General features: G+C 70.9%; 52 protein-coding genes (1 of these 52 running past the window's edge). 31 read left to right on the top strand and 21 right to left on the bottom strand.

Features of this window, described 5'->3' with window-relative positions; all coding sequences use genetic code 11:
- Together Afe05nite_RS38145 and Afe05nite_RS38140 are read left to right on the top strand one after the other, a co-directional pair.
- Positions 1-2,273: the 3' portion of a PDDEXK-like endonuclease domain-containing protein gene (locus tag Afe05nite_RS38145; protein WP_203822198.1), read on the top strand. 2,407 nt of this gene lie to the left of the window's left edge; the window shows 2,273 of its 4,680 coding nt (coding positions 2,408-4,680); its start codon lies off the left edge, out of view; the stop codon is at positions 2,271-2,273.
- A 60-nt stretch (positions 2,274-2,333) separates the two neighbouring features.
- A complete protein-coding gene (locus Afe05nite_RS38140; protein WP_203822197.1) occupies positions 2,334-3,725 on the top strand; it encodes a WD40 repeat domain-containing protein in 1,392 nt (463 codons plus the stop codon).
- Positions 3,726-4,013: 288 nt separating this feature from the next.
- Here Afe05nite_RS38140 and Afe05nite_RS38135 read toward each other — a convergent pair whose 3' ends face one another.
- The gene (locus tag Afe05nite_RS38135; RefSeq protein ID WP_203822196.1) at positions 4,014-4,802 is read right to left on the bottom strand and encodes a hypothetical protein; all 789 of its coding nucleotides are present in this window, start codon (positions 4,800-4,802) and stop codon (positions 4,014-4,016) included.
- A gap of 271 nt (positions 4,803-5,073) precedes the next feature.
- Between Afe05nite_RS38135 and Afe05nite_RS38130 the strand changes: the two genes are divergently transcribed.
- Positions 5,074-6,399 carry a neutral zinc metallopeptidase gene (locus Afe05nite_RS38130; RefSeq protein WP_203822195.1) on the top strand — a complete coding sequence of 442 codons (1,326 nt, stop codon included), beginning with the start codon at positions 5,074-5,076 and terminating at the stop codon, positions 6,397-6,399.
- Positions 6,400-6,508: 109 nt separating this feature from the next.
- Here Afe05nite_RS38130 and Afe05nite_RS38125 read toward each other — a convergent pair whose 3' ends face one another.
- On the bottom strand, positions 6,509-7,300 hold the full coding sequence (locus Afe05nite_RS38125; protein ID WP_203822194.1) for a phosphatase PAP2 family protein: 792 nt from the start codon (positions 7,298-7,300) through the stop codon (positions 6,509-6,511).
- 206 nt (positions 7,301-7,506) lie between these two features.
- Between Afe05nite_RS38125 and Afe05nite_RS38120 the strand changes: the two genes are divergently transcribed.
- Together Afe05nite_RS38120 and Afe05nite_RS38115 are read left to right on the top strand one after the other, a co-directional pair.
- Entirely contained in the window at positions 7,507-7,977 is a 471-nt protein-coding gene (locus Afe05nite_RS38120) for a molybdenum cofactor biosysynthesis protein (RefSeq protein WP_203822193.1), read from the top strand.
- Positions 7,974-8,393 carry a GNAT family N-acetyltransferase gene (locus tag Afe05nite_RS38115; protein ID WP_203822192.1) on the top strand — a complete coding sequence of 140 codons (420 nt, stop codon included), beginning with the start codon at positions 7,974-7,976 and terminating at the stop codon, positions 8,391-8,393. The genes Afe05nite_RS38120 and Afe05nite_RS38115 overlap by 4 nt, the downstream gene beginning before the upstream one ends.
- Here the strand turns inward: Afe05nite_RS38115 and Afe05nite_RS38110 are convergent.
- A complete protein-coding gene (locus tag Afe05nite_RS38110; protein WP_203822191.1) occupies positions 8,386-9,177 on the bottom strand; it encodes an N-formylglutamate amidohydrolase in 792 nt (263 codons plus the stop codon). The two genes, Afe05nite_RS38115 and Afe05nite_RS38110, sit on opposite strands and share 8 nt — an antisense overlap.
- Positions 9,178-9,469: 292 nt before the next feature.
- Between Afe05nite_RS38110 and Afe05nite_RS38105 the strand changes: the two genes are divergently transcribed.
- From Afe05nite_RS38105 to Afe05nite_RS38095, 3 genes are all read left to right on the top strand, one after another.
- Complete coding sequence (locus Afe05nite_RS38105; RefSeq protein WP_203822190.1) at positions 9,470-11,122, top strand: methyl-accepting chemotaxis protein; 1,653 nt, start codon at positions 9,470-9,472, stop codon at positions 11,120-11,122.
- A 67-nt stretch (positions 11,123-11,189) separates the two neighbouring features.
- Positions 11,190-11,570, top strand: a complete 381-nt coding sequence (locus tag Afe05nite_RS38100) for a BlaI/MecI/CopY family transcriptional regulator (RefSeq protein WP_203822189.1) — start codon at positions 11,190-11,192, stop codon at positions 11,568-11,570.
- Positions 11,567-12,457: a M56 family metallopeptidase gene (locus Afe05nite_RS38095; protein ID WP_203822188.1), complete on the top strand. Its 891-nt coding sequence runs from the start codon at positions 11,567-11,569 to the stop codon at positions 12,455-12,457. The genes Afe05nite_RS38100 and Afe05nite_RS38095 overlap by 4 nt, the downstream gene beginning before the upstream one ends.
- Positions 12,458-12,481: 24 nt before the next feature.
- Here Afe05nite_RS38095 and Afe05nite_RS38090 read toward each other — a convergent pair whose 3' ends face one another.
- The 9 genes from Afe05nite_RS38090 to Afe05nite_RS38050 form a co-directional block, all read right to left on the bottom strand.
- Positions 12,482-12,961, bottom strand: coding sequence for a GNAT family N-acetyltransferase (locus Afe05nite_RS38090; RefSeq protein ID WP_203822187.1), 480 nt, complete (start codon positions 12,959-12,961; stop codon positions 12,482-12,484).
- A gap of 99 nt (positions 12,962-13,060) precedes the next feature.
- Complete coding sequence (locus tag Afe05nite_RS38085; RefSeq protein WP_203822186.1) at positions 13,061-13,618, bottom strand: redoxin domain-containing protein; 558 nt, start codon at positions 13,616-13,618, stop codon at positions 13,061-13,063.
- A gap of 278 nt (positions 13,619-13,896) precedes the next feature.
- Positions 13,897-15,219: a family 4 glycosyl hydrolase gene (locus Afe05nite_RS38080; RefSeq protein ID WP_203822185.1), complete on the bottom strand. Its 1,323-nt coding sequence runs from the start codon at positions 15,217-15,219 to the stop codon at positions 13,897-13,899.
- Complete coding sequence (locus tag Afe05nite_RS38075) at positions 15,212-16,231, bottom strand: PfkB family carbohydrate kinase (protein WP_203822184.1); 1,020 nt, start codon at positions 16,229-16,231, stop codon at positions 15,212-15,214. The genes Afe05nite_RS38080 and Afe05nite_RS38075 overlap by 8 nt, the downstream gene beginning before the upstream one ends.
- A gap of 317 nt (positions 16,232-16,548) precedes the next feature.
- The gene (gene yicI / locus Afe05nite_RS38070) at positions 16,549-18,780 is read right to left on the bottom strand and encodes an alpha-xylosidase (protein WP_203822183.1); all 2,232 of its coding nucleotides are present in this window, start codon (positions 18,778-18,780) and stop codon (positions 16,549-16,551) included.
- Positions 18,781-18,815: 35 nt separating this feature from the next.
- Positions 18,816-19,700: a carbohydrate ABC transporter permease gene (locus Afe05nite_RS38065; RefSeq protein WP_203822182.1), complete on the bottom strand. Its 885-nt coding sequence runs from the start codon at positions 19,698-19,700 to the stop codon at positions 18,816-18,818.
- Position 19,701: 1 nt separating this feature from the next.
- Positions 19,702-20,592, bottom strand: coding sequence for a carbohydrate ABC transporter permease (locus tag Afe05nite_RS38060; protein WP_203822181.1), 891 nt, complete (start codon positions 20,590-20,592; stop codon positions 19,702-19,704).
- A 58-nt stretch (positions 20,593-20,650) separates the two neighbouring features.
- On the bottom strand, positions 20,651-21,961 hold the full coding sequence (locus Afe05nite_RS38055; RefSeq protein WP_203822180.1) for an ABC transporter substrate-binding protein: 1,311 nt from the start codon (positions 21,959-21,961) through the stop codon (positions 20,651-20,653).
- Between the two features lie 744 nt (positions 21,962-22,705).
- Positions 22,706-23,713 (bottom strand): LacI family DNA-binding transcriptional regulator, encoded by a 1,008-nt coding sequence (locus Afe05nite_RS38050; RefSeq protein ID WP_203822179.1) that lies wholly within the window; start codon positions 23,711-23,713, stop codon positions 22,706-22,708.
- A 684-nt stretch (positions 23,714-24,397) separates the two neighbouring features.
- Here Afe05nite_RS38050 and Afe05nite_RS38045 point away from each other — a divergent pair.
- Together Afe05nite_RS38045 and Afe05nite_RS38040 are read left to right on the top strand one after the other, a co-directional pair.
- The gene (locus Afe05nite_RS38045) at positions 24,398-24,967 is read left to right on the top strand and encodes a hypothetical protein (protein WP_203822178.1); all 570 of its coding nucleotides are present in this window, start codon (positions 24,398-24,400) and stop codon (positions 24,965-24,967) included.
- Between the two features lie 73 nt (positions 24,968-25,040).
- On the top strand, positions 25,041-26,003 hold the full coding sequence (locus tag Afe05nite_RS38040; protein WP_203822177.1) for a phosphotransferase family protein: 963 nt from the start codon (positions 25,041-25,043) through the stop codon (positions 26,001-26,003).
- 17 nt (positions 26,004-26,020) lie between these two features.
- Here Afe05nite_RS38040 and Afe05nite_RS38035 read toward each other — a convergent pair whose 3' ends face one another.
- Complete coding sequence (locus Afe05nite_RS38035) at positions 26,021-26,329, bottom strand: protealysin inhibitor emfourin (RefSeq protein ID WP_307835671.1); 309 nt, start codon at positions 26,327-26,329, stop codon at positions 26,021-26,023.
- An 86-nt stretch (positions 26,330-26,415) separates the two neighbouring features.
- Here Afe05nite_RS38035 and Afe05nite_RS38030 point away from each other — a divergent pair, with 86 nt between their 5' ends.
- A complete protein-coding gene (locus tag Afe05nite_RS38030) occupies positions 26,416-26,985 on the top strand; it encodes a dienelactone hydrolase family protein (RefSeq protein WP_203822175.1) in 570 nt (189 codons plus the stop codon).
- Here Afe05nite_RS38030 and Afe05nite_RS38025 read toward each other — a convergent pair.
- Positions 26,960-27,625 carry an HAD family hydrolase gene (locus Afe05nite_RS38025; protein WP_239118509.1) on the bottom strand — a complete coding sequence of 222 codons (666 nt, stop codon included), beginning with the start codon at positions 27,623-27,625 and terminating at the stop codon, positions 26,960-26,962. The genes Afe05nite_RS38030 and Afe05nite_RS38025 overlap by 26 nt on opposite strands.
- Positions 27,622-28,197, bottom strand: a complete 576-nt coding sequence (locus Afe05nite_RS38020; protein WP_203822174.1) for a sugar O-acetyltransferase — start codon at positions 28,195-28,197, stop codon at positions 27,622-27,624. Before Afe05nite_RS38020 ends, Afe05nite_RS38025 begins: the two co-directional genes overlap by 4 nt.
- On the opposite strand from Afe05nite_RS38020, the gene Afe05nite_RS38015 reads away from it, so the two are divergent.
- Positions 28,196-29,050 (top strand): DUF4253 domain-containing protein, encoded by an 855-nt coding sequence (locus Afe05nite_RS38015; protein WP_203822173.1) that lies wholly within the window; start codon positions 28,196-28,198, stop codon positions 29,048-29,050. The two genes, Afe05nite_RS38020 and Afe05nite_RS38015, sit on opposite strands and share 2 nt — an antisense overlap.
- Before the next feature lie 6 nt (positions 29,051-29,056).
- Here Afe05nite_RS38015 and Afe05nite_RS38010 read toward each other — a convergent pair whose 3' ends face one another.
- The gene (locus tag Afe05nite_RS38010; protein ID WP_203822172.1) at positions 29,057-29,323 is read right to left on the bottom strand and encodes a helix-turn-helix domain-containing protein; all 267 of its coding nucleotides are present in this window, start codon (positions 29,321-29,323) and stop codon (positions 29,057-29,059) included.
- A 64-nt stretch (positions 29,324-29,387) separates the two neighbouring features.
- Here Afe05nite_RS38010 and map point away from each other — a divergent pair, with 64 nt between their 5' ends.
- Positions 29,388-30,206 (top strand): type I methionyl aminopeptidase, encoded by an 819-nt coding sequence (map, locus tag Afe05nite_RS38005; RefSeq protein ID WP_203822171.1) that lies wholly within the window; start codon positions 29,388-29,390, stop codon positions 30,204-30,206.
- Positions 30,207-30,263: 57 nt separating this feature from the next.
- On the opposite strand, the gene Afe05nite_RS38000 is transcribed toward map, so the two are convergent.
- Entirely contained in the window at positions 30,264-30,644 is a 381-nt protein-coding gene (locus Afe05nite_RS38000) for a TIGR03618 family F420-dependent PPOX class oxidoreductase (RefSeq protein WP_203822170.1), read from the bottom strand.
- On the bottom strand, positions 30,641-30,934 hold the full coding sequence (locus tag Afe05nite_RS37995; RefSeq protein WP_239118508.1) for a dihydrofolate reductase family protein: 294 nt from the start codon (positions 30,932-30,934) through the stop codon (positions 30,641-30,643). Before Afe05nite_RS37995 ends, Afe05nite_RS38000 begins: the two co-directional genes overlap by 4 nt.
- An 80-nt stretch (positions 30,935-31,014) precedes the next feature.
- On the opposite strand from Afe05nite_RS37995, the gene Afe05nite_RS37990 reads away from it, so the two are divergent.
- Positions 31,015-31,470, top strand: a complete 456-nt coding sequence (locus tag Afe05nite_RS37990) for a winged helix-turn-helix transcriptional regulator (protein ID WP_203822168.1) — start codon at positions 31,015-31,017, stop codon at positions 31,468-31,470.
- 379 nt (positions 31,471-31,849) lie between these two features.
- On the opposite strand, the gene Afe05nite_RS37985 is transcribed toward Afe05nite_RS37990, so the two are convergent.
- Positions 31,850-33,733 carry a beta-galactosidase gene (locus Afe05nite_RS37985; RefSeq protein ID WP_203822167.1) on the bottom strand — a complete coding sequence of 628 codons (1,884 nt, stop codon included), beginning with the start codon at positions 33,731-33,733 and terminating at the stop codon, positions 31,850-31,852.
- A 70-nt stretch (positions 33,734-33,803) separates the two neighbouring features.
- Positions 33,804-35,612: a polysaccharide deacetylase family protein gene (locus Afe05nite_RS37980; RefSeq protein WP_203822166.1), complete on the bottom strand. Its 1,809-nt coding sequence runs from the start codon at positions 35,610-35,612 to the stop codon at positions 33,804-33,806.
- A 205-nt stretch (positions 35,613-35,817) separates the two neighbouring features.
- Between Afe05nite_RS37980 and Afe05nite_RS37975 the strand changes: the two genes are divergently transcribed.
- From Afe05nite_RS37975 to Afe05nite_RS37945, 7 genes are all read left to right on the top strand, one after another.
- Entirely contained in the window at positions 35,818-37,125 is a 1,308-nt protein-coding gene (locus Afe05nite_RS37975; protein WP_307835672.1) for a Gfo/Idh/MocA family protein, read from the top strand.
- A gap of 69 nt (positions 37,126-37,194) precedes the next feature.
- Positions 37,195-38,313, top strand: coding sequence for a DegT/DnrJ/EryC1/StrS family aminotransferase (locus tag Afe05nite_RS37970; RefSeq protein WP_239118506.1), 1,119 nt, complete (start codon positions 37,195-37,197; stop codon positions 38,311-38,313).
- The gene (locus Afe05nite_RS44760; protein ID WP_203822163.1) at positions 38,310-38,906 is read left to right on the top strand and encodes an acyltransferase; all 597 of its coding nucleotides are present in this window, start codon (positions 38,310-38,312) and stop codon (positions 38,904-38,906) included. The genes Afe05nite_RS37970 and Afe05nite_RS44760 overlap by 4 nt, the downstream gene beginning before the upstream one ends.
- A complete protein-coding gene (locus Afe05nite_RS37960; RefSeq protein WP_203822162.1) occupies positions 38,903-39,511 on the top strand; it encodes a sugar transferase in 609 nt (202 codons plus the stop codon). The genes Afe05nite_RS44760 and Afe05nite_RS37960 overlap by 4 nt, the downstream gene beginning before the upstream one ends.
- Before the next feature lie 4 nt (positions 39,512-39,515).
- Entirely contained in the window at positions 39,516-42,548 is a 3,033-nt protein-coding gene (gene murJ, locus Afe05nite_RS37955; protein WP_203822161.1) for a murein biosynthesis integral membrane protein MurJ, read from the top strand.
- Positions 42,545-43,738, top strand: coding sequence for a glycosyltransferase family 4 protein (locus Afe05nite_RS37950; protein WP_203822160.1), 1,194 nt, complete (start codon positions 42,545-42,547; stop codon positions 43,736-43,738). Before murJ ends, Afe05nite_RS37950 begins: the two co-directional genes overlap by 4 nt.
- Positions 43,735-45,429, top strand: a complete 1,695-nt coding sequence (locus tag Afe05nite_RS37945; protein ID WP_203822159.1) for a tyrosine-protein kinase domain-containing protein — start codon at positions 43,735-43,737, stop codon at positions 45,427-45,429. Before Afe05nite_RS37950 ends, Afe05nite_RS37945 begins: the two co-directional genes overlap by 4 nt.
- Here the strand turns inward: Afe05nite_RS37945 and Afe05nite_RS37940 are convergent.
- Positions 45,426-46,601 carry a glycoside hydrolase family 5 protein gene (locus Afe05nite_RS37940; protein WP_203822158.1) on the bottom strand — a complete coding sequence of 392 codons (1,176 nt, stop codon included), beginning with the start codon at positions 46,599-46,601 and terminating at the stop codon, positions 45,426-45,428. The genes Afe05nite_RS37945 and Afe05nite_RS37940 overlap by 4 nt on opposite strands.
- Before the next feature lie 92 nt (positions 46,602-46,693).
- On the opposite strand from Afe05nite_RS37940, the gene Afe05nite_RS37935 reads away from it, so the two are divergent.
- The 10 genes from Afe05nite_RS37935 to Afe05nite_RS37890 form a co-directional block, all read left to right on the top strand.
- Positions 46,694-47,605 carry a siderophore-interacting protein gene (locus Afe05nite_RS37935; protein ID WP_203822157.1) on the top strand — a complete coding sequence of 304 codons (912 nt, stop codon included), beginning with the start codon at positions 46,694-46,696 and terminating at the stop codon, positions 47,603-47,605.
- 67 nt (positions 47,606-47,672) lie between these two features.
- Positions 47,673-48,086, top strand: coding sequence for a response regulator (locus Afe05nite_RS37930; RefSeq protein ID WP_203822156.1), 414 nt, complete (start codon positions 47,673-47,675; stop codon positions 48,084-48,086).
- 123 nt (positions 48,087-48,209) lie between these two features.
- Positions 48,210-48,389 carry a Flp family type IVb pilin gene (locus Afe05nite_RS37925; RefSeq protein ID WP_203822155.1) on the top strand — a complete coding sequence of 60 codons (180 nt, stop codon included), beginning with the start codon at positions 48,210-48,212 and terminating at the stop codon, positions 48,387-48,389.
- Between the two features lie 19 nt (positions 48,390-48,408).
- Complete coding sequence (locus Afe05nite_RS37920) at positions 48,409-48,846, top strand: TadE/TadG family type IV pilus assembly protein (protein WP_203822154.1); 438 nt, start codon at positions 48,409-48,411, stop codon at positions 48,844-48,846.
- A 78-nt stretch (positions 48,847-48,924) separates the two neighbouring features.
- Positions 48,925-49,692, top strand: a complete 768-nt coding sequence (locus tag Afe05nite_RS37915) for an RcpC/CpaB family pilus assembly protein (RefSeq protein WP_203822153.1) — start codon at positions 48,925-48,927, stop codon at positions 49,690-49,692.
- The gene (locus Afe05nite_RS37910; RefSeq protein ID WP_203822152.1) at positions 49,689-50,870 is read left to right on the top strand and encodes a CpaE/TadZ family protein; all 1,182 of its coding nucleotides are present in this window, start codon (positions 49,689-49,691) and stop codon (positions 50,868-50,870) included. The genes Afe05nite_RS37915 and Afe05nite_RS37910 overlap by 4 nt, the downstream gene beginning before the upstream one ends.
- Positions 50,867-52,267, top strand: coding sequence for a TadA family conjugal transfer-associated ATPase (locus tag Afe05nite_RS37905; protein ID WP_203822151.1), 1,401 nt, complete (start codon positions 50,867-50,869; stop codon positions 52,265-52,267). Before Afe05nite_RS37910 ends, Afe05nite_RS37905 begins: the two co-directional genes overlap by 4 nt.
- Entirely contained in the window at positions 52,261-53,229 is a 969-nt protein-coding gene (locus tag Afe05nite_RS37900; protein WP_203822150.1) for a type II secretion system F family protein, read from the top strand. The genes Afe05nite_RS37905 and Afe05nite_RS37900 overlap by 7 nt, the downstream gene beginning before the upstream one ends.
- A 4-nt stretch (positions 53,230-53,233) precedes the next feature.
- The gene (locus tag Afe05nite_RS37895; RefSeq protein ID WP_203822149.1) at positions 53,234-54,136 is read left to right on the top strand and encodes a type II secretion system F family protein; all 903 of its coding nucleotides are present in this window, start codon (positions 53,234-53,236) and stop codon (positions 54,134-54,136) included.
- Between the two features lie 11 nt (positions 54,137-54,147).
- A partial coding sequence (locus tag Afe05nite_RS37890; protein WP_239118505.1) for a sensor histidine kinase occupies positions 54,148-55,823 on the top strand: 1,676 nt, incomplete at its 3' end.

Genomic DNA, 55,823 nt, shown 5'->3' with positions numbered 1-55,823 from the left:
CCGGCACCGTCTCGGCCGCGATCGCCCGCTGGCAGGCCACCCTGCGCCCGGCCCCGGAACCGGCGGCCCGGCCGGACCTGGCGCACGGCACCGTGCGGGACGCGATCGCGTGGCTGCGCGCCAACGCGACGCCGCTGACCGCCACCGCCCGGTTCGTCGCGGCCTACGACGAGGCCACCGGCCGTACCCTCGACCTGGCCGGCGCCGAGCACCTCGCCGGTCTGCGCGAGGCCGTGGTGGCCGCCCTGCCCGGTGTGTCGGGCATCCCGGACGTCGACGAACCGGCCGCCCTCGACTGGGCCGACGAGGCGCGCCGGCTCGCCACCGGCAGCGCCGACAAACCGTTGACCGCCGCCCAGGCCGCCGCGCTGGCCGGGGCGGCGGCCGCCGCCCCGATAGCGGCCGGCCTCGCCGCCAAGGCGGCCGCCTGGACCACGGCGCGCGACGCGGTGGCCACCGCGTTCGGGTCCGCCCGGCGGGCCGCGCTCGTCGAGTCGCTCGAGGACTACGAGCGGGGGCCGGTCCTGCTCCGGGAGCTGCGGGAGGACGCCGGCGGGCAGGAGGAATGGTTCAGCCACGTCGCCGCCCGCGAGGTGCTGTCCGGCTTCGGGCTCGACGACGCGATCGCGTTCTGCGCCGGCGAGCGGGTGCCGGCCGAGCAGCTGCGGGCCGTCCTCGAACGGGCGGTGCTGCGCTCCTGGGCCGACGACGTGCTGCGGCGCGACCAGCGTCTGCAGCCGGTGCGCGCGGCCGAGCGTACCCATCTGGTCGAGGAGTTCCGCACCCTCGACCTGGACCTGATCGCCTCGGCACCGGCCCGCATCGCCGCGGTCCTCCACGCCGCCCGGGCGTCGATGCCCGCCGAGGAGACCGCCCTGCTGCGGCGGGAGGGGCGCAAGGAGACCCGGCATTCGGCCGTACGCGATCTGCTCGGCCGGGCCCGCAACGCCGTGCTCGCGATGAAGCCGGTCTTCCTGATGTCACCGCTCGCGGTGAGTCAGTACCTGCCGCCGGACCTCGAGTTCGACGTGGTGATCTTCGACGAGGCGTCGCAGGTGACGCCGGCCGACGCGATCAACTGCATCTACCGGGCCCGCGCCCTGGTCGCGGCGGGTGACGACAAACAGCTGCCGCCGACGACGTTCTTCGAGAGCACCGCCGACTCCGAGGTCGGCGACTTCCAGTCGATTCTGGAGCTGGCCAAGGCGTGCGGCGCGTTCCCGAGTCTCGGTCTCGCGTGGCACTACCGGTCGCGGCACGAGGCCCTCATCGCGTTCGCCAACCAGGCGTTCTACCAGGGCCGCCTGGTCACCTTCCCGGCCGCCCGGCCGGCCCGCACCGACGGGGTGCACCTGATCGCCGCCGACGGCGTCTATCGGCGCGGCACCACCCGCGACAACCCGGTCGAGGCGGCGGTGGTCGCCGGGCGCGTCATCGCCTCGCTCACCGAACGCCCCGACCTGTCGCTGGGCGTCGTCACGTTCTCGGTCGCCCAGGCCGACGCGATCACGGCCGCCCTCGAACACGCCGTCGCCGACCACCCCGGGCTGCTCGGGCTCCTCGACGGGGACCGGCTCAACGGCTTCTTCGTCAAGAGTCTCGAATCGGTGCAGGGCGACGAGCGCGACGTGATGATCTTCTCGATCGGGTACGGCCACGACGAGCACGGCCGGATCAGTACGAACTTCGGGGCGCTCAGCCGGCCGAACGGGTGGCGCCGGCTCAACGTGGCGATCACCCGGGCCCGCCGCCGGGTGGAGATCGTCTCGTCGATCCGGGCCCGGGACATCCCGGCCGGTGCCAACGAGAGCGTCCGGCACCTGGCCGCCTATCTGGACTTCGCCGCCTCGGCCGGGTCCGCCGCCGGGTCCGCCGCCGGCGCGCTGGGCGCCCTGGAGTCGTCGGTGCGCGCGGCCATCGAGTCGTGGGGCTATCAGGTGCACACCCGGATCGGCTCGGGCGGCTACCGCCTCGACATCGGCGTGCTGCACCCCGGCGGCGACGGCACCGGCTACGCGCTCGGCGTCGAGTGCGACGGCCCGATGTACCACTCGTGCGCGGCCGCCCGGGACCGTGACCGGCTGCGGTCCGCGGTGCTCGAGGGCCTCGGCTGGACCCTGCACCGGGTGTGGGGCACGGCCTGGTACCGCAACCGCGCCGAGGAGGAGGCCCGGCTGCGCGCGGCGATCGAGAAGGCAGTGACGGCCGCCGATCCGCCGGCCCGCGCCCCGCATCGCCGGCCGGATCTGCTGCGGCTCCTGCCGGTGTCCTGACGGCCGCCGGGCTTTACTCCGCGATCTTTGATGTCGACTGTATTGACTCACGCTGAGTTGATGTCCAGCATGGTCCGGGTGACGGTCGGAACTGGGGGTCCGGCGCACGCCGCCCCGATCAGCTGCGTCGCCTTCCGGGCCGACGGCGGGCGCCTGGCGAGTGGCTCGCACGACCGCAGCGTGATCGTCTGGGACACCACGGACCCGGGCCGGTCCACCATGGTGACCGAGTTCGGCCACCATGCGGCGGTGCTGTCGGTGGCCTTCAACCCGGCCGCCGCCGATCTGCTGGCCGTCGGCACGGCCGACGGCACCGCGGCGGTGTGGCGGGTCGTCGACGACCGGCCGCCGTCGCTGATGAAACTGCTCGCCGGCCATCCCGGCGCGGTCACCTCGGTGGCGTGGATGCCCGACGGGCAACACCTGATCTGCCAGATCGCCGAGTCGCGGGCGGTGGTGTGGCACGCGTTCGACGAGACCTACCTGGGTGAGCTGCCCGATTGCGTACGCCTCGCGGTCTCCCCGCACGGCCTGGTCGCCACCGTCGGCAGCGACCGCCTGGTCGCGGTCCGTGACCTCTGGCGCGACCCGGGCCGGATCACCTACCTGCCGGCCGCCGCCGTCGAGGACTGCGCCTGGTCCCCCGACGGCAGCACCCTGGCGCTGGCCGGCGACAACGGCTCGGTCGAGCTGCTCGACCTCGATCTGGCCCCGGTCCGCTCGGTGCGGGTCAGCGACTCCCCGCTGCGCGCGATCACCTGGTCCACCGACGGCACCGGCCTGATCGCCGGCACGTACGAACCGGCGCTGCTGGCCCTCGACGGGGTGGGCCGCCCCCGGTGGCGCCGGACCGACCCACGGCTGTGGCCGCGCTGCGTGGCCGCGGCCGCCGGCCGGGTGGCCTCGGCGACCTTCGCCGGCCGCCCCCACCTGATCACCCGGTCCCCGGCCGTCACCACGCCCCCGGCACCGGAGCCGACCGCCCGGTTCCGCGCCGGGGTGGTCACCGCGACCGGCCGCATCGTGACCGCCGGCCCGCCCGGCGAACGCCACCCGCTGTGGGAGCACGAGACCCGGGTGGCGGCGGTGGCCGCGGCCGGCGACCGCGTGATCGTCTCGGCCGCCCACCGCGACGTCCGGGTGATGCTGCTGGCCGGCAACGACCTGGCCGTGGAGCGGGGCCTCACCCTGCGCGCCCCGGAGCCGGTCAAGGCGGTCGCGGTGCTGGGCGCGCCGGAGGCCCCGGTGGTGGTGGCGGCCTCCCACGACTTCCGCCTGTTCTCCTGGCAGCTGGCCTGGCACGGCATGCCGACCGGCCCGCGGCTGATCGGCGAGTTCGGGTTCGGCATCGCGGCCCTGACCCGCCTCGACGACCACCGCCTGACCGCCACCGACCACCACGGCGAGATGGTGATCCTCGCCCTGGGCGCCGACGGCGCCCTGTCCACCTAGGCCTCCGACAGCCGCGCCAGGTGGCAGCATGCCGGCCAGGTCAGGGCGTTCCAGCGCGCCGTCGCCGGCAGACGAGCTCGGCCTCGACGCGGCGCAGGGTGACGTTGACGGCGTCGATCGCTCCCGGATCGTCCACGATGCCGTCGAGTGCCTGGCTCCAGCCCTCGCGCAGGCGCCGCAGATTTTCCTGGGCCCGCTCGATGGGATGGAGGCGGCATATCGCCCGTCGCGCTCGTCGACCTCGCGACGGACGAGGCCCGTCGCTCCGGGCCACCGGTTCGATCGGTTCTATGACTTCCGGGCAGGCAGCTTGAGGGAAAGCGCCTTGTCCAGAAGGTAACCCGCGACGCCGCCGCGAGTGAACGCATCATGCGCGCGGAAGGCAGGCGTCCTCCGGATTGTCTCGATGGCGTCACCGAGCCCCTCGAGCAGGGCCTTCGCCCGGGAATAGTTTCCGTACCACAGCTCGGGCCGCCGATCGGGCAGATCATACGGCCCGCCGTATCGCTCGAAGGTCTCCCGCAGGCGTGAGACCGCGCTGATGACCCGGTAGTCGCTCGCCAGGTCCAGGGCGCGGACGATGTCGGGCAGACGCTGGTCGAGGACCCTGTCGAAGACCTGATCCACCCGGCGTCGCCTGCTCTCGTCGCGGTCGATCTCGAAAAAGACTTTACGGGCCGGATCGTCACCCACCTTCTTCCTGCGGGAGGCACCACGACCGAACGGAGATCCGGGACGAGAGATCCGGGACGCGTATCCGTGGAAATCTTTCATCGGCACCGGAAAGCCGAGTACCTCGTCCAGCTCGCCGACCTCGTTCCGGAAGTCCTGAATCACGGTCGTGACGAGGCCGTGCATGCGCATCGCCCGGTCCCGGCTGATGAAGGCGCTCACCCCGTGGGCGACGACGAGCGCACTCACCGAGAATCCGGTGGCACCCGACAGCAGGTTCGAGAAGTACGGGTGATCCTGGAGCGCACCGGGATGGCGGAGTTCGAGGTAGACGCCTGCGGCGAACGTGACGAGGGCGATGAACGCGAGCGCGAACGTGAGAGTCGCGGGAAGCCGAGGGGGCATCAGGACACTCCGCCGCGTCGCAGTCTTCGCCCCAGGCGTTCAGCTCGCCGCTTCGCGGGGCCGACGTGGCACTTGTCGCCTCCGGGCGGCCGGGCCGGGTGGCACCGGTAGCCGGGCAGCACGCGGATGAGGTCAGTGGCCAACGGGATTCGCTCCTACGACAAAGCCGTTACTTCCGACCGTGACAGCCACCTTATCGGGAGTTGTCACCCCTGTGAGTTGGCGTTGATCGGGGGAATTGGGTATCCCTGAACAAGTCGGAGGGAGACCCATGCGGGCAGCACGCGTTGGACTGGTGGTGGCGGCGGTCGTCGCGGCGGGGTGTGGGCTCGCCCCGGCACCCGACGACGACCAGGGATCGCGGAAGAACGGGCCGACCGCGCAGACCGGACCGTCCGAACTGGTCACCAAGTCGCTCCAGGACGTCGAGCGGTTCTGGCAGGCCAAGTTCCCCTCGGTGGCCGATGGAAAGGCGTTCCAGCCGGTCAAGGGCGGCTACCACCCGTACACCGAGAGCAAGCCGCCGCCCGACTGCGGTGGGCAGCCCTTCGCCTACCAGCCCAACGCGTTCTACTGCCCCGACGGCGATTTCATCGCCTGGGACAACCAGCAGCTCATCCCGCAGCTGCAGGAGGCTTTCGGGCCGTTGCTGGTCGGGGTGGTGATGGCGCACGAGTACGGGCATGCCATCCAGGCCCGCCTCGGCGACTCCGAGCAACCCACGGTGGTGCTCGAACAGCAGGCCGACTGCTATGCCGGGGCATGGCTCGCCGAAGTGCAGGCAGGCCGGTCGACGGCGTTCAAGAAACCGTCGGCCGGCCAGGTCGACAACACCGTCGCGGGCATCCTGATGCTGCGCGACCAGCCCGGCACCCCGGCCCTGGCCGAGGGGGCGCACGGCAACGCGTTCGACCGGGTCCGCGCCCTGCAGGAAGGCGTGCAGCAGGGCGTGGCCAAGTGTGCGAGCTACAACGAGAGCAACCTTCAGGTCACCGAGGTGCCGTTCAGCACCCGGGAGGAAGCGGCCACGGGCGGGGACCTGCCCTACGAGGACGCGATCAACCTGCTCGCCAAGGACGCCCAGGACTACTGGACCCGCACCTATCCGGAACTGCCCGGCGGCGGCGCCTGGCAGCAACTGCGGGTCGAGGGCTTCCGGGCCGGCTCACCACCCGACTGCAAGGACCCGGACGAGCAGGCCGAGGGTGCCGCCTTCTACTGCCCGGCCGGTGACTTCGTCGCGTTCGACAGCTCCGACCTGGGCCCCCGGCTGCACGAACGCATCGGCGACTTCGCCGTCGGCATGTTGCTGGGCGACCTGTTCTCCCGCGCGGCCCAGGACCGCCGGGGCGAGTCGACCGAGGACAAGGCGGGCCAGCTGACCGTCGACTGCCTGGCCGGCTCGTGGACCAACGACCTGCTGACCCGCGACAACCAGTCGAACGAGGGCGTCCGCCTCTCCCCCGGCGACCTGGACGAGGCGGTGACCGCCCTGCTCGCCTTCGGTCGCGCCGGCGACAACGCGGGCCCGTCCGCCTTCGACCGGATCGCCGCCTACCGCAAGGGCGTCCTCGAGGGCCTGGGCGTCTGCGTCTAGCCCGGCCGGCCGGCGCACTGTCCCGTCGGCGTCGACGGAGATCCCGTGGCGCCATCGGCGGACAGGGCCGCGTCCGCCGCGAACGCTCGCGAGAACCGGACGCGACGCTTCAGCCCTCGCTCGCCCGGGGCTTGGGGATGGCCGGGACGGCGGCGGCGGTGGTGGCCCGGACGTTGAGTACGGCTGCGACCAGGCCCAGCAGGGACGCCGCGACTATCGCGTCCAGCCAGTAGTGGTTGCCGGTCACGACCACGACGAGCAGCGTGATCGCCGGGTGGGCCAGCCACAGCCAGCGGACCCGGGAGCGGGACGCGCCGATCATCGCGATCGCCACCGCCAGGGCCCAGCCCACGTGCAGGGACGGCATCGCGGCGTACTGGTTGGTCAGGGAATCGCTGCTCGGGGAACCGTAGACCGCGGGGCCCAGCAGGCGGCCGGTGTCCACGATGCCGAGCGCGGTGATCATGCGCGGCGGGGCGAGCGGCATCAGGAGGTGGACCACCAGGGCGGCCGCGGTCAGCCAGGCGAGCAGGCGGCGGGTGGGCACGTAGCGGTCCCGGCGCCGGACGTACAGATATATCAGGCAAGCCGTGGTGGCCGGGAAATGAACGTACGCGTAATAGCAGTTCATGGCTTTTATCAGCCATTCCTGGCTGAGCAGTGAATGCTGGAGCGCGAATTCGCTCGGCAGGTGCAGCATTCGTTCGAAATCCCACACCTGCTGGGCGTTGGCCAGCGCTTCGCCGACGTGCCCCGAGGCCGCGACACGGCCGATTTTGTACGCGATGAACAGCAGCGCGACGAGCAGGATTTCCCGGAGTGCGCGTTTGAGCTGGGCCCGCCTGCGCTCCGCCTTGCTGGGCTCCACGCTCTGCGGCGCACGTTCCTGCAGCAGGCTCATAACCGCGTCTCCCCCCGTCCCGGCCGGATGTTCGCCCTCATTGACGGGAATCGGTGGCCGGCCTGCGATCTTTGCAGACTCGCGCCACCCCCGGATATGACCCCCTTCACCTGCGGTCCGCACGTCGTTCACCAGCACCCGGACGAACCACCCCTATCGGCCGAACCGGTCATTCCGCTGTGGCTCCGTGCCGCTAAAATCGCCGGATGCCGGAGATAGTGGAGTTGCTGGCGTCCCCGATTCACCGGTTCGAGGGCCGGCCGTCCGACGGGCCGTCGCCGGCCCCGGCGGGTGAGCTGGTGCCGGCCGTCGAGGTGCGGGCCGGCCTGGGCATAGTCGGCGACCGCTACTTCGGCAAGCCGGCCCACCGCGACGCGTCGGTGAGCCTGATCGCCCGCGAGTCACTGCCGCCGGGAACGAGTCTGGCACAGGCGCGGCGCAACATTCTGGTATCGGAAATCCCGGTCGACGACCTCGTGGGCACGATCCTGACCCTCGACTCCGGGGCCGGCCCGGTGCGGCTGAAGGTGCACGGCAAGGCCCACCCGTGCGCCTGGATGGACGTCACGGTCGGCCCGGGAGCGTGGAAGGCTCTGCGGGGAAAGGGCGGAGTCCTCTGCGCGCCGTTGAACGACGGAATTCTGCGAATCGGCCCGGTGGAGGCGAAGTGGGAATGAGCGAGTTGCGTCTGCGGCCGGTCGAGGACAGCGACCTCGACACGCTTTTCGAACACCAGGCCGACCCGGCGGCGGCCGCGATGGCGGATTTCCCGTCCCGCGGCCGGGAACAGTTCGACGCGCACTGGGCGAAGATCCGCCGCGACGAGTCGACAATTCTGCGGACAGTTCTGGTCGACGACACGGTCGCGGGCGGAGTCAACAGCTGGCTCGATGACGGACGGCGGTTGATCGGTTACTGGATCGGCCGCGAATTGTGGGGCCGCGGCGTCGCGAGCCGGGCGCTGGCACTGTTCGTGGCCGAGGTGCCGGAGCGCCCGCTGCACGCCTACGTGGCCGCGCACAACATCGGCTCGATGCGGGTGCTCGCGAAGAACGGTTTCGAACTCGTGGACGACGTCTGGGTTCTCAGCTGACCGGTTCGTCGGCGGAGACCGCGTCGATCAGGGCGGCCAGCCGACCGGCCACGACGGCCAGGCCCGCGTGGTGCGGACCGCCGGGCTCGATCATGTAGGTGTCCCGCCGGATCTCGATCATCAGAGCGGCCACCCGGGCGTCGGTACGCCAACGGTCGGCCGGGACATAACACCCCGCGAACGGCGTGTTGAAGCCGGCTTCCGGAAACGCCGCGACCGCCGCCGCCACCAGGGCCGCGGGGGTGTGGAAGTGGTCGGTGCCCAGACAGATCGGCGGGCGAGGTCCGGCGCCGTGCAGCTCGTACGGCAGGGCCTCGGTCGAGTACGAGTGCACGTCGAGAATCACTGCCCGCCCGGTCACCGCGATCCGATCGGCGACCAGTGCGGCCAGCCCCCGCGCGTACGGCCGGTAATGCTCCTGAAGTGCGGCCTGCTCCCGTACCGGCGAGTCGTCGCGCAGCCGGCGCCCCGCGTACCCGTGCGTGTAGATGGCCCCCATCCCCACCGCCCGCATCTCCTCGGCCTCGCCGAGGAACCGCTCCGGGTCGACCACCAGACGCGACAGGCCATTCTCGAAGATCCACGGCCGGACGGCCCCACCCGCAGCCGCCTCCGCGGCGATGACGTCGGTATGCGCGTCGGTCAGTTGATCGAGCTCCTCCCCCAACTCACCGCCGGTAATCAGCAACTCCTCACGCACCCTGTCCGTAACCGCCCTGGCCGCATGCGGCACGTGCAGAATCACCGACGACCCCGCCGCCCCCGCAACCACCGAAAACCCCATCCGCGAAGGCTAACCGCCGGCCCCGCAGCCACACTGCTGACCGGAACGCCTGGGACACCCACCGGCCACCATCCGGTCGGGCAGCAGCGGCCGACGCGGGTTGAGGGGCAGCGACGGCCGCCGGCCGAAGAAGAGAAAGCCCCGGCCTTGGTGACTGTCCGAGGCAGTCGGAACTGCACTGGGACAAGGGACCAGGACGGGCGGGACGCGGGAGGATACGGGACGGGAGTGGGGCGGGAGGGTAAATTAGCGATTTATCCGTCGGAGGCGTCTCTGACCTTAAGGTGACGATATGTCGAAAGGGCTCGAGGGTGGTACACCGATCACTGTGCAGCGCAACGTGTTCGAGGCCCTTGTCGGGGACCGCAGCCTGACTATCAAGACCGTGGTGGCCGCTGCCTGTGTGGCTGTGGTGGCGTTGTGCGTGGCGGCGCTGTCGATCAACCGGATGTCGCACCTCAACGGTGACCTCAAGAACATGAAGTCGCAGCACGTCGACACGCTGCAGGAAGTGGCCAACGTGCGGGGGGCGCTCGGCAGCATGTTCCGCGGCATGCTGATCTATATCAGTCCGGGCAGCAACGCCGAGGCGCGGGCGGGCGGCAAGCAGGAGGTCGAGACCGCCGACAGCAGCATGGACGCGGCCCTGACCAGGTACGACACGCTGACCGAGGGATCGGCGGCGCGGCAGGAAGCGCTCGCGAAGTTCCAGGAGGCGGTGGCGCACTACCGGGCCCTGCGCAACACCGTGATCTTCGGGGAGCCGATGGCGGCCGGCTACACGTTGCCCGCCCCGGCCCAGATCCTGCCGGAGTTCAACACCGTGGAGACGTCGATCAACGAGGCTGTCGCCACCATGCAGAGCGTGGAGGACACCGAGTCGGTCGCGATGGCGGCCAAGGGCACCGACTCCTACAACCAGGCGCGGACGACCACGCTTGTCGCCCTGGTGATCGGCTTCATCCTGGCCGCGGCCATCTGCGTACTCGTCATCAGGTTGATCCGCAACCAGCTCACCACCGTCTCCTCCGCCCTCGACGCGGTCGCCGCGGGCGACCTGACCGTCGCCGCCGAGGTCCGCTCCCGCGACGAGCTCGGCGCCATGGCCGCCGCCGTCAACCGGGCGCGGGAGGGCCTGCGCACCACGGTTCTGGCGCTCACCAACGGCGCCGAGACCCTCGGCGCCGGCACCCAGCGGCTGACCGATGTCACCACCCGCCTCGCCGATCAGGCGCGGCAGGCCGCCGACCAGGCCGCGGTGGTCGCGAACGGGGCCGGCGACGTCTCCACGAACGTGCAGTCGGCGGCGGCCGGCAGCGACGAGATGGGCGCGTCGATCCGGGAGATCGCCGAGAACGCCAACAACGCGGCGCGGGTCGCGGCGAGCGCCGTCACGGTGGCGCAGACCACCAACGACACCGTCGCCAAGCTCGGCACCTCGTCCGAGGAGATCGGCAACGTGGTCAAGGTGATCACCCAGATCGCCGAGCAGACCAACCTGCTGGCGCTGAACGCCACCATCGAGGCCGCCCGCGCCGGCGAGTCCGGCAAGGGCTTCGCGGTGGTCGCCACCGAGGTCAAGGACCTCGCCCAGGAGACCGCGAAGGCGACCGAGGACATCGCCCGGCGGGTCGAGGCGATCCAGGCCGACACCACCGACGCCGTCGAGGCCATCGCCGAGATCTCCCGGATCATCGCGGAGATCAACGACTACCAGATGACCATCGCGTCGGCGGTCGAGGAGCAGACCGCCACCACCCAGGAGATGAGCCGCAGCATCGGCGACGCCGCCGACGGCAGCAGCAACATCGCCGGCAACATCAACTCGGTGGCGGCGGCGGTGCAGGCGCAGACCGGCGCGCTGCACGAGGCCGACCAGTCGGTCGGCGAGCTGACCCAGGTCGCCGGCGAGCTGCGCGCGGTCGTGGCCCGCTTCCGGGTCTGAACCCGATCCGGTCGGCCCCGGGCCGAGGGTGGCGGTGGGCCCGGTTCGGGCCGGTAACCTCTGGCGTATGAGCGACGAGGAGGCCGGGCGGCGGCGTGCCCGCGGCGAGCTCGAGTCCGAGGTGATGACGGCCCTGTGGGCGGCCGGCGAACCGCTGACTCCAGCCGGGGTGCAGGCCGCACTGGGTGGCGAACTGGCCTACAACACTGTCCTGACCATCCTGATCCGCCTGCTCGAGAAGGAACTGGTCCGGCGCGGCCCGGCCGACCGCGGCCGGGGGCACGCCTACTGGCCGGCGCAGGACGCGGCGACCCTGACCGCCACCCGCATGCGGGCCGCCCTCGACGAGCGGCCCGACCGGCAGGCGGTCCTGCAGCAGTTCGCCGCCGGTCTGGAGGCCGACGACGTGCAGATGCTGCGCGCTCTGCTGGCGGAGCGCGAAGCGTGACCTTCACCGTCTATCTCCCCCTGCTGCTGCCGGTCCTGGTAGCCCTGGCCGCCCGCCAACTCACCGACCGCGCCCGTCCCCGCGCCGCCGTCCTGGCCCTGGTAGCGGCTTCGGTCCTGACCGCCGCGGCGTCGGTCTGGTCGCTGCTGCTGCTGGTGCTGACCCTCTTCGACGACCTGCCCGCGATGGTGGCCCTGGACAGCCGTCCCGGCGTGCATCTGCCCGAACCGGTCCCCGACCGGGTCGCGGTCACCGCCGCCGTGGTGCTGGCCGCCTGTCTGCTCAACCTCGCCCGCGACGTGCACCGCCACCGCAGCACCGCCCGCCGCCTGCGGGACGCGGGCCCGGCCGCGGGTGGCGTCGTCGTCGCCGACTGGGACGAGCCGCTGGCCGTGGCCGTGCCCGGCCGCCCCGGCCAGGTGCTGATGACCACCGGCATGGTGCGGGTCCTGGACGCCGACGAGCGCCGCGCCGTGCTCGCCCACGAACGCGCTCACCTGGCCCACCGCCACCACCTGGCGGTCCTGCTGACCAGCGCCGCCGCCTCGGTCAACCCGCTGCTGCGGCCCGCCCGCGACGCGGTCTCGTTCCTGGTCGAACGCTGGGCCGACGAGGAGGCCGCCGCCGGGCTGGGCAACCGCGACCTGGTGGCGCGGGCGGTCGCGCGGGCCGCCCTGGCCACGGCCGACTTCCGGACGCCCGCGCCGGCCCTGGGCGTGCACGGCGGCGTCATCGTCCGCCGGGTCAAGGCCCTGCACCGCCCCGCCCCGACCACGGCCACCTGGCGGCTGGCCCTGCCGGCGGCCGCGGTGATCGCCTGCCTTGTCCTGGAGGCGAACGCCACCCTCGACTTCGTCGACGTCCTGCGGGCGTGGCTGACCAACTGACCGAACCGGGCGCGGCGACCGGGGTCACCGGCGGGACCCGGGCCGGCGCTCCAGCCAGACGGTGTCGGGCCAGTCCGGCCGGTCGCCCGGTTCACGGCGCAGCTCGGTGAACCCGCGGCCGGCGTAGAAGCGGGCCGCCGGCTCGTTGCCGTCGACGTACTCGAGGCGTACCGGAAGATCTGTGGCCCGCGCCAGCAGCGCCGCCAGCAGCGCCGAGCCGGCGCCGGTGCCCTGACTCGCCGGCCGCACATAGAGCTTCCAGATGATCGGTACGTCGCCGCGGAGATCGATGTTGCCGACGCCGACGATCACACCCGCCTCGTCCACCGCGACCAGGACGGTGGTGTCCCGCAGACTGCGCGCGATCGCCGCCGCCGACCACCAGGTGTCGAGGCCCTCCCGGACGTACTCGTCCCCCGCGAAGGCGTAGGTCGCCGGCCAGGTCAGTTGCCCGACCGCGACGATCGCGTCCACGTCCTCGTCCCCGGCTCCCCTGATCAGCATCCGCCGATTCTGCCCGCTTCCACGGCCGGCCGACCAGCGGCCGGCCGGGAACCGATCCGGGGCGGGAGACGGCGAGCCGCGGGAGCGCCGGGGAAGAGGTCAGGAGACGGCGCGGAGGGCGGTCAGGATGGTGGCGGGGGCGGGGTGGGGGGCGCCGTCGGCGCGGACGTCGGCGAAGCGGGTGGTGCCGGCGCGGTCGGTGATGACCACGGCGGGGAACGGGAGGATCGAGCGGCGGGCGCCCAGCAGCCGGTCGGCGCCGGGCGCGTGGAAGCCGAGGTTGAAGGCGTCGATGAGGGTGTGGCGGTGGTCGGAGGCCACGAGGTAGGTGAGGTCGTGGCGGCGTTTGATCTCGCTCAGGCGCTGCGGGATCTGCGGGCTCACCGCGATCAGGTGGGTGTCGGTGTCGGCCAGGGCCGGGACGAGCTGCTGCTGGTAGGCGGCGAGGGCCGTGTTGCAGGGTTCGCTCGACGCGTACCGGAAGAAGACGAACACGATCGGGCCGGTCTGCCGGAGGCGGTCGAGGTGGATGGGCCCGAGGTCGGCCTCGAGCAGGTGCTGCGAGGGCAGGCGGAGGCCGGGTTCGACCATCCGGTGCCAGATGTCGTCCGCGGGTTCGCGGACTGACGGCACCTGCCGGTGCAAGGCCGTTGTCATCGTGCTCCCTCATCTAACGACTAGCCGACTCATTTGACGACCAGCCGGCCCATCTGACGACCAGCCGGTGGCAATAACCTATCTTACCTATAGGGATGATAAGCATCACGGACGGACTCCGACGACGCTCCTCTACAGTGCCCGAGGGGCCCCGCCACGCCAAATCCCCCGGAAGCCGCTGAGATTTCTCAGCTGATGGAAGTGGCGCTGGCCAGGGCCGCGCATCCCTTCCAAATGCCGGGAACGGGGCGGCGGGATGAGCGAAACGGTATGGCGCGCTACCGCAGGTAGGACAACGACGGCAGCCGGGAGACGTACTCGTCGACCAGGCGGCGGGCGATCGGCTCCGAGTCCACCAGCGGATGGGCCGCCATCGCGCGTACCGCCATCGTGCGCGACCCCTGCGTCGCGGCCGCGAGAATCGCCCGCTCGGTCGCTTTGACCCGCCTGACCAGTTCGATCCCATGGGCCGGCACCGTCGCGTCCGGGTGGGGGTGCGCGCCGGAACCGTCGACCCGGCACGGGACCTCGACCACCGCGTCGTCGTCCAGGGCGGCGATCGTCCCGGCGTTGCGCACGTTCAGGATCAGCTCGGCCGGCTCGGCGCGGGCGATGGCCGTCATCAGCGCGAGCGCGATCCGCTCGTAACCACCGCCCTCGGCGTCATCACGCTCCCCCAGTCCCTCCAGCGCCAGGTAGGTGGCGTCGCGCTGACGGAGTGCCTTCTCCCAGGCGCCGAGCGGATCTTCCGACGCCAATTCCCGATAGCATTCCTGCTGTTGCCGGAGCAGGAATTCCCCCCGGGTCTCGGCGGCACCGAGCTCGGCCCGCACCATTTCCGCGGTGTCGTAGTAATAGCGCAGATATTCGTTCGGCACGGCCGCGAGATCGCGCAGGCGCGATCGCCCGAAAAGGCGACCCTCCTCGACCGAGGAAAGGCCGTCGTCATCTCCGAGAAGGCGGGGCAACAGGTTTTCCGATCCCTGCCGTACGCCGGTGAGCCAGCCGAGATGGTTGAGTCCCGCGTATTCGACGCGTACGTCGTCGGCCCGGCGCCCCAGCGCCCGCACCACCCGCCGGGCCAGCGCCGAGGGTGAGTCGCAGATGCCGATGACCCGCTCGCCCAGATGGGCCGCCATCGCCTCGGTGACCAGGCCGGCCGGGTTGGTGAAGTTGATGACCCAGGCCGCCGGCGCGACCAGCGCGATCCGCCGCGCGATGGCGGTCGCCACCGGGACCGTCCGCAGGCCGTAGGCGACCCCGCCGGCACCGACCGTCTCCTGGCCGAGCACGCCCTCGCCGAGGGCGACCCGCTCGTCGACGACGCGGCCGGCCAGGCCCTCGACGCGGATGGCGCTGAACACGAAGTCGGCGCCGGTCAGCGCGGCCGTGAGGTCGGTGGTCGCCTCGACCGCGGGCGCCGCCGGCGACGTCGCGGCCTGGGCGGCCAGCACGCGCCGGATCGCCGCCAGCCGGCCGTCGTCGACGTCGTGCAGGACGACCCTGCCGATCGGCGAGTCGTCGCCGAGCAGGGCGCCGTAGACCAGCGGGACGCGGAAACCGCCGCCGCCGAGGATGGTCAGGGTGAGCTTCTCAGTCATGGGCACGCGCATCCGATAGTCGGGCGATGGTGGCGCCGGCCCGGCGGACGGTGCGCCGCTCGCCACCGGGGACGACGTCGTCGAGAAAGGCGTACCGGCCGGCGAGCGCGGCGTCGTCGCGGGCGGTGCGCCACCAGTCGGCGATGTCGCCCCAGCCGGGCGCCGACAGCGAACCGCCGAAATGCTGCACCGACATCGACGCGATCAGGTTGGCGAAGGCCAGCCGCTGGGCCAGCGGCCAGTCCGACAGCGTGCCGAGGATGAAACCGGCCATGAAGACGTCACCCGCGCCGGTCGGGTCGAGCGCCTCCACCGGTACGGCGGGCGCGTGCACGATCTCACCGGTGGCCGAGTCGAGCGCGATCGCCCCGTCCGAACCGCAGGTCACGACCACCACCGGGACCAGGCCGGCGAGCCGGCGCGCGGCCTCCTGCGGGGACGACGCCCGGGTGTAACGCATCGCCTCGACCGAGTTCGGCAGGAAGGCGTAGCAGTCGGAGAGCATGTCGAGGGCCTCGGGCGGCCACTGCGCGCTGGCGTCCCAGCCGACGTCGGCGAACACCAGGGTGCCGGCCGCGCGGGCCTTGCCGACCCACGGCTGCCGGTCCTTGGTCAGGCTCACCGAGGCGGCCCGGGTCGCGGGCAGCTCACCGACCAGGCCGTCGGCGTTCAGGGCGGGCGGGTGGTCGTGGGTGATCATGCTGCGGTCCCGGTCGTACGCCAGCGAGACGGTGACCGGCGAATGCCCCTCGACGCGCCGCGAACAACTCAGGTCCACGTTCTCCTGCGTGCTCAGCGTCGACGCGCAGAAATCCCCGTACGCGTCGGTGGCGATCGCCGTGCCCAGCCCCGTGCCCAGCCCGAGCCGGGCCGCCGCGACCGCGAGGTTCGCCACCCCGCCCGGGCACGAGCCCATGCCGGTCGCCCACACCTCGGTGCCCGGCCGGGGCAGTTCCCGCAGGCCGGTGAAGATGATGTCGAGGTAGACGACTCCCGGGACGAAGAGGTCCATCCCGTGATCGTAATTCCTACCCGCTCCCCGGAATCGTGATCCTGCTTTCACCCCCCGGTCCGGTCTCCGCCGCCCGGTCGGCGGGACCGGGCCCACGGCGGTCGGCGATCCTGCCGGTAGCCGGTGGCGAGGGGAACCGATGGTTGACGACAGCGAGCCCGTACCCCAACCGTGGCCAGGTGATGCCGGTGAGCCTCAGCCGCTTGTCGATGGCGCGGATCAGGATATCGCCGCTCCCGGACCAGCCCACCCCCGAAACCGGAACGGCGGCCGGTCGGGTAGTCCGACCGGCCGCCGTTCGGCAGGTGTCACCACAACTAGTCGGTCAACCACATCGCCTCGGTGGCGCCGAGGTCGGCGGAGGCACCGCCGACCAGTTCGACCCGCCACGGCAACTCCGGGCCGTCCCGGTCGACCCGGATCGCGGTGCCGTCGCGGGTGACGGTGAACGTGGTGGTGCCGACGTCCACCGTGGTGCTCCCCTCGGCCGGTTCGTAGAGCCGCAGGGTGACGCCGTCCGCGTGGTCGTAGTCGGGCCGGTCGGTGCGGTTGCCGATCGGCAGCACCGCGCCCGGGCGCACCAGCACCGGCGCACTGTCGAAGCCGTGCGTCTCGGTCACCCAGGCCGGGCCCTCGACGACCTCCCGGCTCTCCAGGCGCGTCCACCGCCCGGCCGGCACGTAGTAGGTGACCTCGCCGGCCGCCGACAGCACCGGCGCGACGAGCAGGTCGCCGCCCAGCAGGTACTGCCGGTCGAGGTGGGTGACGGCGGGGTCGGCGGGGAAACCGACGATCATCGGGCGCATCACCGGCAGGCCGGTCCGGTGCGCTTCACGGGCGGCACCGGAGAGGTACGGCATGAGGCTGTACTTGAGGTGGGTGAACTTGCGCAGCACGTCGACCGACTCCTCGTCGAACAGCCACGGCACCCGGTACGAGTGGTTGCCGTGCAGCCGGCTGTGCGACGAGAGCAGCCCGAACGCGATCCACCGCTTGAACACGGCCGGATCGGGACGGCCCTCGAAGCCGCCGATGTCGTGACTCCAGAAGCCGAAGCCGGAGGACATCAGCGACAGGCCGCCGCGCAGCGACTCGGCCATCGACTCGAACGTCGCGGAGTTGTCGCCGCCCCAGTGCACCGGGAACTGCTGCCCGCCGACCGTCGCCGAGCGGGCGAACAGCACCGCCTCGCCGTCGCCGCGGGCCTCCCGGAGCACGTCGAAGACGACCTGGTTGTAGAGCTGCGTGTAGTAGTTGTGCATCCGTTCCGGGTCGGACCCGTCGTGCCAGACGACGTCGGTGGGGATGCGCTCGCCGAAGTCCGACTTGAACGCGTCCACGCCCATCTCGACGAGCACGCGCAGCTTGCCCGCGTACCACTCGCGGGCGGCCGGGTTGGTGAAGTCGACCAGCCCCATGCCGGCCTGCCACCGGTCCCACTGCCACACGTCGCCGTCGGCGTACCGCACCAGGTAACCGTTCGCCCGGCCCTCCTCGAACATCGCCGAGCGCTGCGCGATGTACGGGTTGATCCACAGACACGTGCGCAGTCCGCGCTCGTGCAGCCGCTTGAGCATGCCCGGCGGGTCCGGGAAGATCCGCGGGTCCCACTCGAAGTCGCACCAGTGGAACTCGCGCATCCAGAACGTGTCGAAGTGGAACACGCTCAGCGGCAGGTCCCGGGCGGCCATCCCGTCGACGAACTCGGTGACCGTCTCCTCGTCGTACGGGGTGGTGAACGAGGTGGTCAGCCACAGCCCGAACGACCAGTCCGGCGGCAGCGCGGGGCGGCCGGTGAGAGCGGTGTACTTGCGCAGGATGTCGGCCGGCGTCGGCCCGTAGATCACCAGGTAGGACAGGGTCTGGCCGGCGACGCTGAACTGGGTGCGGGACACCATCTCGCTCGCCACCTCGAACGAGACCCGGCCGGGATGGTCGACGAGAACGCCGTACCCCTTGTTGGTGAAGTAGAACGGGACGTTCTTGTAGGCCTGTTCGCTCGAGGTGCCGCCGTCCTCGTTCCAGATGTCGATGCTCTGCCCGTTCTTGACGAACGGCCCGAACCGCTCGCCGAGACCGTAGACGGCTTCGCCGACCCCGAGATCCAACTGCTCGTGTACGAAGTGGGCGCCGTCGTCCGTGTCGACGATCCCCATGCCCTTCCAGCCGCTGCCGGTGAGCCGCTTGCCGTCGGCCAGGAAGTCGAGGCCCCACTCCTCCCCGGTTCGGAACTCGGCGGTCAGCGCCCCGGAGGTGAGCGCGTTGTCGGTGACGGTGACCTCGTGCTCCTCGGTGTTCAGCGCGAACTCGGGACCCTGCCGGACCCCGCCGAGGAAGTGGCCGATCGACACGCGGATGACGTCCGGCGCCGGCGCCTCGCACTTGATCGTGATGATCGGCGCGTCCAGCGTGTCGCTGCGGGACCGCACCTTCTTGGCCGGCGCGTACGCGGTGAGCGTCGCCCCGTCCGGCGCGGTGTCGCGCAGGTGCGCCGGATGCAGCACCCGCAGGCCGGCCCGCTTGAGCCAGAAGCCGTCCGTGAACTTCATGTCGGTCCTTTACTCTCTCGGAAGCCCGGCGACGGCTACTTGATGGCGCCGGCGGTGATGCCGCGGGTGAGCGTGCGCTGGAAGATCACGAAGAACAACATCGCCGGCAGGATGCCGATCAGCGCGGAGGCACTTGTCGTCGTCGCGTCCATCAGGCGGTCGCCCTGCAGCACGCCGAGGGCGACCGGCACGGTCTGATTGTCGTTCGAGATCAGGAAGACCAGCGGAAGGAAGAACTCGTTCCACGTCCAGATGAAGAAGAAGGTGAACAGCACGCCGAGGGTGGGCCGGCTGACCGGGACCACGACGCGCCAGAGGGTCCGCCATCTGCCGGCCCCGTCGACGGCGGCGGCGTCCAGCAGTTCGGTCGGGAACTGCGCATAGACCGACGTCAGCAGATAGGTGCCGAACGCGCTCTGGATGACCGTGAAGATGATCATGATCGAGATCACGTTGTCGTAGAGACCGACCTGCTTGGACAGGTAATAGAGCGGATAGACCAGCACCTCCTGCGGCAGCAGGTTGGCCACCAGGAAGAAGACCAGGAACCAGATCCGGCCCTTGACCCGGCCGATGCCCAACGCGTACGCGTTGAGGATGCTCACGACGACGCCGAGCACCGCCACGACCAGACTGGTCAGGAAACTGTTCCAGAGCTTCTGACCGAAGTCGACCCGGTTCCAGAAATTGACGATGCCGTCCCAGTAGAGGTGACCGGGCAGCGACAGCGGACCGCCACTGGCGTACTCGGACGGGCTTTTGATCGCGTTCAACGCGACCACCAGCAGTGGGGCGAGCATCAGCAGAAGCAGCACGAGAAGCGCGATCAGAACGGCGAACCGCACCGGGTTGCGGTGCTTCGCCGCCACGACCGGCTCCCCGGTCTCCCGCATCGCCGGCGGGGCAGCGGTAACTGTCATGTCAGGCTCCGGCCTTCTCGGCTCGGTTCTGCAGCCGCAGGAACACGATCGCCAGCACGATGATGAGCACGGTGAGGACTGTCGAGATCGCCGACCCGTACCCCACCTGGGCCTTCTCGAAGAAGTTCTTGTAGGCGAAGTACGACGGCACCAGTGTCGAATTGCTCGGGCCGCCCCCGGTGAGCACGAAGATCTGCCCGAAGATCTTCAGCGCGGCGATCGTGGTGGTCACCAGGACCACATAGAACTCCGGCCGGATCAGATAGACGGTGATCTTCCGGAATCGCTGCCACCAGGTCGCCCCGTCGAGATCCGCCGCCTCGTACAGCGCCGGGTCGACGCGCTGCAGGCCGGACATGAACATGACGATCGGATAGCCGAGCTGGAACCAGATCATCACCCCCATGACGCTGTAGAGCGCGTATTTCGGGTCGCCCAGCCAGTTCTTCGCCAGCCCGGTCAGCCCGATCGAGTCGAGAATCTTGTTCAGTGCGCCGTAATCGGGGTGCAGGATCCAGCCCCACACGATGCCGGTGACCGCCACCGGAATGACCTGCGGGAGATAGAACCCGGACCGGAAGACCGCCGCCCACCGATCGCCGAAGTGCTTGCCGATGTAGTCGAACAGCACCGCCGCCAGCACCAGTCCGAGCAGCGTCGGCACCACCGCCATGGCCAGGATCAGCAGCAGGATGTGCCCGAACGACGACCAGAACAGCGAGTCCTCGAAGAGCCGGGTGTAGTTGTCGAAGCCGATCCACTTCTGGTCGCCGACGCCGTTCCATTTCGTGAAACTGGTGTAGACCGTCATGACCAGCGGCACCACGATGACGGCCACCGACAGGATCACACCCGGAATGAGGTAGACCGCGTAACCCTTTTTTCCGGCCACGGTGACGTTCCTTCTTTCGGGGGGCCCGCGGACGGCGCACGCCGCCCGCGGGGACTCGTCACTTGCCGAGGTCGGCCAGGTTCTCGTTGTACGGCTTGGCGACCTCGTCGAGGAACGCGGCGGGCGTCTTCGAGCCGTTGATCAGACTCTGCACGCCGCCGACCATGACGTCGTAATAACCGGGCGCCGGCCAGTCCGGGTAGAAGGCCAGACCGTCCTCGGACGACACCTTGTTGAAGGTCTCGATGAGTTCCTTGTTCTTCGGGTCGGTGATCGCCGCCGGGTCGGCCGCGATCGGGAGGCCACCACTGTTCCCGAGCAGGTTCTGCACCTCGGGCTGCATGGTGATGTCGATGAAGTCGTACGCGAGACTCTTGGCCTTGCTCTTCTCCGGGACCACCCACAGGTTGCCGCTCGAGCCCGGGTGCAGTTTGTTGCCCGGGAAAAGGAACGTGCCCCACTGGAAGTTCTTCACCTCGCTGGCGAACCGCCCGTACCACCAGCTGCCCGAGATCATGATCGGGAATTTGCCCTGCTCCCAGGCGACGCCCATGTCCTCGGCCTTGATGCCGGCCGAGTTCTTGGCGATGTAACCCTTGCTGACCCAGTCCGCGAACGTCTGCGCGCCGTAGGTCAACTGCGCGTCGTGGAAGTCCACCTTGTTCTTGTAGAGCTGGTAGTCGTTCACCCACGACCGGTCGGCCTTCGACAGCGCCAGCTCGTAGAAGATCTGCTGGGCCGGGTATTCCGCGCCGCCGACGCTCAACGGCGTGATGCCCTTGGCCTTGAAGGCGTCCATCACCTTGGTGAAATCGTCCAGGGTGGTCGGGACCTGGAGGTTGTACTTCTTGAACATGTCCTGGTTGTAATAGACCTCGACGAATTCCCCGTAGTTCGGGATGCCGTAGGTCTTGCCCGAGCCCATGATGCCGTCTTCGTCGTACTTCGCCGTGGTGGCGAGGCTGCTGCTGAGCTTCTTGTCCCAGCCCCGCTTGCTCGCCTCGTCCGACAGGTCGGTGAGCAGACCCTGCTTCGAGAGCAGACCGGCGGTGGCGTTGCCCTTGTTGTATTCGAGGATGTCGGGTGCGCTGTCGGAGTTGAGAATCATCTGGGCGTTCTGCTGGATCTGCTCGAAGGACTTCTCCTCGAACTTCACCTCGACGCCCGGGTGCTTGGCCTTGAACAGCTCGATCGCCTTGTTCCAGGCCACCCCCATGGCGCTGGTGGGACCCTCGTAGTGCCAGAGAGTGAGCGTCTTGGCGTCACTCCCCTCGTCGCTGTCCGAGCCGGAACCGCTGCATGCGGTCATAGCCAGCGAGGTGGCCAGCAACATCGCACCGGCAACGACGCCGGCTCGTGATCTGAACATGCCGTCCTCCGGGGTGGGATCGTCGAAGCGCTTCGACGATAGATTGTCGAAGCGCTTCGACGCGGGACTTTGAGGGGACGTTAGGCTTCGCGGCGCTCCCATGTCAACGGCGTGACGAATACATTTCGCAACGATCGAACGCCTCCCGCGCCATGACCCACCTCACCCGCCGGGCGTGAGCCTGCTCTCCCCGCCACCCCTCTCCCCGGCCGACTTCACCGGCCTCGGGACGCCCACCGAGCAGGTGGGCGCGGCGCGGCAGACGGCAACGGCCGGCGGGCTGAAGCGGGCGACAATCGGGGTGACAGCCGGTGCCGCGAACTGCCGACAAGGCACTGGATGCGATCCCAGCCCTGCGAGCCCCAAAAAGGACGAACTCGATGCCGACGAGTTCGGCAAAGTGCACCAGCGAGCCCGCACGGCCGAGAGCGGAGACCGCGGGCCGCCAGCATCACCGGAGAACGCGCTACCAACGCGGAACCGCACCACCGAACGGCGCCCGAGGCCGCGCCTGAGCGCCAACCCGTCGCAACCCCTGCCTGGGAGCAATCGCGAGACACCTTAATTCGCGCTATATCCGCTTTGCCAGGCTATCGGCATCCAAGCGGCTGTCTCCTGAGGACCGCTACGTCCGGCCGGAGGCGCGGCCAGATCCGGGCGGGCGGGCGCGGCGCGGCCAGATCCGGGCGGGCGGGCGCGGGCGGCCAACATCCACTGGTCGCGGCCGGACCATGGCGTGCGCGGTCAGGGTTTGGGGGTGGTGCAGCTGTCTCGTTCGACCAGGGTCGGGGGCAGCAGGCGGACCGACTCGGTGTGGCGGCCGTCGAGCAGTTTCATGACGGTCTCGACGGCCAGGCCGCCGACGTCGTGGGACGGGATGTCGACCGACGTCAGCGGGATCGGCATGCTCAGCGCGACGTCGCGCGGGCAGACCGCGACGACGGAGATGTCCTCGGGGACTCGGCGGCCGGTGGCGCGGAGCTGGTCGAGCAACGGGCGCAGGGCTTCCTCGTTGTGGACGACCAGGGCGGTCACGCCGGGCAGTTCGGCGTCGATGTCGGTGAGGCAGTCGCGGACGCCCGGCCGGCCCGGTTCGCAGGGGTGGGTCATCGTCTCGAGGCCGAGTTCGGCCGAGGCCTCGGTGAAGCCGGCCAGGAAGCGCTCGGCGTAGGAGGTGCCGCGGCGGTAGACCGACGGCGACGGGCCGACCAGGGCGATCCGGCGGTGGCCGTGCCAGGCGAGGTGGCGCAGGGTCTCGGCGGCGGCCGCGGCGAAGTCGAGGTCGACGCAGATGGTGCCGGCCGGGTCGGCGGGCAGGCCGATCAACACGGACGGCTGTTTCAGGCGGCGCAGGGCGGGGATGCGTACGTCGTCCTTCTCGACGTCCATCACGATGAGCGCGTCGACCATGGTGCTGTGCGCGACGCGTTCGAGGCCGCTGGTGCCTTCGTCCTTGGTGAGCAGCAGGACGTCGTGGTTGTGGGTGCGCGCGGCGGTGACGACGGCCGTGGCGAACTGCATGATGACCGGCACGTTGACGTCGACGCGCAGCGGCACCACCAGGGCGAGGACGTTCGTCTTGCTGCTGGCCAGGGCGCGGGCGCCGGCGTGCGGGTGGAAGCCGAGTTCGGCGATGGCGGCCTGGACCCGGGCGCGGGTCTGGGCCGAGATCGGGCGGCGGCCGCTCAGCACGTACGACACGGTGCTGGGCGACACCCCGGCCGCGCGGGCGACGTCGTTTATCGTCGGCATCCGCCCTCCCCACGTGAGCTGGTCGCGTCTCATCATGCGCCTTCGGTGAAAGATCCTAGTAAGGAGCCGCCGGGTGCCGGTCGCAAGCCCGACCGGACCGGACGACGTTGTTGCGCAAGGTCTGGAACGGGACCGGCGGGGCGCCTGGGTCAGCCGGGCCGGACGGGCTCACGGTGCGACCCGCCCGCCGGCTGACCAGGCCGGCGGGCGGGTTCCCCTCTCACCGAATGGAGAATGTGGACGCGCGCGGCGTCGCCCGGAAGGGACCGACCCGGGCATCGACGGTCGCGTCTGCGTCGATCCGGGCCGCCGGTCCCGGAGGTGGATCACGGAACGGAGAGGACGGGTCCGCGTGCGCGGCGCCGGGAATGGTCGTCACGACCGGTGACGCGCCGGCGGGCAGCGGCGGGAAACGCCGTCGCATGGCGATTCTCCTCGTATTCCGGGAACGATGAACCGCCTGCTCAGCATGGTGTCGCGACCGAGCAGACCGGATTCTGAAGCGTTCGTCGAAGCGCTTCGATTAACAGCGGTATCGCCCACGATAGATGCCCGTCTAACAGCTGTCCACAGTCTCACCGAAATCGACCGGTAACATCGATCGCGATCATCTTTCGAGTCCGGTCGACGGCACGCCCCGCGCCCGCCGCTCGCCGGCGGCCGCGCCGCCCTAGGATCCTCGGGGTGCAGCCCGACGAGACTCCCCACCCACCGGCCCCCGGCGCTCCCGGCCCGGCGCCCGGTCCCGAGCCGATGCCGGTCGCCCCACCACCGCGCCGGCGCGCGCTCATCGGAGTGCTCAGCGGGCTCGGCGTGGTGGCGTTGCTGGCGGTCGGCGGGGCCATCGCGTACTTCTCGGGGGCCTTCGACGAGAAGGGCCGGTTCGCCGCCGTGCCGCCGCCCTGCGCCACCCTCGAACCGGGGCTGCCGGGACTCGGCGCGGGCTACACGACCCGGGCCGGCAACGGCAACACCTGCGAGGTGCTGCTTCCCGGCACGAGCACGCCGATGATGACGGTCGGCTACTACCGCGGCGCGACGCCCGGGAAGGTCGGCTCGCGGTTGCGGGAGCGCACCGAGGGCCAGTTCCGCGAGCTGTCCGGGCTCGGCGACGAGGGTTACACCAACGGCGCACTCACCGTCTTCCGGGTGAGCAACCTGATGGTCGGCATCTCGATCTACCCGAACACCGGCACCACCGACGCCCAGATCAGAGTGTTCGAGACCGACCTGGCATCCCGGCTCGCCGGCTGACCTGGCCGGGGCCGGGGCGGGGCCCGGAAATTCGGATGAGCCGGCCGGCGCCGGCCCGTAGGCTGACCGCTCGATGAAGGCCAACGACTGGCACGACCCGGCGTGGGTGTCCTCGGCCCACGACTGGATCGAGGCCCACCTCGACGCGAAACCGACAGGCTGGATCGAAGAGGTCCGGGTCCGCCCCTGGTCGGTGACCCACCGGGTGCCCACGTCCGCCGGGGACCGCTGGTTCAAGGCCAACACCCCCGCCTGCGCCTACGAGGCACCGCTGGCCACGGCACTGGCCGAGTGGTTCCCGGCCGCCGTGCTGCGGCCCCTCGCCATCGACGAGCAGGGCTGGCTGCTCACCGCCGACGAGGGCCCTACCCTGCGCGAGCGGATGGCGGCCGACCCCGGCCACTGGCCGCGGGAGCAGACCTGGTCACGGATGCTGCAGGCGTACGCCGTGCTGCAACGCGCCGGCGCCCCGCACGCCGAGGCCCTGGTCTCGCTGGGGGTGCCCGACCAGCGCCCGCACACGCTGCCCGCCCACCTGAAGTCCCTGCTGGCCGATCCGGCCGTGGCCGCCGACGTCGACGTGGCCGCGGTGCAGGCGGTCCCGCTCGACGACTGGTGCGCCGAACTGTCCGCCGACGGCATCCCGGCCAGTGTCCAGCACGACGACCTGACCGACGCGAACGTCTTCCCGACCGGCCCCACCGGCTTCCGCTTCTTCGACTGGGGTGACGCGTCGATCGCCCACCCGTTCGGATCGTTGCTGGTGGCGCTCGGTTTCGCGGCCCACGTCCTGGGTGTGGGCGACGGCGATCCGGCACTGGCGCGCCTGCGGGACGCGTACCTCGAGCCGTGGACCGACCTGGCCCCGGCCGCGACGTTGCGTCGCTCGGTCTCGCTGAGCTGCCGCCTCGGGCGGGTCTCCCGGTCGTTGTCGTGGCGCCGGGCGGTGCGCGACGCCGCCCTGCCGGTCGACGACGACTTCCGCACCGCCGCCGCCTTCTGGCTCGGCGAGCTACCCCAGCCGCCGGTCGTCTGACCGCGCGCGAGCCGAGATCAGGAGTAGTCGGTCAGGAAGTCGAGCAGCGGTTGCAGCGGCGCCGGGATCGACGGATCCGACACCGATCCCTGCCACCGCTGCGATCCCCGCTCGATCGTCAGCCCGTAGTGCATCAGATCGGCACCATGCCCCGGTCCGCTCGACCGCAACGCCCCGAAATCGAGCGCCCCGACCAACTGCCGCAGCGAAGCCGCAGCCACCGGTGGCATCTCGCCGGAGTCGAGAACCTTGTGCACCCGAAAACCAGCGAACCCACCCGATTGTTGCAATTCAACCCGCACATGCTCGGTCACAGCCCCGAGCATAGGCAAAACCGCCGACCGGTACGCCTCCCGCGCGTGCCCGCCGTTCCGGACGCGGATCGTCCGCTTCCCGTCCTAAGCTCCCCGGCATGAGCGAGATCCTGCTGCTGCACCATGCCCTCGGCCTGACCGACGGCGTCCGTGCCTTCGCCGAACGCCTGCGCGCCGCCGGCCACCTGGTGCACACCCCCGACCTGTTCGACGGCCACGTCTTCCCGGCCCTGGCGGAGGGCCTGGCGTACGCGCAGCGGACCGACTCCGCCGAGCGCGGTGTGCGGGCCGCCGACAACCTGCCACCTGATCTGGTCTACATCGGCATCTCCCTGGGCGTCATGCCGGCCCAGCGCCTCACCCAGACCCGGCCCGGGGCTCGCGCCGCCGTACTGCTGGAAGCCTGCGTGCCACCCGACGCCTTCGACGCCCCGTGGCCGCCCACCGTCCCCGTGCAGATCCACGGCATGGACGCCGACCCGTTCTTCGCCGGCGACGGCGACCTCGACGCCGCCCGCGCCCTGGTCAAGGAGGCTCCGGGCAGCGAAGTCCACGTCTACCCGGGCGACCAGCACCTGTTCACCGACAGCTCGCTGCCGTCCTACGACGCCGCCGCCACCGACCTGGCAGTCACCCGGATCCTCACCTTCCTGCGTCCCACTGCCTGATCACCGGCAGGATCTCGGGGAAAGTGTCCACCGTGGCGGTGACGAAGCGGTCGTCGAACTCGTCGCGCCGGCGGACGCCGGCCTGCAGGCACGCGATGAACCGCAAGCCGGCCCCGCCCGCGGCGAGGGCGTCACCGGGCGAGTCGCCGACGTAGACGCACTCGGCCGGGGTGAGACGGGTCTCGGCAAGCAGTTCGTCGAAGGCGCGCGGGTCCGGTTTGCGGAAGCGGGTGTTGCCGCCGTGGTAGGCGCCGCCGAGGCGGGCCGCCAGGATGTGGTCGGGCGCCAGCAGGTGGCGGACCTCGTCCTCTTCGCGGGAGGTCAGCAGCAGGACGGTACGGCCGTCGCCGACCAGGTGGTCGAGTGTGGCCAGGTTCTCGGGCGGGATCACGTCGAGCCGGCCGTCGGCGAGGTAACGCTGTTGCATGGCGGGGAACAGGGCGGCGAACTCGCGCAGGTCGACGCCGGGCGAGCGGTGCGGGATGGCCTCCAGCAGGGGCGCGCCCCACGTCGCGAGGTGCCGCTCGCGGGACATCGGCGGGCGGCCCATCCGCGCCAGGACGTCGTTCTCGCAGTGGAACGACGCCTCCTCGGTGAGGCACAGCGTGTCGTCCACGTCGACGATCACGGCGGCGATCACGGGACGTCGGTGATCTCGCGGACCACCCGGCACGGCACGCCCATCGCGACCGTCATCGGCGGGACGTCGCGGCTGACCACGCTGCCGGCGCCGATCACCGAGCCGTACCCGATCCGGACGCCCGGCAGCACCACGACGTTGCTGCCGATCCAGACCTTGTCCTCGAGCACGACCGGTTTGGAGAAGCGCCGGAAGTCCTCGCGCAGGCCGGGGTGGATCGGGTGGCCGGTGGTGGTGAGGGTGACGCTCGGGGCGATCATCACGCCGTTGCCGATGCGGATCTCCATGTCGTCGACGAGGGTGAGGTTGACGTTGCCGAAGAAGTCGTCGCCGATGTGCACGTTGCTGCCGAAACCCGCGTGGAACGGGGAGAGCAGAACGGTTCGCGCGCCGACCGAGCCGAGGATGCGTTCCAGGAGTTTGCGGCGGCGCGGGGCGTCACCGGGGCGGGTGCTGTTGTATTCGAAGATCAGGTCGGCGCGCCGCAGCGGGTCCTGGAAGTTCGCCTCGGACTCGGTGTAGAGCTGGCCACGCCGGATCCGGTCGAGGACCTCGTTCTCCCGTTCACGCATGATCCCATCCTTGCCGATCACCGGGTTCGGCGCGCCCCCACGACCGCCCGGGAGGATCCAGGGTGCCGACGTGCAACCACCGGACCTGCCCGCCGCACTGTCCCGCCGCACCGTTCCGCTGCCGCCGGGACGGCTCGTGCACGGCGAAGACGACGACACCCCGATTCTCTGGCTGAGCGACGCGCCCGCCACCGTCGGGCTGTGGCAGTCGCTCTACGCGGCGCACCCGGCCGGCGGCCTCTACCCGATCCTGCTCGATCACCTGCCCGGCGATCCGCGCCGCCCGTGGGACGACGGCGAGCTGTGGCCGGGCCTGATGTCGTCGCCGGACGACCACGACGCGGCCGAGGTGCTCGCCGGTCGGTGGACGGCCAACGCGGATCCGTCGCGGGCGGCCGTGCCGGTCACCACCCCGTTCGGCGCCGAGTGGCCGGGGCTCGCCGACCCGATCCGGCCCGGGACCGACCCCGATGAGCAAGCGGTCGAGGGCGTGCGGGCACTCCTGGCCCGCGACCCCTCGCTGCGGCTCGGCCTGGTCGCGGCCGCGCGGGGCAGCGACGCCGTCGCCGTCTGCGGCTGGACCGGCCCGGTCAACCACGACAACGACACCGCCAAATACGCGGCGGTCCTGCGTTCGTGGGAGCGGCGTTTCGGCGTACGGCTGATCGCCCTCGGTTTTGCCGACCTCCGGCTGAGCGTGGCGGCACCGCCGACCGACGACGACGAGTGCCTGCGCGTGGCCGCCGAGCACTTCGCCTTCGCCCCGGACAACATCGTCCAGGGCACGTCGCCGCTGTCGCGCTATGCCACGAACCTGCTCTACGAGCCGATCTGGTCGTTCTGGTGGGACTGAGCGGGCCTAGGACGCCTGCCGGACCGGCATGTCGGCCAGCCACGCGTCGGCCAGGTCGCCCAGCGGCACCTCGAGGGCCTGGCTCAGGCACACGACCGTGCCGAACGCCGGGGCCGGGAGGCGGCCCGCCTCGATCTTGCGCAGGGTCTCCGGGGAGATGCCCGCCGCCACCGCCACCTCGACGAGGCTGCGACCGGCCCGCGCGGCTCGGAGGGCCACCCCGAGGCGCCGGCCCGCGGCGATCTGTTCGGGGGTGAGCGGCTGGCGAACCATGCCAGCAGGATAACCCCTCCACCGCTGTGGTATAAAAATACCGCACCGGGAGAGGGAGTCTGTCGTGATCGAGCTCAAGTCCGCCGACGAGATCGGCCGCATGGCCGTGGCCGGCCAGTTCGTCGGCGAGTTGCTCGCCGAGCTGAGCGGCGTCGCCGCGGTCGGCGTCAACCTGATGGATCTCGAGCACCACGCCCGCCGGCGGATCGAGGAGCGCGGCGCCGAGTCCTGCTACTGGGACTACGCCCCGTCGTTCGGCCGCGGCCCGTTCCGCAACGTGCTGTGCCTGTCGGTCAACGACGCGGTGCTGCACGGCCTGCCGCACGACTACGTCCTGCGCGACGGCGACCTGCTCAGCATCGACATGGCGGTCGGCATCGACGGCTGGGTCGCCGACTCCGCCCTGTCGGTCATCGTCGGCACCCCCGACCCGGCCGACCGGAAGCTGATCGAGTGCACCGAGGTCGCCCTGGCGGCCGGCATCGCCGCGGCCCAGCCCGGCGGCCGGCTCGGCGACATCTCGGCGGCGATCGGCGAGGTCGCCCACTCCTACGGCTACGGCGTCAACGGCGAGTTCGGCGGCCACGGCATCGGCCGGACCATGCACGAGGCCCCGCACGTCGCCAACAGCGGCCGCCCCCGCCGCGGTATGCGCCTCGACCCGGGCCTGACCATCGCGATCGAGCCGTGGTTCTGCCGCTCCACCGACAAGATCAAGTTTGACCCGGACGGCTGGACGATCCGCTCCGCCGACGGCTCCCGCACCGCCCACTCCGAGCACACGATCGCCATCACGCCGACCGGCCCGCAGGTGCTCACCAGCCGACCCGCCGCCGACGCCACCACGACCGACCCGAGCCGGAAGCCCGCCACGGCCTCCTGACCGGCGAATCCGCACCGACCCACGCGGCTGCCACCCGGGGCCGGCACCCGGCCGCGCTCACATCCCGAATCGCTGACGGTCGGGTTCGATCAGGACGACGACCCTTTCCGCCGTACGCGGATAGGGCCCGCCGAGGTACTTCTCGGCGATCCCGTCGATCACCGGCCAGGCCTCGTCACCGGTGAGCCACGACACGACGCGGCCGCGGATGACCACCGGGGTGAACGGGTCGCCGACCGGGGTCAGCGAGATCGCCACGCGCGGGTCCCGCCGCAGGTTCTGGGCCTTACGGCTGCGCGGCCCGGTCAGGACGGCGATCCGGTCGCCGTGGGTGCCGATCCAGACGGGTACGCAATGTGGTGCGCCGTCGGGCAGGACGGTGGCCACGTGGGCGATGGCGGTGCCGTCGAGAACACAGCGGATGTCAGCGTCGATCATCGCCGCACCTCGCGACGGAGAGGGGTCACGCTCGGCGCGGGGACGGCGTCGACGAGCCGCAGCCCTACGTGCGCGGGCGGCTCCGGGAAGAGGGGCCGCCCGCCACCCACCAGGATCGGCACCCGGCGCCCGTCGACCACCCGACCGGGCGTGTCGCCGTCGAAATACCGGTCGAACAGCGCCGACCCGTCGCCGCGCCCGCGACCGGGCCCCCGGGTTCGGCCACCACGCTGGGGCGAGCGCCCCGTGCTGAAGCCGTCGACCGAGACCGCATGCGTACTGAAGATCATGACCACTCCCCTCCGAGTTCCCTGAAGGAACCCTAACAGTCGGAGTTCCTTGAGGGAACTCAAAGAGTTACGCTGAAAAAATGCAACGCACGGACTTCAGCCGGATGGTCTGCTCGATCGCCCGCACCCTCGACGTCATCGGGGAGCCCTGGTCGCCGCTGATCCTGCGCGACGTGTGGGTCGGGATGACGCGCTTCGAGCAGCTGCAGGCCGACCTCGGCATCTCCCGCAAGGTCCTCACCGAACGGCTGAACCACCTGGTCGAGCAGGGCGTGCTGGAACGCCGCCCCTACGACCGCCGCCCCCGCCACGAGTACGTGCTGACCGAGAAGGGCACCGACCTGCTCGACCTGCTCATGGTGATGACCACGTGGGGCGACAAGTGGCTGGCGGGCGAACCCGGCCCGCCGATCCTCTACCGCCACCACGCCTGCGGCGAGATCAGCACCGCCGACCTACGCTGCGCCGGCTGCGGCGCCCCCATGCACGCCCCCGACATCGACCTGCTCCCCGGCCCGGGCGCAGCCGCGGCCTGACCGCCACGATCGCCCACACCGGATGCCGTCTGCGAGCCCGGCCCGCCCGGCCTGCCGGTCGAGGGGCCGGCACCGTGTCTCCCTCGCGTTCGAGGATGTCGCGAAAGGCCAGGGGCGGACAAGGGGTCCAGCCTCCCCTGTCGGGTATGGCTGGCACTACCTCACCGGCGGGGCCCGCGCGCATGCCAGGAAGCGAATGCGGATGCGCGGAGCGGGCCATCGCCGACAGTGACACTGCCGGAACGACGGCCCGCTGCTCACCACCAGGCCCACCGTCGCGGTGCGTGGCCCTCCCCGGCGACGGCGGCGGGACGGCGCGGACGGCGGGGCGGCAGGACGGCGCGGGGAACGTGGGCGGTGCCGCGCTGGGCTGCGGGAGTCAGGCGGTGCGCACGCGGTATTCGTACGGGCCGAGCTGCTCGGAGCCGATCCGGACGGCGGACGGGTTGTGGTTGATCAGGGTGAGCATGGTGCCGCGGACGCAGGCCTCGACGTTGGCCGGGAGGTCGGGCAGGACCGGCTCGATGCCCAGGGTGGAGGTCAGGTGGGCGGCCAAGGCCGGCCGTGACGCGGGGGCGGCCATGGTGGCGAGGTGCCAGGTCCGGCCGGCGCCGAAGGTGTGGTGGGTCAGGGCGGGCGGGCCGTCGGCGAACGATTCGACGACGGTGGCGCCGTCGAGGCGGAGTTCCTCGCGGAGGATCTCGCCGGTGTGGCCGTTGCCGTAGGTTGCCTCGCTGCCCTGCACGCCGGCGAAGTCCAGCACGGTCAGGCCGAGTGCGGCGCCCAGCCGCCGGGTGAAGCCGCCCGGCAGGAAGCCGTCGTTCTCGTCGACGACGTCGGTGTAGGCGGTGGTGAACAGGGCACCGCCGGCGGTGACGTACTCGACGAGCGGCGCGGCGTCGCGGATCAGGTAGAGGCAGGGGGCCACCACCAGGTCGTAGCCGTCGAACGGTCCTTCCGCGGGGGCGATGTCCACCTGCACGTTCAGCTCGTGGAAGGCCGAATGCCACCCGCGCACCTGGGCGATGTAGTCGAACCGCGCCGGGTGGTTGGGCTGGTCGAGCGCCCAGTGACAGTTCCAGTCGAGCACCAGGGCGACCTTCGCGTCGCGCCCCGGTGGCGGCGGGTCGAGCTTGGAGAGTTCAAGACCGAGGGCGGAGACTTCCTTGTACGTACGGGTGTCCGGCCCCGCGTGCGGCAGCATCGCCGAGTGGAACTTCTCCGACCCGCGGGCCGCTTGCCGCCACTGGAAGAACAGCACGCCGTCGGCTCCGCGCCCGACCGCCTGCATGCTCAGCGCCGCCATCTGGCCGGGGGCCTTGGCCGCGTTGTTGGGCCGCCAGTTGACCTGACCGGGGGCCTGTTCCATGAGGATCCACGGCACGCCCGGCTTGAGCGAGCGCATCAGGTCGCGTCCGAACGCGGCGGTGCGGAACGACAGCGGGTCGCGCGGGTCGGGGTAGCTGTCGTCGGAGATGAGGTCGAGTTCACCGGCCCACGACCAGTAGTCGGCGTTGCCGAACGCGCCCATGAAGTTGGTGGTGATCGGCTGGGTGGCGCCGGCGTCCCGGATGATCTTCTTCTCCATGCGCAGCAGTTCGAGGAGCATGTCGGAGCTGAAGCGCCGGAAGTCGAGCTGCTGGGTCGGGTTGACCGCGGCGGGCGTCAGGCGGGGCGGGAGGATCTGCTCGAAATCGGTGTAGCGCTGGGACCAGAACGTCGTACCCCAGGCGTTGTTCAAGGTTTCGATGTCGGTGTATCTGCGGGTCAGCCAGTCACGGAAGGCGACGGCGGCACCGTCCGAGTAGTCGTAGGTGGTGTGGCAGCCGAGTTCGTTGTTGATGTGCCACATGACCACCGCGGGGTGGTCCCGGTAGCGCTCGACGAGCGCCGAGACCAAGGCGGACGCGAGCCGCCGGTAGTCCGGCGAGGTCGGCGCGTAGTGCTGCCGGCTGCCGGGCCAGCGGATCGCGCCCTCCCGGGTGGTGGTGAGGATGCCCGGATATCTGGTGGTGGCCCACGGCGGGGTCGACGCGGTGGCGGTGGCCAGGTCGACCGCCACTCCCCCGTCGTGCAGCAGGTCGAGGACCCGGTCCAGCCAGCCGAAGTCGAACACGCCCTCGTCGGGCTGGATCCGGGCCCACGAGAAGACGCCCACCGTGGCCAGGTTGACGCCGGCCCGGCGCATCAGTTCGACGTCCTCCCGCCACACGTCCTCGGGCCACTGCTCGGGGTTGTAGTCCCCACCGTAGTAGATCGCCATACCCCCATATTGCCCCGTTTTCCGGGCCGCCCCTGCGGACGGGACGGCCCCGCGGCGGGTGCCGGCCGGCTCAGTGGCTCACGAGGGAGTAGTTGTCCGTGGTCACCTCGCCCACCGAGTCGAGGGTGAGGCCGAAGGTGACGGCGCGGGTGTTCGCCGGCACGGCGGGCGTGGTCCAGGCGGCCGTCGTGTAGGTGGCCGAGGCGGCGAACGGTGGGCTCTGCGTCCACCAGGACCAGTTCCCGGCGGTGTCCTGTCGATACACGGTGAGGTAGGTCGACTTCGTACCGTGATAGGAAACGGACAGTGAGAGCGTTTTCCCGGGTGTGACCAGAGGTGCGCAGTTGCCGCTGTCCCAGCCCGGGATCAGCTTGGCGTCACCGCTGGAGGCCGAGGTCAGCTCCAGCTTCTGGGCGTAGGTCCCGTCGGCGGCGTCGGTCACCCGGGTCCACACCGGAGTGTTGGAGCCGTAGCCGGCGCCGGTCCAGCAGGCCGGGTAGCCGTCCGCGCCCGGCGTCTCGAGCGACGGGTTCACCAGCGCGTTGACGCCGTCGGGTGCCGGTGACAGCTCGTGGTCGGCGAAACCGTAGTCGTCGGTGACGAGCGTGCCGACGCTGTCGATGGTCAGGCCGAAGCCGGCCGCCACCGCCCCGGCCGGCGGCGCCGGTGTCGTCCACGCGGCCCGGGTCCAGGCCGCCGACGGCGCGACGCGGGGGCTCTGCGTCCAATAGCTCCACTGCCCGAGGGCGTTGCGCTGGTAGAGCGTGAAGAACACCGGGACGTCGGACTTGTACCAGGCACTCGCCTGATAGGTGCGGCCCGCCGCCACCTGCGACGAGCAGGCACCCAGGTCGAACCGGGGAATCAGTTTGGCGTCGCCACCGGTGAGCGCGGTGACCTGGATCCGCGAGGCGTACGTGCCGGAATGCGCATCGGTCACCCGGCTCTGCACCGCGGTGTTCTCGCCGTAACCCGCGGACTGCCAGCAGTCGGGCAGGCCCGCGTCGAAGGGGTTGACGTTCTCGAGCGAGGGGTTGCGAACTGTGTTGACGCCGGGGCCACCGGGCGCGAGCGGGGCCACCGGCGCGACGGGCGCCGCGACCGTTCCGCCGACGACCTGCGCGACGGTCTTGACGGTGGTGCCGACCGCCGTGCGCGGCTGCAGCCAGTCGAGGAAGTCGTCGAACACCGTCGGGGTGATGGACTCGGCCGGGCAGCCGGTGGAGCAGATGTGGTGCAGGTTGAACGGCAGCCAGCCACCGGTCACCTCGGCCCGGGTGACCAGGTCCTTCAGCTCGGCGAGCGAGGTGGTCGTCTCGACGTCGTCGGGGGTGCGGATGGCGTACGCGTCGGCCGGCGGCACCGTCTCGGCCGGATCGCAGTCGGAGCAGTCGCCGGCGTCGTAGAGGTCGCCGACCGCGCGGGCGCTGTTGTAGCCGCAGTTCCGCACGATCGCCTTGATCCCGGGGTCCAGGTTGGCGAACGGGTAGGCGAACGACGTGACCCCGAATCCCCACGAGAGCAGCGTGTTGCGATCGGCGCAGATCTGCCGGTTCTGCTCGTCCGGCACCAAGGTCAACAAATCCTGATGGGTCGCCGTGTGGCCGCCGATCTCATGGCCATTTTCGGACAGCCCGTCAAGATTCGCGCGAGTCATGTACGACGGCTGACCGATCAGCGCGGAGTTGACGTAGAAGGTGCCGACCATTCCGTGTTCTTGCAGCATCGTCTGCGCCGCCAATTGGTCGGCGACGCCGTCGTCGAAAGAGAAGGTCACGGCGAGCGGACGGGCGATCGAGGCCCGCGCCGCGCCGGGGGAGATAAGCGTGACGGCGCCTGCCAGCACCGCCACGAACAGGGAAGTTGTCGCCTTTTTCATGGTCACGGCTCCTCGGCAGTGACGAAGGTTGCGAACCCTGCAAGATTGCACGACCACGTATCAGAAATGGACTAGCAGATATCCGACACACGGCCGAATGTGGACAGACCTGACGTCAATCAATGTTTCCGGTCGATTTCGTGATCATTTCGGGTGAGCGTCACATGTTGCAATCGAAAGAATCGTCATTGACGTGCCTCTTTCCATGGTCCACAAGGGTCAGACTTTTGTGAGATCGGCCGAATGGACCAATGTCACTCCGTCGGACGGACCCTTCTCCCCCGGTCGAGGCCGTCGAAATACTCGGCGGCGGGCGTCTTCCCGCCAGTGGACGCGCGTTTCCGAGGGGACGGAACATATGGGATCAGACTCGCAAGCGTCCAGTTCGGACAGCAACGACGATCGTCGGGGCGGTGGTGGGGTACCGCCCGCCCGACGGACCGAGGAAGTTCAACCGCAGCAGCTCCGGGTCGGCGTACTGGGCGTCGGCTACTGGGGGTCCAAGCAGCTCCGGGTCATGCGGCAGACGCCGGGGGTGTCCCGGGTCGTGGCCATCGACGCCCGCCTCCCGCTCCTGTCCGGCATGGCGCACCTGCTGGCCACCGGTGAGGGGTTCACGTCACTGGACGCGGCGCTGCCACACATCGACGCGGTGGTCATCGCGACCCCGCCCGCCTCGCACGTGCCGCTCGGGCTGGCGGCCATCCGAGCCGGCAAGCACGTACTCATCGAGAAGCCCCTGGCGACCACCGCCGCCGGGGCCCAGGAACTGATCCAGGCGGCCAAGGACGCCGGGGTCACGCTGATGGTCGGGCACACCTTCGAGTACAACGGCGCCGTCTGGATGCTGCGCGAGCTCGTGCAGAGCCGGGAACTCGGCGACCTGTACTACCTGGACAGCGCCCGGCTCAACCTCGGCCTCTACCAGAGCGACGTCAACGTCGTCTTCGACCTGGCGCCGCACGACATCTCCATCGCCAACCACGTGCTCGGCTCGGTTCCCACCTCGGTGCGGGCCTGGGGCAACCGGCACGTCGACCCGGTCTTCGAGGACGTCGCCCATCTCGAGCTCGGGTACGACGACATCGGCGTGCAGGCGCACATCCACGTCAGCTGGCTCGATCCCCGCAAGGTACGGCTCGTCACCGCGGTCGGCTCGAAGAAGATGGCGGTCTACGACGACATGAACGTCGAGGAGCGCATCCGCATCCACGACAAGGCCGTGACCCGGTCTCCCGACAAGGGCATGCACTACCACCACGGGGCGGTCACCTCGCCGGTGGTGCGATTCGACGAACCGCTGGCCGTACAGGCCCGCCACTTCGTCGACTGCATGACCTCCGGAGCCGTGCCACGCACCGACGGGGCCAACGGCCTCGCCGTCGTCCAGGTCATCGAGGCCGCCCAGCTCTCCCTGGCCCAGGAACGCAAGGTGCTGCTCAGCGAGGTCTCCGGACTGACCGAGCGCACCGGCCTGGTCCCGGTCCCGGCCCGAGCCACCGCCGCCGTCTGACGAACCGGCCCGAGCCACCGCCGCCGTCCGACAACAACCGGCGCGCACAGCCAACAGCGAGGATTGTCGATGCTTTCTGCCATTGAAGTGCCGTTCACCGACCTGTCCGCGATGACCCGGGAGGTCTGGCCGGACATCGAGCACACCTTCACCGAGGCCCTCCTGGCCGCCCGCTACGTCGGCGGTCCGGCCGTGGCCGGTTTCGAGGAGAACTTCGCCCGCTACTGCGACACCCCGCACGCCGTCGGGGTCGCCAACGGCACCGACGCGCTGCAGCTGACCCTGCAGGCCCTGGGCATCGGCCCGGGGGACGAGGTGGTCGTGCCGAGCAACACCTTCATCGCCACCGCCGCCGCCGTGGTGCGGGCCGGCGCGATCCCGGCGTTCGTCGACGTCGACCCGGACACCCTGCTGATCACGCCGGAGATCCTGGCCGCAGCCATCACCCGGCGCACGAGCGCGGTCGTGGTGGTCCACCTCTACGGCAACATGCCCGACATGGACGGCCTGGTCGCGGTGGCCGAGAGGCACGGCATCGCGCTCGTCGAGGATGCCGCGCAGGCGCACGGCGCCGAGTGGCGGGACCGCCGGGCCGGCTCGTTCGGCGCGGCCGGCTGCTTCAGCTTCTACCCGGGCAAGAACCTGGGCGCGTTCGGCGACGCCGGTGCGGTCGTCACCTCCGACGCCGCCCTGGCCGGCCGGATCCGCAGTCTCGCCAACCACGGCCGGGACGGCGGCGCCAACCACTACGAGCACACGTTCGTCGGCACCAACAGCCGGCTCGACGCGTTGCAGGCGATCGCGCTGGACGCGAAGCTCGCCCGCAACGAGGCCTGGACCGACGCGCGCATCTCGTTCGCCGACCGCTACCGCAAGGAGCTGGCCGGCTCGAACATCCGGCTGACCGAGGTCGACCCGCTGGCCCGGCACGTCTATCACCTGATGGTGGTCCGGGTGGCGGACCGCGCCCGGATCCAGGCGGAGCTGGCGAAGCGGGGCATCCAGACCGGCGTGCACTACCCGGTTCCCTGCCACCTGCAGCCTCCGCTGCGGCGTTACGCCGGCGGTCCGCTGCCGGTCTGCGAGCAGGCCGCCGGCGAACAGCTGAGCCTGCCGCTGTTCCCGCACATGAGCCGCGCCCAGGTCGACCGGGTGTGCGAGGTCCTGGACGAGGTGAGTGCGCGGTGACCGCCACCGACGCCGACCCGGGGGTCATCGTCGGCTATCCGGTGACCCGCAAGGGATCCGGCCCGCTGGAGCTCGGTCCCGGGGCCCGGCTGCGCAGCGGCACCGTCCTCTATGACGGCAGCCGGATCGGCTCGGGCCTGCAGACCGGGCACGGGGTGGTGATCCGCGAGGAGAACGAGATCGGCGACGGGGTCAGCATCTGGAGCAACACCGTGATCGACTACGGCTGCCGCGTCGGCGATCGCGTGAAGATCCACGCGAACTGCTACATCGCCCAGTTCACCGTGCTCGAGGACGACGTGTTCCTGGCCCCCGGCGTCACCATCGCCAACGACCTCTACCCCGGCGACGAGCGGTCGGCCGAGCTGATGACCGGCCCGCACATCGAGGCCGGGGCGCAGATCGGCGTCAACGTCACGATCCTGCCGTTCGTGCGCATCGGCGCGGGCGCCATCATCGGATCCGGGTCGGTGGTCACCCGCGACGTCCCACCCGGCTTCGTCGCGTACGGCAACCCGGCCGCCCCCACCCGTAAGGTGGCCGACCTGCCGGAGATCGACGAGCGCGTGGCCGCCCTGCGGAGCCGGGCATGAAGCGCGCCCTGGACCTGCTGCTCGCCACCGCCGGACTGATCGTCATCGCCCCGCTGCTGGCGGTGATCTGGCTGGCCGTGCGGCTCACCTCACCGGGCCCGGTGATCTTCCGGCAGGAGCGGCTGGGCCTCGGCAAGCGGCCGTTCACGATGTACAAGTTCCGCTCCATGACGACCGGCAACAGCGACGCCGTGCACCGCGAGTACGTCTCGAAGATGCTCACCACCGAGGACGGCGGCGAGCCGGCCGGCGGCCTCTACAAGCTGACCGCCGATCCGCGGGTCACCCGGGTCGGCGGCTGGCTGCGCAAGACCAGCCTGGACGAGCTGCCGCAGCTGTTCAACATCGTCAAGGGCGAGATGTCGCTGGTCGGCCCGCGCCCGGTGCTGGCCTGGGAGGCGGAGCTGTTCAGGCCCGAGGCGATGGCCCGCTTCGACACCCGGCCGGGGCTGACCGGCCTGTGGCAGGTGAGCGGCCGCAACCTGTTGACGATGCCGCAGGCCCTGGCCCTCGACGTCGAGTACGTCCGGCGGCAGAGCCTGTGGCTCGACCTGTGGATCCTGGCCCGGACCCTGCCGGCACAACTGCGGCGCGGCGCGGCCTGACCACATGACAGTCACTCTCGAACGGCCGAAGCAGGAGTCGCCGGCCGACGCCGTCGGCGACTCCATGACCGTGGCCGTGTGGACGGTGATCAGCCGCGGTACCGGCGTGATCCGTGGGGTGGTGATCGCCGCGGTCCTCGGTGCCACCCTGTTCGCCAACACCTACCAGTTCACCAACTCGCTGCCCAACCTGGTGTTCTACGGCTTCCTGGGCGGCTCGATGCTCTCCTCGCTGCTGATCCCGGCGCTGGTCCGGCACGTCGACACGGCGGACCGGGCGGGCGCGGAACGGGTCGCCGGCGGTTTCCTCGGCATCGTCGCCCTGGGAGCCGCCGTGCTCACCCCGGTGGCCGTGGTGGTGGCGCCCTTCGCGCTGCGCCTGGCCGCCCCCGAGAGCGGCGGCGCGCAGGCTCGCACCGGGATCCTGCTGGTGGTCATGCTGCTGCCGCAGATCCCGCTCTACGGGCTGGTCGCGACGGCCGGCGCGGCGATGAACTCGCACGGCCGGTTCGCCCTCGCGGCGGCGGCGCCGGCGCTGGAGAACATCGGCACGGTGGTCGTGCTGGCCGCGGTGGCGATCCTCTATCCGGGCATCGGCGGCCTGGCGCAGGCGCCCACCGGCGCCCTGCTGCTGCTCGGGCTCGGCACCACCGGCTCGGTCGGGCTGCACGCGGCCGCGCAGTGGTACGGCGCCCGCCGGGCCGGGGTCCGCCTGCGCCCTCGCCGGGGGTGGCGTGACCCGGAGGTCCGGGCGGTCCTCGGCCGGGCGCTCCCGTCGCTGGTCCAGGCCGCGCTGGCGGCCGCGCAGCTGCTGGTCCTGCTGGTCCTCGCGAACCGGGTGGCGGGCGGCGTGGTCGCGTTCCAGCTGGCCATGAACTTCTACTTCCTGCCGATCGCGCTCGGCGCCACCCCGGTCGCGCTGTCCCTCGCCCCCCGCCTGTCCCGGCTGCACGCGGCCGGGAACAATCCGGCGTTCCGCGACACGTTCGTCAACGGCCTGGTGTTCGCGCTGTTCGTCGCGGTGCCGGCGGCCGCCGGTTACCTCGCCGTCCGGGAGCCGATCGCGAGGGCGATCTCCTACGGCGGGTTCGCCACCGACAACGGTACGGCGCTGATCGCCACGGCACTCGGCGCGCTGGCCCTGGGCGTACTCGGGGAGACGGCTTTCCTCGTCGCCACCTATGCCTGCTATGCGCGGGAGGACACCCGTACCCCGATGTACGCCATGCTGGTCCAGCTGGGGATCTGCGTGGGCGGGGCCGGCCTGGCACCGGCGGCGACCGGGCCGGGCGTACTGCTGGTGCTGGGTCTCTCGATGTCGGCGGGCACCCTGGCCGGCGCGGCGATCCTGGTGCGCGCGCTGCTGCGCCGGCTCGGCCCCGGCCACGAGCCGCTCGCCGGACCGCTCCTGCGCATCGTCGGCGTCGCGGTCCTGATGGCGGTCCCGGCCTATATCACGGGCCGGCTGATCTCCACAGTGGTCGGTGGGGGCGTCGGCGGGGTCCTCGCGGTGGTGGTGGCGGGATCCGTGGGCGTGGCAGTGTACTTCGGTGTGCAGGCCCGGCTCGGCGCACCGGAACTCGACTGGATCCTGACCTCCGTACGCCAAAAAGCCGGACGCGAAAAGGCCGTGCGCCGCAACGCCGTACGCAAGAAGGTTCGCCGCGATGCCGGGGTGCGCACCAACCTCGCGCTGCTTCTCGGCGCCGCCGCGGTCGGCGCCCTCGCCGGCCTGAACCCGCTCCAGGCCGCCGCCGTCGTCGTCGCGCTCGGCGTCGGCGGCTGCGTCTACGTGTGGCCGGCCACCGCCGCCTACCTCATCGTCTTCCTCACGCCGCTGACCGCCGGCATCGACCGCGGCACGATCATCCCGGTGCTGCGGCCCAACGAGGGCCTGGCCGTGCTGGTCGGTCTCGCGCTCGCCGCGCGCTGGCTGGTGAGGCTGCGGGTCGGCACGTTCCGGCTGCCCCGGATGAACGCGATCGACTGGTCGCTGATCGCGCTCGCCGTGTTCACCTCGATAGCCCCGCTCGCGATGATGGCCGCGCGCGGCCGGGAGATCATCGCGGACGACCTCCAGTACGCGATCGTGCTGTGGAAGTACCTCGCCGTCTACTTCATCATCCGGTTCAGCCTGACCAGCCGGGCCGAGGCACTGCGCGCCGCCTACCTGTCGATCGCGTCCGCCTGCCTCGTCGCGATCATCGGCATCCTCCAGTCGCTCGGGCTGTTCGGCGTGCCGAAGCTGCTCGGCACCCTGTACGCGCCGTTCGGGGCGGAACGGGTGCTCTCGATCGGCCGGGGCAGTTCCACGCTCGCCCTCGCCGCCGCCGTCGCCGACCTGTGCATCATCAACCTCTGCCTCGCCATCGGACTGCTGCTGTACACCGAGCGCCACCGCAAACTGCTTCTCGCGGCCGTACCGATCTGCGTGTTCGGGGCGCTCGGGGCGGGCGAGTTCTCCACCGTCATCGGCATGCTGCTGGCCATCGGTGTGCTGGTGATCGTCTCCCGCACCTGGCGGCTGGTGGGTTACGCGGTGCCGATGCTGCTGCTCGGCGCCGTCGTCATGTGGCCGGTCATCCAGACGAGGTTGCTCGGCTTCCAGAGCGCCTCCGGGTTGCCGGACAGCTGGATCGTGCGGCTGCGCAACCTCAACACCTACTTCCTGCCGCAACTGGGCGCCGACCACAACTGGCTGCTCGGGGTGCGGCCGTCGGCCCGGGTGCCCGCCTCGCACGAGGAGTTCGGCTGGGTGTGGATCGAGAGCGGCTACGTCTGGCTGCTCTGGGGTGGCGGCGTCCCACTGCTCGTCGCGTACCTCAGCTGGGTCGTCGTCTGCCTGCGGCGCGGTGTCGCCGCGGCCCGGCGGGCGACCGGCGTCGTGGCCGCGGTGGGTCTCGCGGTGGCCTCCTACGCGGCGGCGAACGCGCTGCTGATGCTCTTCGATCCGCACCTGACCTATCGCGGCGCGGCCGACTGCCTGCTCGTGCTGCTCGCCATCCTGCGAAATCTCGCCGTCGAGGAGCGCACATGAGCAAGCCGATCCGAGTCCTGCTGATGGTGGAGAACGTGCCGCTCGGCCGCGATCACCGGTTGCGCAAGCACGCCGCGGCCCTGGTCGCGGCGGGCATGCAGGTCACGGTGATCTGTCGCAAGGACCCGGCGAACCGGGAGAATCCCGCGGTACGCGTCCTCGACTACCCGGCCAGCGACGGCGTGAGCAAGCTCGGGTTCGTCCGGGAGTACGCCTGGTCGCTGACCGCCGCCGCCTGGCTGACCCTGCGCGCCATGCTGTCCGGCGGCGTCGACGTGGTGCAGGTGTCGAGCACCCCGGACATCTACTTCGTGCTCGCCGCGCCGCTCAAGCTGTTCCGCCGCCGGGTCATCTTCGACTTCAAGGACCTGTCCCCGGAGATCTACGAGGCGAGGTACGGGCGCGCCGACGGGCTCATGTACAAACTGCTGCGCCGCTTCGAACGCGCCAGCCTGCGGACCGCCGACCACGTGGTGGCGGTCAACTCGTCGGTCCGCTCGGTGGCGCTGGACCGCGGCGGGCTCGGCGCGGACCGGGTCACGGTCGTCGGCAACGGTCCCTGGCTGGCCGACCTCGGCTCGCGGCCGGCTCAGCCGACGCTCAAGCGCGGCCACCGGCACCTGTGCGCGCTCGTCGGCATGATGGGCCCGCAGGACGGCATCGACCTGGCCCTGGCCGCGATCGACCATCTCGTGCACCGGATCGGGCGCACCGACACCGCGTTCACCTTCGCCGGGATCGGCGACTACCTGCCGGTGGGGCTGCGTTTCGTCGAGGAGCGCGGGCTGAGCGGCTGGGTCTCGTTCCCGGGCTGGTTGAGCCGCGACGAGGTCTACGACCTGCTGTCGACCGCCGACGTCGGGCTCGAACCCAACCTCGAGGAGTTCGTCACCCCGGTGAAGGCGATGGAGTACATGGCGTTCGGGCTGCCGTTCGTCGCGTTCGACGTGGCCGAGACCCGGATCATCGGCGAGGGGGCGGCCGAACTCGTCCCCCGCGGCGACGTGGTCGCCTTCGCTGAACGGATCGACACGCTGTTGCGTAACCCTGAGCGACGGGCCGAGCTGGGCGCGGCCGGCGAACGGGCGGTCCGTCAGCGGTTGTCCTGGGATCGGCAGCAGGTGCCGTACCTCGGGGTCATCGCCCGGCTCACCCACGAGAAGCTGACATCTGGAGGCACGGCGGCATGAACACCAACGGGGGCCCGGCACGGCTGGTTCGCGTGTACGGGCTGTGGATCGTCCTGGTGACGCTGGTGGTGATGGCGGCCGGGGTGGGGGTGAGCATGCTGGCGCCGACCGCGTACCGGTCGTCCGCGGTAGTCGTCGTCGAGGCGGTGGTGCGGGCCAACACCACACCGGTGCCGCCCGAGATGGGCACCGAGAAGGAACTGGCCAAGTCGGGCCTGGTGGTGCGGCCCGCCGCGACCGGGCTCGGCGTGCAACCGGAGACGCTCAGCGACGGCTTCTCGGTGACGGTCGCCCCCGACGCGAACGTGCTGACCTTCATCTACCAGGCGGACCGCCCGGCCATCGCGCAGCGGCGGGCCCAGGCGCTCGCCGAAGCGTACGTCAGCTACCGCAACGACGCGACGCAGACCAAGACGTCGACCGCGAACGCCCACGCCGTCCTGGTCACGCCGGCCTTCCTGCCCGGCGAACCGGTGACCCGGCCGATCTGGATCGACGCCGGCATCGGCCTCGTGCTCGGCCTGCTCCTCGGCCTCGGCACCGCGATCATCCGCGACCGGATGAGCGACCGGCTCCGGGGCCTGCGCGACTTCGAGCAGATCAGCGGGCTGACCGTGCTCGCCACCGTCCCGCGCTCGCCGCGACCACGCGGGCCGGGGGCGGCGTTGCCGGTGCTGCTGCGCCAGCCCCAGTCGCCGGCCGCCGAGTCGTACCGCTATCTGCGCTCCCGCCTGCAGCCACTGCTCACGTCGGCGCGCGCGTCGACCGTCCTGGTGGCGAGCGCGCACGACGGGGAGGGCCGCAGCACGACCGCCGCCAACCTGGCCGTCGCACTCGCCGTGGCCGGCCGGTCGGTGATCCTGGTCGACGCCGACCTGCCCGGCCCGCGTCAGCACACGATCTTCGACCTGCCCGACGAGCGGGGTCTCACCGACCTGCTCGACGACGGGATCCGGCCGGAGACGGCGCTGCGGCAGGGGCCGGTGCCCCGGTTGCGGGTGCTGACCGCGGGACCGGGCGCCGACCGGGCCACCGATCTGCTCGAGGGGCCGCGGCTCGGCCCGGTGCTCGCCCGGCTGGGCCGGCTCTGCGACGTCGTGGTGATCGACTCGCCGGCGATCCTCAGCGTGTCCGACGGGATCGCGCTCGCCGCCGCCGCCGACCACGTGCTGCTGATCGGCGACTTCCGGCGCAGCACCCGGGCCGGGGTGATCCGCGCCCTCGCCGAGTTGCGCGAGGTGGCCGCCGGCAACGTCAGCGGCGTGCTGGTCAACGCCCCGCGCAGTGCGGGCGGCCTGATCCCCCGGCCGCGCAGCGCGGTCGCGGTGAGCGCACCGGAACGACCGCTCGCGCCGGCGCCCGGCCCGGTGGCGGCGGACACCCCGGCGCGGTCCCCGGGCGGCCCCGCCGTCGACGAAGGGCTCGCGCTGTTCGACGACCTCACCGACCGTTCCGGGCGGCCGGTCATCGGCTCGGCGTCGGTGCCCCTGTCCACGGTTCCGGTCTCCCCCGCGCCGCCCGCGCCCGTCTCCCCGGCACCGGCCTCGCCCGGCCCGGCTCAGCCGCCCTCGACGGTCTACCAGTCGGCGACCTCCCCGCCCGTCATCCACCCGCCGGCCGGGCCGGTCAAGGCCCGCGCCAACGGCTCGGCCGTGCCGGCTCAGCGCGGCGACGGACCGGACGCCCCCTAAGCGGCGGCGAGTCGGCGCCTCAGCTCCTTACCCCACACCGGCGTCGGCTCGCCGCCCCAGTCCCGGGTCAGCGACCAGCAGTCGCCCCACGGGTTCCAGGCCCAGGCCGTCCAGCTCACGCCGTGCTCGTCGAACCAGTCGAGGGTGTCGCGGGCCCAGCCGCCCTTCTTCGCGGTGCGGGCCGGGCAGTCGTCGTCGAAGGCGGCCCCCTCGCCCTTGAGGGTGGGACCGACCTCGCCGGCCAGCACCGGCACCCGTTCCAGGATCGGTTCCAGGTCCCGGTCGAAGCACTCGGCGGTGCCGCAGTACTCGTTGAACGAATAGGCGTGCACCGACGCGGCCAGCTGACCGGCCGGGTCGTCCGGGCGGTATTTCAGCCAGCGGGTCATCGACTCGGCCCAGTGGACGCCGCCGGCCAGCAGCACGGTCGTCGAGCCGGTGCCCCGCACGGCGGCGACCAGCTCGCCGAGTCCGGCCGCCGCGTAGGGCGTACCGGTGTTGACCGAGGTCAGCGTGCACCCGTCCCGCCAGCAGGCCCAGGCCCGGTCGGTGTCGGTCTCGGCGTACGGGAACGGCTCGTTGAAGAGGTCGAAAAGCACCGCACCGGTGCGGAACTCGGTCGCGACCGACCGCCAGAACTGCGGACTGTGGTCCCGGTCGGGCATCTGCTCCTGCTGGGCCGGCTTGCCGTCGCCGGGGGAACTGCGATGAAGATCAAGGACGGCGACGAAGCCGTACGCGTTGAGCCGCCGGACGAACGCACGCACCTCGTCCCGGTACTTCTGGCCGGCGAAGTCCGCCGGTGCCGCCGGCAGGCCGAGCCAGCACTGCTCGTTGAGCGGTATCCGCACCGCGTCGGCCCGCCCCCACGCGCGCATCGCCGCGATCTGCCGGTCGTCGGGCGCCCGCCCGTCGGGGGTGTCGAAGAAGCCCGCACCCTCGAGGCACGAGTACTCCGCGCCGGAGACGTTGAAGCCCCGCAGCCTGAGGACCTTGCCGGCCCGGTCGACGAACTGGTTGTCCTTGACCGCGACGGCGTCGATCGGGGCCGGCGGGTTCGGCGGGCTCGGCTCGGCCGGGGCCGCGCAACCGGCCAGGAGCAGGACGAGCAGGACGAGCGGGACACCCAGGCGCACCTGTCCAGAATGGACGACCGGGATCACTATCGACATCGCTTGATCGGGTAGGGCCGCCGGACCACTCCCGGAACTCGTGGGTTAGGTTAGGCATACCTAAACCTAGATCCGAAAAAGGAGGTCCGAGGGTGACCCGGACGACCGTCGCCGTGCCGCCGTGGCGCTTCTTCCCGACCGAGGTGCGTGCCGTCCGGCGGCTCAGCCCGAGCTTCCTGCGCGTCACCCTCACCGGCGACGACCTCGACCGGTTCGCCGACAACGGCTTCGACCAGCGGATCAAGCTGATCCCGCCGCTGGCCGGGCACGGCCACGACCACCTGCCGACCGGCGACGACTGGTACGCGAGGTGGCGCGACCTGCCCGACGAGCACCGCAACCCGATCCGGACGTACACGATCCGCGCCGTCCGTCCCGCCGAGCGCGAGATCGACGTGGACATGGTGATGCACGGTGTGCACGGACCCGCCTCGCGGTGGGCCGCCGACGCGCGACCGGGCGCCGCCATCTGGGTGATGGGTCCCAACGCCGACCACGACGGCGTGCACGGTGGCATCGACTTCCACCCACCGGTCCACACCGAGTGCCTGCTGCTGGGCGGCGACGAGACCGCGGTCCCGGCGATCTCGTCGATCCTGGCCTGCCTGCCCCGCTCCGCCGCCGGGGAGGCCCTGCTCGAGGTCCCCACCTCGGCCGACGTCCTCGACCTGGCCGCCCCCGAGGGCGTGCGGGTCACCTGGCTGCCCCGCGACGGCGCCCCGCACGGCGAGAAACTCGTCCCGGCCCTGCGCTCCTCGGTCCGCCGCCTGCTCGGTGAGCGGGCCCCGGCGCCGGTCGAGCTGGAGGACGTCGACGTCGACGAGGAGATCCTCTGGGAGGTTCCGAAGGAGCCCACCGACGTCAGCAAGTTCTACGCCTGGCTGGCCGGCGAGGCCGCGGTGATCAAGACGCTGCGCCGGCACCTGGTCGCCGAGTGCGGCGTCGACCGCCGTTCGGTGGCTTTCATGGGTTACTGGCGTCTCGGCCGCGCCGAAGCCAGCTGACTGACATTTGCCCGATTTGCGACGCCGCCCCTCCCGGAGTCGATAGCGTGGCTGGCGAGGAGGGGACATGTGGAACACGTCGGCGACCCGGACCGGACCCGTCGTCCTGCTCGTCGAGGACGATGAGGACCTGCGCGAGATGACTACGCAGATGCTGGAGATGCGCGGCTTCACCGCCCTGGTCGCCCAGGACGCGGTCAGTGCGATCACCCAGTGCCGCGTCTTCGACGGCACCATCGACGTGCTGCTGACCGACCTCGGCCTGCCCGGTGTCTCCGGGGGCGAGCTGGCCCGGTCGGCGGCCACGATCCGCCCCGGCATGGAGATCGTCTACATCTCCGGCATCCCCCAGGACATCGCGATCAAGAAGGGTTTGATCAAGGCGGGATCGCCCTTCATCGCCAAGCCGTTCACCACCGACGTGCTCGCCGGAACGCTGCGTTCCGTGCTCTCCCGGCACAGCAACGCGCCCGCCCCCTGATTGGTTGTCTTTAGCAACCCAATCGACCGGAATGAGCCTCAAGCCGGGCCGCCGGAGTCCGATACCTACTCCTGTAAGCGGGCGATCGACAAGCGATCACCCAGCCAACCAGGGGAGCTCCAAATGCCGAACATGAACATGATCGCCGCGTACCTCCGCAGCCGCCTCAACAACGAGGAGGGCGCGACCGCCGTCGAGTACGGCCTGCTCGTCACGTTCATCGCCATCGTGATCATCGTTGGTGTCTCGGCGTTCGGCACGCACCTGTCCGACGTCTTCACCAACCTCTCGAAGAAGTTCTGAGGGACGGAAGCAACGCGAGATGCTCGTACCCGACCGACTCCGCCGCCCCGGCGCACAACGGCCCCGGGGTGACGACGGTGCGGCCGCGGTGGAGCTGGCGCTGGTGCTTCCGATCCTTCTTCTGCTGGTCTTCGGCCTGATCGACTTCGGCCGGGTGATGCAGCAGCAGATCCAGTTGACCGAGGCGGTGCGGGAAGGCGCTCGGGTGGGCGCGCTGAACGGCACCGCCTCGGACATGCAGGCCCAAGTGGTCAGCACCGTCGGTGGCAGCACCGGCATCACCTACACCACCACCACCGCGTGCACCTCGGCCGCGACCGCCACGTCGACCGCGACCATGACGGTGACCCGGACTTTCGACCCCGTCACACCGCTCTACCTGGTGCTCAAGCTCTTCCAGAGCAATCCGAGCGCCATCACTCTCTCCGCGACAGGCGTCATGGCCTGCCTGGGATAGCCACATCGTCGGATTCGCCCCCTTAGGCGGTGTTGGCCACCAGAATTGGTGATAAGCCACGCGAACGAGGAGGCGGGAATGCGTCGACGCATCGTCCTGATGCTGATCGCGGCCGTGATGGCCGGACTCAGCGCACTGGCGGTCGTCGCCTACGGGCACAGTGCCGACCAGCGCGCCCTCAACGGCGCTCAGGGCACCTGGGTCCTGCTGGCCACCGCCAACATCCCCGCGGACACCACCGGCGCGGACATCCGCAGCCGCAAACTCGTCCGCCAGGTGCTGATGCCGGCCCGGGCCGTGCCGTCCGGGGCGATGAGCAAGCTCGACGAGAGCTTCGACAAACGGACCCTGAACGCCGCGCTGCAACCCGACCAGATGCTGCTGGAGGGCCAGTTCAGCCATCCGGCCCCGGCCACCGCGAGCCCCGCGCCCACCTTCGCGCTGCCGGCCGGCAAGGTCGCCGTCGCCGTCGACCTCACCGTCGCCCGGCAGGTGGCCGGCAACGTCGACACCGGCGCCGTGGTGACGATCTACCTCACCAAGCCCAACGGCAACGACACCCGCGACCAGACGACCACCGTCGTGGTGCCGAGAACGACCGTGATCAGCGTCGGTGAGCGGCCCCGGACCACCGCCGCCGCCCCGCAACCCAGCGCCACCGTCGTGCCGACGGTGGTCTCGTCGGCCCCGGTCGACGCGACGGCGGGCCTCGACCGCTACGTCGTCACGGTCGCCGTCACCCCGGCCGAGGCGGAGCAGCTGATCAACGGCTACAACACCGGTGAGCTGCACCTCGGCCTGATCGCCACGCCCAGCACGGCGCCGGCCCCCGGTGCCCGGTCGTGAGCCTCTACGTCTACCTGGAACCCGACCGGGACCGCCTCGCGCAGGTCGGCCCGCAGTTCCAGTCCATCGGCTGCACGATCGTGCACAACATGGCCGACCTCGAGGCGCACCTGCCCCGCTACCCCGAGACCCTGCTCGTGATCGTCGGCGCGACCGTGCCGCTCGACGAGGTGCTGATGTTCACCGCGTACCAGCGGCTGCAGCGGCCACTGATCGGGGTGGTGCTGATCCGCCGGCATCTCGACCCCGAGGACGTGCTGCGCTGCCTGCGCTCCGGCGTCCGCGAGGTGGTCGAGGAGGCCGACTGGGACGGCATCCGCAACGCGTGTTCCCGCTCGGTCGACCTGTCCAAAGCGCTCGGCACCACCCTGCGCACCAACGCCGAGGCCGCCCCGTACGGCCGGGTCGTCACCGTCTTCGCCGGCAAGGGCGGCTGCGGCCGGTCGGTCATCGCGGTGAACCTGGCCACCGCGCTCGCCGCCGCCGGTGGCCGCCGGGTCCTGCTCGTCGACCTGGACCTGCAGTTCGGCGACGTGGCGATCATGTTGAAGCTGCCGCCGGAACGCAACATCGCGGGCGCGATCGCGATGGCCGGCCGGCTCGACGAACCGGGCCTGCGCTCGATCATCACCACCTACAAGAACGGCATCGACGTGCTGCTCGCGCCGTCCTCACCGGCGCAGGGCGAGCACGTACGCCGCGAACTGATCGTGGAGATCCTCGACCTCGCCCGCCCGAACTACGACTTCATCGTCGTGGACACCCCGGCGCTGGTCACCGACCAGGTCCTGGCCGCCCTCGACATGTCCGACCTGCTGGTCCCGATCGTCACGCCCGACCTGCCCACGCTCAAGAGCGTCCGGCTGACCGTCGAGATGTTCGACATGCTCGACTACGCCAAGGAACGCCGGCTGCTGGTCTTCAACCGCTCCAACTCCGAGGTGGGCCTGACCGCCGACGACATCTCCGAGGCGATCGGCATGCCGTTCGCGGTGCACGTGCCCTCCAGCCGGGAGGTGACGATCTCGGTGAACCGCGCCGAACCGCTCTACCTGACCAACCCGACACATCCGTTCAGCCAGGCCATCGGCCGCCTCGCCGACCTGTGCACGGGCACCGAACCGGGCGGTGCCCAGAAACGACGGCTGTTCTCCCGGTCGTCGAAGGGACGCCGATGAGCCTCTCCGCCCGCCTCGGTTACGACCCGCTGAACCAGCAGCCGCCGGCAATCGAGAACGCCGAGGCGGCGGCGGCCGCCCAGCACCGCTACCGCTCGGCCGGCCGGCAGGTGGCCGACCCGGTCTACGACGTCCGGCTGCGCATCCAGCGCCGCCTCGCCGACGAGCTCGGCCCGACCCTCTACACCAACCGGGCCAACACCGAGGAACTCACCGAACGCGTCCGCGAGGTGCTCAACGAACTGCTCGCCCGCGAGGAGACCCCGCTCTCCGGCACCGACCGCGCCCGCATCGTCAAGGAGGTGATCGACGAGGTCCTCGGCCACGGCCCGATCGAGCCGCTGCTGCGCGACCCGTCGATCACCGAGGTCATGGCCAACGGGGCCAAGAGCATCTACGTCGAACGGTACGGGCGGATCGAGCGCGTCGAGACCGAGTTCGACGACGAGGGCCACCTGCGGCGGATCATCGACCGGATCTGCGCCCGGGTGGGCCGTCGCGTCGACGAGGCGAGCCCGATGGTCGACGCCCGCCTGCCCGACGGCAGCCGGGTCAACGCCATCGTCCCGCCGATCGCCCTGGACGGGTCGTCCCTGACGATCCGCAAGTTCTCGGCCACCCCGCTGACCGTCGGCGACCTCGTCTCCTACGGCACCCTCAACCGGCAGTCCGCCGAGTTCCTGGAGGCGTGCGTGCGCGGCCGGCGCAACGTGGTGGTCAGCGGCGGCACCGGCTCCGGCAAGACGACGATCCTCAACGTGCTGTCGAGCTTCGTCCCGCACGACGAGCGCATCGTGACCATCGAGGACGCCGCCGAACTGCAACTCGACCAGGACCACGTGATCCGCCTCGAGTCACGGCCGGCCAACTCCGAGGGCCGCGGCACCGTGACCACCCGCGACCTGGTCCGCAACTCGCTGCGGATGCGGCCCGACCGCATCGTCGTCGGTGAGGTCCGCGACGCCGCCGCCCTCGACATGCTGCAGGCCATGAACACCGGCCACGACGGCTCGCTGACCACCCTGCACGCCAACACCCCCCGCGACGCGCTGTCCCGCCTCGAGACCATGGTGCTGATGGCCGGCATGGACCTGCCCAGCCGGGCCATCCGCGACCAGGTCACCTCCGCCGTCGACCTGATCATCCAGGTGCAGCGGTTCAAGGACGGCAGCCGCAAGGTCACCCACATCACCGAGGTGGTCGGCATGGAAGGCGACATCATCACCCTGCAGGACCTGTTCGTGTTCGACTTCAACGCGGACGGCGGACAACTGCACACGTCCACCTTGAAGCCGACAGGTGTCCGGCCCCGTTTCGTCGACACCCTCGCCATGTACGGGGTGACCCTCAACCCCGGCATGTTCGGCGCCACCCCGGCCATCGGCGGCCGGTGGTGAGCGGCTGGGGGTGGGCCGTCACCGCGTTCGGCGCGGCCACCGTCTTCCTGATCATCTGGATCGTCCTGGACCTGCTTTTCGGGCGCACCCCCGAGCAGCGCCGCATCGCCTCGCTCAAGGTCTTCACGCACGCCGAGCGCAAGAAGGGCGAGCCGGTCCTACGTCACCTGCTGACCGCCGGCGGCAAGTTCATCGAGGAGTCCCCCGGTCTCGCCCGGTTCGCGGCCCGCAGCGAACCGCTGCTCGACCAGCTCACCGGGGCGCCGAAGCCCACCGAATGGCTGTGGCTGCGGATCTGGGTCTCGATCGGCACGTTCCTGCTCATCGCGATGCTGATGCCGGTCTGGTTCGCGGCCCTCGTCGGGATCCTCCCCGGCTTCCACCTGCCGCCCGCCATCCTGCGCACCATAGTCAGACGCCGCCGGCAGCGGTTCGCCGACGAACTGCCCAACATGCTCCAGCTCGTCCTCAGCTCGCTGCGGTCCGGCTTCACCCTGCAGCAGTCCGTCGACGCCGCGGTCCGCGACGACGAGGGACCGGTCGCCGAGGAGTTCAGCCGCGCCCTGTCGGAATCGCGGATCAGCGGCGAGTTCGAGAACGCCCTGCAGCGCGTCGGCGAACGTACCGGCAGCGGCGAGATGCGCTGGCTCGTCATGGCGCTGCGCCTGCAACGCGAGGTCGGCGGCAGCCTCGCCGACGTCATGCAGACCACCGCCGACACCATGCGCGACCGCGCCTACCTGCAACGGCAGGTGCGGACGCTGTCCGCCGAGGGACGCATGTCCGCGTACGTGCTGATGGCCCTTCCGGTCTTCACCGCCCTCACCCTGACGGTGATGCGCCCGGACTACATCCGCCCGCTCTACACCGAACCCCTCGGTCTGCTCATGCTGCTGTTCGCCCTGCTCCTGATGACCGTCGGCATCATCTGGCTGCGCACCGCCGTGAAGATCGAGGTGTGAGGCGATGTCCCCGACCGTGATCCTCGTGCTCGCCGCCGGCTGCGCCGCGCTGGCCGGCACCCTGGCGGTCACCGCCGTGGCCATGCCGGCCACCCAGCGCGAACGCATGCTGAAGATCCTCGCCGAGTTCGGCGAGAACCGGATCACCGACACCCGCCCGCCCCGGTCGACCTCGTACCACCGGATCCGGCCCGCGCTGACCCGGTTCTTCCAGAAGACCGGTGACTTCATCACCCCGCCGGCGATGAGACTGCGGCTGGCCCGGCAGCTCGACTACGCCGGCAACCCCGCCAAGTGGCCGGTCGAGCGGGTCGTGCAGGCCCGGATGTTCGCCGTCATCGTCCTCGCCCTGCTCGGCTACCTGCTCGTACCCGGCCACGCCGCCCTCGCCGCGCTCGGCGGCATCGCCATCGGACTCGTACTCCCCGAGGTGCTCGTCCGCAACGCCGGCCAGAAACGGCAGCAGGCCCTCGCCCGCTCCCTGCCCGACGTGCTCGACGCCCTGGTCATCGGCGTCGAGGCGGGCCTCGGCCTGGACGCCGCGCTGGCCCAGGTCGCCACGATGCTCGAAGGCCCGATGCCCGACGAGGTGCGCCGCCTGCTCCAGGAGATGCAGCTCGGCGTCTCCCGCACCGAAGCCCTGCGCGCACTCTCCGCCCGCACCACGTCCCGGGACCTCAAACGCCTGGTGACGGCGCTCGTGCAGGCCGGCGAGATGGGCATCTCGGTGGCCGGCATCCTCCGCGAGCACGCCGCCGACCAGCGCCTGCGCCGGCGCCAGCGAGCCGAGGAGAAAGCCCAGAAGGTCGCCATCAAGCTGCTGTTCCCGGTGCTGTTCTGTCTGTTCCCGGTGATCTTCGTGGTGGTGCTGGGCCCGGCCGTCCTCAACATCATGAAGAACTTCTGAGAGGCGGCGCCGTGTCCACGAGCGTTCTCGAGCGCAACCAGAACGAGAGCCTGCGTCTCGCCGCCCTGCACGAGTACGAACTGCTCGACGCGCCCGCCGACGACGAGCTCGAAGCCGTCGTCCGGGTCGCCGCGGTGGTCGCCGAGGTGCCCACCGCCACCCTCAACCTCATCGACGAGAACCGCCAGTGCCAGCTCACCACCGTCGGATTCGACGGCGGCGACTCCGCCCGGGACGACTCGATGTGCGCCGTGCAGTTCCGGGCCGGCAACTTCGTGCACGTACCCGACGCGAGCCGGGACCCGATCTACCGGGACAACCCATGGGTGACCGGCCGCCTGGCCGACGTGCGCTTCTACGCCTCGGCACCGCTGATCACCCCGGACGGGTACGCGCTCGGCACGCTCTGCGTCTTCGACGACCGGATCAAAACGTTGCGCGACGAACAGGTGAGCCGCCTGCTCGACCTGGCCGCCATCGTGGTCGCCCTCTTCGAACGCCGCCGCCAGGCCCGGGTCAACGCGGAACTGGCCCACGAACGCGAACGCAGCCAGCGGCTCATCGGGACGGTCCTGGAAACCATCGACGTCGGCATCGCGGCCTGCGACGAGAACGGCCGCCTCACCGTCTTCAACCGGGCCGCCCGTGATTGGCACGGCACCGGCCGCGATCAGGACCTCACGAAGGACGACCTGCCCACGCATTACGGCCTGTTCGACGCCACCGGCACCCGCCAGCTCGAGCCGGCCGAGATCCCGCTGATCCGGGCGCTCCGCGAGCACGACGTCCAGAACATCGAAATGATGATCAAACGGCCGGGGGCGCCGCCGGTCGACCTCAGCTGCACCGCCCGTCGGCTTGTCGACGACAGCGGAAACCCGCTCGGCGCGGTGGTCGCCATGAACAACGTCACCGCCGACCGCGCCCAACGCCGCGCGCTGGAGGACGCTCACCACGAGCTGGCCGTCCGCGGCGAACAGCTCACCGACGCTGTCACCGACCTGCGCCGCTCCAACGACGAGCTGGAACAGTTCGCCGGTGCGGTCAGCCACGACCTGGTCCGGCCGATGGCCGCGGCGCACGGTTACCTGGAGATGATGACCAGTGGCTACGCCGAGGAACTCGATCCGCGGGCGACGAAATGGCTGGACGGGGCGATCCGTGCGGTGGAACGCATGCAGGAGCTGGTCTCGGCCCTTCTTTCGTACGCCCGAGCCGGGCAGGTCCCGTTCACCCCGGGTCCGGTGCGCCTCGACGAGGTCGTCGGCGCCGTGCTGTCCGACCTGAACTCGATCACCAACTCGAGCGGCGCCCGGGTCCAGGTCCGGGGCAAAATGCCGACCGTGCTGGGCGACCGGACGTTGCTCCGCCAACTTCTGCAGAACCTGATCGACAACGCGATGAAGTACCGCTCCCCCGACCGGCCGTGCGAGATCTCCCTGTCCGCCGAACGCAACGATTTCGGCTGGGCGGTCCTGGTCGCCGACAACGGCATCGGTATCCCACCGGACCAGCGCGAGAAGGTGTTCGAGATGTTCGCCCAGGTCGATCCGAATTCCCGCAAGGGCCACGGCATCGGCTTGTCCACCTGTCACCGCATCATCGACCGGCACAACGGCGCCATCTCGATCGGTGACACCGCCGGCGGCGGCACCACAATTCGCGTGCTCCTGCCGGCCGTCGCCTG

The organism is Paractinoplanes ferrugineus, assembly GCF_016862195.1.
GTDB lineage: Bacteria > Actinomycetota > Actinomycetes > Mycobacteriales > Micromonosporaceae > Actinoplanes > Actinoplanes ferrugineus.
This window is presented reverse-complemented; position numbering and strand designations above follow the sequence as displayed.

What these genes read in the sequence shown, in the direction of transcription:
- Afe05nite_RS37985 (WP_203822167.1), bottom strand. Translation starts at nt 33,733, where the DNA reads ATGGCGATCTACTACGGTGGGGACTACAACCCCGAGCAGTGGCCCGAG.
- Afe05nite_RS37945 (WP_203822159.1), top strand. Translation starts at nt 43,735, where the DNA reads ATGAACACCAACGGGGGCCCGGCACGGCTGGTTCGCGTGTACGGGCTG.
- Afe05nite_RS37980 (WP_203822166.1), bottom strand. Translation starts at nt 35,612, where the DNA reads ATGAAAAAGGCGACAACTTCCCTGTTCGTGGCGGTGCTGGCAGGCGCC.
- Afe05nite_RS38120 (WP_203822193.1), top strand. Translation starts at nt 7,507, where the DNA reads ATGCCGGAGATAGTGGAGTTGCTGGCGTCCCCGATTCACCGGTTCGAG.
- Afe05nite_RS38105 (WP_203822190.1), top strand. Translation starts at nt 9,470, where the DNA reads ATGTCGAAAGGGCTCGAGGGTGGTACACCGATCACTGTGCAGCGCAAC.
- Afe05nite_RS38100 (WP_203822189.1), top strand. Translation starts at nt 11,190, where the DNA reads ATGAGCGACGAGGAGGCCGGGCGGCGGCGTGCCCGCGGCGAGCTCGAG.
- Afe05nite_RS38065 (WP_203822182.1), bottom strand. Translation starts at nt 19,700, where the DNA reads ATGACAGTTACCGCTGCCCCGCCGGCGATGCGGGAGACCGGGGAGCCG.
- Afe05nite_RS38125 (WP_203822194.1), bottom strand. Translation starts at nt 7,300, where the DNA reads ATGAGCCTGCTGCAGGAACGTGCGCCGCAGAGCGTGGAGCCCAGCAAG.
- Afe05nite_RS38020 (WP_203822174.1), bottom strand. Translation starts at nt 28,197, where the DNA reads ATGCGTGAACGGGAGAACGAGGTCCTCGACCGGATCCGGCGTGGCCAG.
- Afe05nite_RS38035 (WP_307835671.1), bottom strand. Translation starts at nt 26,329, where the DNA reads ATGCTCGGGGCTGTGACCGAGCATGTGCGGGTTGAATTGCAACAATCG.
- yicI (WP_203822183.1), bottom strand. Translation starts at nt 18,780, where the DNA reads ATGAAGTTCACGGACGGCTTCTGGCTCAAGCGGGCCGGCCTGCGGGTG.
- Afe05nite_RS37975 (WP_307835672.1), top strand. Translation starts at nt 35,818, where the DNA reads ATGGTCCACAAGGGTCAGACTTTTGTGAGATCGGCCGAATGGACCAAT.
- Afe05nite_RS38135 (WP_203822196.1), bottom strand. Translation starts at nt 4,802, where the DNA reads ATGCCCCCTCGGCTTCCCGCGACTCTCACGTTCGCGCTCGCGTTCATC.
- Afe05nite_RS38140 (WP_203822197.1), top strand. Translation starts at nt 2,334, where the DNA reads ATGTCCAGCATGGTCCGGGTGACGGTCGGAACTGGGGGTCCGGCGCAC.
- Afe05nite_RS38015 (WP_203822173.1), top strand. Translation starts at nt 28,196, where the DNA reads ATGATCCCATCCTTGCCGATCACCGGGTTCGGCGCGCCCCCACGACCG.
- Afe05nite_RS37940 (WP_203822158.1), bottom strand. Translation starts at nt 46,601, where the DNA reads ATGTCGATAGTGATCCCGGTCGTCCATTCTGGACAGGTGCGCCTGGGT.
- Afe05nite_RS38075 (WP_203822184.1), bottom strand. Translation starts at nt 16,231, where the DNA reads ATGGACCTCTTCGTCCCGGGAGTCGTCTACCTCGACATCATCTTCACC.
- Afe05nite_RS38110 (WP_203822191.1), bottom strand. Translation starts at nt 9,177, where the DNA reads ATGGGGTTTTCGGTGGTTGCGGGGGCGGCGGGGTCGTCGGTGATTCTG.
- Afe05nite_RS37990 (WP_203822168.1), top strand. Translation starts at nt 31,015, where the DNA reads ATGCAACGCACGGACTTCAGCCGGATGGTCTGCTCGATCGCCCGCACC.
- Afe05nite_RS38080 (WP_203822185.1), bottom strand. Translation starts at nt 15,219, where the DNA reads ATGACTGAGAAGCTCACCCTGACCATCCTCGGCGGCGGCGGTTTCCGC.
- Afe05nite_RS38115 (WP_203822192.1), top strand. Translation starts at nt 7,974, where the DNA reads ATGAGCGAGTTGCGTCTGCGGCCGGTCGAGGACAGCGACCTCGACACG.
- Afe05nite_RS37925 (WP_203822155.1), top strand. Translation starts at nt 48,210, where the DNA reads ATGCCGAACATGAACATGATCGCCGCGTACCTCCGCAGCCGCCTCAAC.
- Afe05nite_RS38055 (WP_203822180.1), bottom strand. Translation starts at nt 21,961, where the DNA reads ATGTTCAGATCACGAGCCGGCGTCGTTGCCGGTGCGATGTTGCTGGCC.
- Afe05nite_RS37895 (WP_203822149.1), top strand. Translation starts at nt 53,234, where the DNA reads ATGTCCCCGACCGTGATCCTCGTGCTCGCCGCCGGCTGCGCCGCGCTG.
- Afe05nite_RS38000 (WP_203822170.1), bottom strand. Translation starts at nt 30,644, where the DNA reads ATGATCGACGCTGACATCCGCTGTGTTCTCGACGGCACCGCCATCGCC.
- Afe05nite_RS38050 (WP_203822179.1), bottom strand. Translation starts at nt 23,713, where the DNA reads ATGCCGACGATAAACGACGTCGCCCGCGCGGCCGGGGTGTCGCCCAGC.
- Afe05nite_RS37950 (WP_203822160.1), top strand. Translation starts at nt 42,545, where the DNA reads ATGAGCAAGCCGATCCGAGTCCTGCTGATGGTGGAGAACGTGCCGCTC.
- Afe05nite_RS38085 (WP_203822186.1), bottom strand. Translation starts at nt 13,618, where the DNA reads ATGACAACGGCCTTGCACCGGCAGGTGCCGTCAGTCCGCGAACCCGCG.
- Afe05nite_RS37960 (WP_203822162.1), top strand. Translation starts at nt 38,903, where the DNA reads ATGAAGCGCGCCCTGGACCTGCTGCTCGCCACCGCCGGACTGATCGTC.
- Afe05nite_RS37995 (WP_239118508.1), bottom strand. Translation starts at nt 30,934, where the DNA reads ATGATCTTCAGTACGCATGCGGTCTCGGTCGACGGCTTCAGCACGGGG.
- Afe05nite_RS37970 (WP_239118506.1), top strand. Translation starts at nt 37,195, where the DNA reads ATGCTTTCTGCCATTGAAGTGCCGTTCACCGACCTGTCCGCGATGACC.
- Afe05nite_RS37915 (WP_203822153.1), top strand. Translation starts at nt 48,925, where the DNA reads ATGCGTCGACGCATCGTCCTGATGCTGATCGCGGCCGTGATGGCCGGA.
- Afe05nite_RS38010 (WP_203822172.1), bottom strand. Translation starts at nt 29,323, where the DNA reads ATGGTTCGCCAGCCGCTCACCCCCGAACAGATCGCCGCGGGCCGGCGC.
- Afe05nite_RS38040 (WP_203822177.1), top strand. Translation starts at nt 25,041, where the DNA reads ATGAAGGCCAACGACTGGCACGACCCGGCGTGGGTGTCCTCGGCCCAC.
- Afe05nite_RS37930 (WP_203822156.1), top strand. Translation starts at nt 47,673, where the DNA reads ATGTGGAACACGTCGGCGACCCGGACCGGACCCGTCGTCCTGCTCGTC.
- Afe05nite_RS38030 (WP_203822175.1), top strand. Translation starts at nt 26,416, where the DNA reads ATGAGCGAGATCCTGCTGCTGCACCATGCCCTCGGCCTGACCGACGGC.
- Afe05nite_RS38090 (WP_203822187.1), bottom strand. Translation starts at nt 12,961, where the DNA reads ATGCTGATCAGGGGAGCCGGGGACGAGGACGTGGACGCGATCGTCGCG.
- Afe05nite_RS37905 (WP_203822151.1), top strand. Translation starts at nt 50,867, where the DNA reads ATGAGCCTCTCCGCCCGCCTCGGTTACGACCCGCTGAACCAGCAGCCG.
- murJ (WP_203822161.1), top strand. Translation starts at nt 39,516, where the DNA reads ATGACAGTCACTCTCGAACGGCCGAAGCAGGAGTCGCCGGCCGACGCC.
- Afe05nite_RS37920 (WP_203822154.1), top strand. Translation starts at nt 48,409, where the DNA reads ATGCTCGTACCCGACCGACTCCGCCGCCCCGGCGCACAACGGCCCCGG.
- Afe05nite_RS38130 (WP_203822195.1), top strand. Translation starts at nt 5,074, where the DNA reads ATGCGGGCAGCACGCGTTGGACTGGTGGTGGCGGCGGTCGTCGCGGCG.